Annotated in this window: 45 protein-coding genes (1 of these 45 running past the window's edge); 27 read left to right on the top strand and 18 right to left on the bottom strand. The window is 63.7% G+C overall.

All coding sequences use genetic code 11. The features are described 5' to 3' along the window. The 15 genes from flhA to yegS all read left to right on the top strand — a co-directional run. Positions 1–441, top strand: partial view of a flagellar biosynthesis protein FlhA gene (gene flhA, locus NTD80_RS29845; RefSeq protein ID WP_216864328.1) — the 3' end only. 1,674 nt of this gene lie to the left of the window's left edge; only the last 441 of its 2,115 coding nucleotides appear in the window; the start codon falls outside the window, past its left edge; its stop codon occupies positions 439–441. Between the two features lie 12 nt (positions 442–453). After that, the gene (gene flhF / locus NTD80_RS29840; RefSeq protein ID WP_065909827.1) at positions 454–1,770 is read left to right on the top strand and encodes a flagellar biosynthesis protein FlhF; all 1,317 of its coding nucleotides are present in this window, start codon (positions 454–456) and stop codon (positions 1,768–1,770) included. 106 nt (positions 1,771–1,876) lie between these two features. Beyond that, positions 1,877–2,710, top strand: a complete 834-nt coding sequence (fleN, locus tag NTD80_RS29835; protein WP_003192912.1) for a flagellar synthesis regulator FleN — start codon at positions 1,877–1,879, stop codon at positions 2,708–2,710. Beyond that, the gene (gene fliA / locus NTD80_RS29830) at positions 2,707–3,447 is read left to right on the top strand and encodes an RNA polymerase sigma factor FliA (RefSeq protein WP_065909829.1); all 741 of its coding nucleotides are present in this window, start codon (positions 2,707–2,709) and stop codon (positions 3,445–3,447) included. The genes fleN and fliA overlap by 4 nt, the downstream gene beginning before the upstream one ends. Positions 3,448–3,617: 170 nt before the next feature. Continuing rightward, entirely contained in the window at positions 3,618–3,992 is a 375-nt protein-coding gene (locus NTD80_RS29825; RefSeq protein ID WP_015885173.1) for a chemotaxis response regulator CheY, read from the top strand. 18 nt (positions 3,993–4,010) lie between these two features. Next, entirely contained in the window at positions 4,011–4,799 is a 789-nt protein-coding gene (locus NTD80_RS29820) for a protein phosphatase CheZ (protein WP_065909831.1), read from the top strand. 11 nt (positions 4,800–4,810) lie between these two features. After that, positions 4,811–7,015, top strand: coding sequence for a chemotaxis protein CheA (locus NTD80_RS29815; protein ID WP_262135811.1), 2,205 nt, complete (start codon positions 4,811–4,813; stop codon positions 7,013–7,015). A 47-nt stretch (positions 7,016–7,062) separates the two neighbouring features. Beyond that, complete coding sequence (locus tag NTD80_RS29810; protein WP_262135810.1) at positions 7,063–8,199, top strand: chemotaxis response regulator protein-glutamate methylesterase; 1,137 nt, start codon at positions 7,063–7,065, stop codon at positions 8,197–8,199. Continuing rightward, on the top strand, positions 8,199–8,939 hold the full coding sequence (locus NTD80_RS29805; RefSeq protein WP_010208778.1) for a flagellar motor protein: 741 nt from the start codon (positions 8,199–8,201) through the stop codon (positions 8,937–8,939). The genes NTD80_RS29810 and NTD80_RS29805 overlap by 1 nt, the downstream gene beginning before the upstream one ends. 63 nt (positions 8,940–9,002) lie before the next feature. After that, entirely contained in the window at positions 9,003–9,890 is an 888-nt protein-coding gene (gene motD / locus NTD80_RS29800; RefSeq protein ID WP_065909838.1) for a flagellar motor protein MotD, read from the top strand. 51 nt (positions 9,891–9,941) lie between these two features. Beyond that, entirely contained in the window at positions 9,942–10,730 is a 789-nt protein-coding gene (locus tag NTD80_RS29795; RefSeq protein ID WP_014719332.1) for a ParA family protein, read from the top strand. Beyond that, the gene (locus tag NTD80_RS29790; protein WP_106803040.1) at positions 10,730–11,545 is read left to right on the top strand and encodes a CheW domain-containing protein; all 816 of its coding nucleotides are present in this window, start codon (positions 10,730–10,732) and stop codon (positions 11,543–11,545) included. Before NTD80_RS29795 ends, NTD80_RS29790 begins: the two co-directional genes overlap by 1 nt. Positions 11,546–11,625: 80 nt before the next feature. Then, positions 11,626–12,108, top strand: a complete 483-nt coding sequence (locus tag NTD80_RS29785; RefSeq protein ID WP_010564003.1) for a chemotaxis protein CheW — start codon at positions 11,626–11,628, stop codon at positions 12,106–12,108. Continuing rightward, positions 12,109–12,501, top strand: coding sequence for a DUF2802 domain-containing protein (locus tag NTD80_RS29780; protein ID WP_262135808.1), 393 nt, complete (start codon positions 12,109–12,111; stop codon positions 12,499–12,501). A gap of 902 nt (positions 12,502–13,403) precedes the next feature. Then, positions 13,404–14,324, top strand: coding sequence for a lipid kinase YegS (gene yegS / locus NTD80_RS29775; RefSeq protein WP_262135807.1), 921 nt, complete (start codon positions 13,404–13,406; stop codon positions 14,322–14,324). On the opposite strand, the gene NTD80_RS29770 is transcribed toward yegS, so the two are convergent. From NTD80_RS29770 to NTD80_RS29760, 3 genes are all read right to left on the bottom strand, one after another. Next, the gene (locus NTD80_RS29770; protein ID WP_106803042.1) at positions 14,283–14,942 is read right to left on the bottom strand and encodes a response regulator transcription factor; all 660 of its coding nucleotides are present in this window, start codon (positions 14,940–14,942) and stop codon (positions 14,283–14,285) included. The two genes, yegS and NTD80_RS29770, sit on opposite strands and share 42 nt — an antisense overlap. After that, positions 14,939–15,832: a sensor histidine kinase gene (locus tag NTD80_RS29765; protein WP_262135816.1), complete on the bottom strand. Its 894-nt coding sequence runs from the start codon at positions 15,830–15,832 to the stop codon at positions 14,939–14,941. Before NTD80_RS29765 ends, NTD80_RS29770 begins: the two co-directional genes overlap by 4 nt. 337 nt (positions 15,833–16,169) lie before the next feature. Then, positions 16,170–16,619 carry a hypothetical protein gene (locus NTD80_RS29760; RefSeq protein ID WP_201145654.1) on the bottom strand — a complete coding sequence of 150 codons (450 nt, stop codon included), beginning with the start codon at positions 16,617–16,619 and terminating at the stop codon, positions 16,170–16,172. Positions 16,620–17,170: 551 nt separating this feature from the next. On the opposite strand from NTD80_RS29760, the gene NTD80_RS29755 reads away from it, so the two are divergent. Together NTD80_RS29755 and NTD80_RS29750 are read left to right on the top strand one after the other, a co-directional pair. Continuing rightward, on the top strand, positions 17,171–18,106 hold the full coding sequence (locus NTD80_RS29755; RefSeq protein ID WP_262135806.1) for a chemotaxis protein CheV: 936 nt from the start codon (positions 17,171–17,173) through the stop codon (positions 18,104–18,106). 39 nt (positions 18,107–18,145) lie between these two features. Next, complete coding sequence (locus tag NTD80_RS29750; protein ID WP_262135805.1) at positions 18,146–18,952, top strand: MOSC domain-containing protein; 807 nt, start codon at positions 18,146–18,148, stop codon at positions 18,950–18,952. A 65-nt stretch (positions 18,953–19,017) separates the two neighbouring features. Here the strand turns inward: NTD80_RS29750 and NTD80_RS29745 are convergent, their stop codons facing one another. The 8 genes from NTD80_RS29745 to NTD80_RS29710 all read right to left on the bottom strand — a co-directional run bounded on the left by NTD80_RS29745 (position 19,018) and on the right by NTD80_RS29710 (position 28,330). Beyond that, positions 19,018–19,302: a pyrimidine/purine nucleoside phosphorylase gene (locus NTD80_RS29745; RefSeq protein WP_058424671.1), complete on the bottom strand. Its 285-nt coding sequence runs from the start codon at positions 19,300–19,302 to the stop codon at positions 19,018–19,020. A 152-nt stretch (positions 19,303–19,454) separates the two neighbouring features. Further along, positions 19,455–19,997: an exonuclease domain-containing protein gene (locus NTD80_RS29740; RefSeq protein WP_065903525.1), complete on the bottom strand. Its 543-nt coding sequence runs from the start codon at positions 19,995–19,997 to the stop codon at positions 19,455–19,457. 74 nt (positions 19,998–20,071) lie between these two features. Then, positions 20,072–21,994, bottom strand: coding sequence for an acetyl/propionyl/methylcrotonyl-CoA carboxylase subunit alpha (locus NTD80_RS29735; RefSeq protein ID WP_262135804.1), 1,923 nt, complete (start codon positions 21,992–21,994; stop codon positions 20,072–20,074). Positions 21,995–22,110: 116 nt separating this feature from the next. Next, positions 22,111–22,872, bottom strand: coding sequence for an enoyl-CoA hydratase/isomerase family protein (locus NTD80_RS29730; protein WP_262135803.1), 762 nt, complete (start codon positions 22,870–22,872; stop codon positions 22,111–22,113). Further along, positions 22,869–24,026 (bottom strand): citronellyl-CoA dehydrogenase, encoded by a 1,158-nt coding sequence (atuD, locus tag NTD80_RS29725; protein WP_262135802.1) that lies wholly within the window; start codon positions 24,024–24,026, stop codon positions 22,869–22,871. Before atuD ends, NTD80_RS29730 begins: the two co-directional genes overlap by 4 nt. Before the next feature lie 20 nt (positions 24,027–24,046). Next, positions 24,047–25,663 (bottom strand): acyl-CoA carboxylase subunit beta, encoded by a 1,617-nt coding sequence (locus NTD80_RS29720; protein ID WP_262135801.1) that lies wholly within the window; start codon positions 25,661–25,663, stop codon positions 24,047–24,049. Positions 25,664–25,666: 3 nt separating this feature from the next. Further along, positions 25,667–26,539 (bottom strand): SDR family oxidoreductase, encoded by an 873-nt coding sequence (locus tag NTD80_RS29715; protein WP_262135800.1) that lies wholly within the window; start codon positions 26,537–26,539, stop codon positions 25,667–25,669. Positions 26,540–26,551: 12 nt separating this feature from the next. After that, positions 26,552–28,330: an acyclic terpene utilization AtuA family protein gene (locus NTD80_RS29710; RefSeq protein WP_262135799.1), complete on the bottom strand. Its 1,779-nt coding sequence runs from the start codon at positions 28,328–28,330 to the stop codon at positions 26,552–26,554. Positions 28,331–28,483: 153 nt separating this feature from the next. On the opposite strand from NTD80_RS29710, the gene NTD80_RS29705 reads away from it, so the two are divergent. The 3 genes from NTD80_RS29705 to NTD80_RS29695 all read left to right on the top strand — a co-directional run bounded on the left by NTD80_RS29705 (position 28,484) and on the right by NTD80_RS29695 (position 30,298). Continuing rightward, entirely contained in the window at positions 28,484–29,107 is a 624-nt protein-coding gene (locus NTD80_RS29705; RefSeq protein ID WP_106803048.1) for a TetR/AcrR family transcriptional regulator, read from the top strand. Positions 29,108–29,201: 94 nt separating this feature from the next. Further along, positions 29,202–29,990: a substrate-binding periplasmic protein gene (locus NTD80_RS29700; RefSeq protein ID WP_083221366.1), complete on the top strand. Its 789-nt coding sequence runs from the start codon at positions 29,202–29,204 to the stop codon at positions 29,988–29,990. A gap of 68 nt (positions 29,991–30,058) precedes the next feature. Further along, positions 30,059–30,298, top strand: a complete 240-nt coding sequence (locus tag NTD80_RS29695; RefSeq protein ID WP_262135798.1) for a hypothetical protein — start codon at positions 30,059–30,061, stop codon at positions 30,296–30,298. Here NTD80_RS29695 and NTD80_RS29690 read toward each other — a convergent pair. Beyond that, the gene (locus tag NTD80_RS29690) at positions 30,295–30,846 is read right to left on the bottom strand and encodes an RNA polymerase factor sigma-70 (RefSeq protein WP_106803049.1); all 552 of its coding nucleotides are present in this window, start codon (positions 30,844–30,846) and stop codon (positions 30,295–30,297) included. The two genes, NTD80_RS29695 and NTD80_RS29690, sit on opposite strands and share 4 nt — an antisense overlap. A 302-nt stretch (positions 30,847–31,148) precedes the next feature. Between NTD80_RS29690 and NTD80_RS29685 the strand changes: the two genes are divergently transcribed. Beyond that, positions 31,149–31,901, top strand: coding sequence for a thioesterase II family protein (locus tag NTD80_RS29685; protein ID WP_262135797.1), 753 nt, complete (start codon positions 31,149–31,151; stop codon positions 31,899–31,901). A 51-nt stretch (positions 31,902–31,952) separates the two neighbouring features. Further along, on the top strand, positions 31,953–44,849 hold the full coding sequence (locus tag NTD80_RS29680) for a non-ribosomal peptide synthetase (protein WP_262135796.1): 12,897 nt from the start codon (positions 31,953–31,955) through the stop codon (positions 44,847–44,849). Between the two features lie 87 nt (positions 44,850–44,936). On the opposite strand, the gene dsbG is transcribed toward NTD80_RS29680, so the two are convergent. Genes dsbG through dsbD form a run of 3 tightly spaced genes read right to left on the bottom strand, consistent with a single transcriptional unit; the run spans position 44,937 to position 48,267 of the window. Then, positions 44,937–45,713 carry a thiol:disulfide interchange protein DsbG gene (gene dsbG, locus NTD80_RS29675; protein WP_120449310.1) on the bottom strand — a complete coding sequence of 259 codons (777 nt, stop codon included), beginning with the start codon at positions 45,711–45,713 and terminating at the stop codon, positions 44,937–44,939. Then, positions 45,689–46,540 carry a prolipoprotein diacylglyceryl transferase family protein gene (locus NTD80_RS29670; protein WP_065903485.1) on the bottom strand — a complete coding sequence of 284 codons (852 nt, stop codon included), beginning with the start codon at positions 46,538–46,540 and terminating at the stop codon, positions 45,689–45,691. The genes dsbG and NTD80_RS29670 overlap by 25 nt, the downstream gene beginning before the upstream one ends. Next, positions 46,540–48,267, bottom strand: a complete 1,728-nt coding sequence (dsbD, locus tag NTD80_RS29665; RefSeq protein ID WP_262135795.1) for a protein-disulfide reductase DsbD — start codon at positions 48,265–48,267, stop codon at positions 46,540–46,542. Before dsbD ends, NTD80_RS29670 begins: the two co-directional genes overlap by 1 nt. A gap of 176 nt (positions 48,268–48,443) precedes the next feature. Between dsbD and NTD80_RS29660 the strand changes: the two genes are divergently transcribed. The 5 genes from NTD80_RS29660 to NTD80_RS29640 all read left to right on the top strand — a co-directional run bounded on the left by NTD80_RS29660 (position 48,444) and on the right by NTD80_RS29640 (position 53,212). After that, positions 48,444–49,124 carry a response regulator gene (locus tag NTD80_RS29660; protein WP_065903475.1) on the top strand — a complete coding sequence of 227 codons (681 nt, stop codon included), beginning with the start codon at positions 48,444–48,446 and terminating at the stop codon, positions 49,122–49,124. Then, positions 49,121–50,443 (top strand): ATP-binding protein, encoded by a 1,323-nt coding sequence (locus NTD80_RS29655; protein WP_262135794.1) that lies wholly within the window; start codon positions 49,121–49,123, stop codon positions 50,441–50,443. Before NTD80_RS29660 ends, NTD80_RS29655 begins: the two co-directional genes overlap by 4 nt. A 122-nt stretch (positions 50,444–50,565) precedes the next feature. Beyond that, on the top strand, positions 50,566–51,333 hold the full coding sequence (locus NTD80_RS29650; RefSeq protein ID WP_262135793.1) for an N-acetylmuramoyl-L-alanine amidase: 768 nt from the start codon (positions 50,566–50,568) through the stop codon (positions 51,331–51,333). A 162-nt stretch (positions 51,334–51,495) separates the two neighbouring features. Beyond that, positions 51,496–52,908: an aspartate aminotransferase family protein gene (locus tag NTD80_RS29645; protein WP_262135792.1), complete on the top strand. Its 1,413-nt coding sequence runs from the start codon at positions 51,496–51,498 to the stop codon at positions 52,906–52,908. An 82-nt stretch (positions 52,909–52,990) separates the two neighbouring features. Further along, entirely contained in the window at positions 52,991–53,212 is a 222-nt protein-coding gene (locus NTD80_RS29640) for an MbtH family protein (RefSeq protein ID WP_065903458.1), read from the top strand. A 345-nt stretch (positions 53,213–53,557) separates the two neighbouring features. Here the strand turns inward: NTD80_RS29640 and NTD80_RS29635 are convergent, their stop codons facing one another. The 3 genes from NTD80_RS29635 to NTD80_RS29625 form a co-directional block, all read right to left on the bottom strand. Then, positions 53,558–55,726, bottom strand: a complete 2,169-nt coding sequence (locus tag NTD80_RS29635) for a mechanosensitive ion channel family protein (protein ID WP_262135791.1) — start codon at positions 55,724–55,726, stop codon at positions 53,558–53,560. A gap of 72 nt (positions 55,727–55,798) precedes the next feature. Then, positions 55,799–55,966: a hypothetical protein gene (locus NTD80_RS29630; protein WP_162946051.1), complete on the bottom strand. Its 168-nt coding sequence runs from the start codon at positions 55,964–55,966 to the stop codon at positions 55,799–55,801. A 219-nt stretch (positions 55,967–56,185) separates the two neighbouring features. After that, positions 56,186–57,475 carry a M18 family aminopeptidase gene (locus NTD80_RS29625; protein WP_065903452.1) on the bottom strand — a complete coding sequence of 430 codons (1,290 nt, stop codon included), beginning with the start codon at positions 57,473–57,475 and terminating at the stop codon, positions 56,186–56,188. Positions 57,476–57,671 lie beyond the last annotated feature (196 nt).

Genomic DNA, 57,671 nt, shown 5'->3' with positions numbered 1-57,671 from the left:
CGCAGCATTGCCGAGGCTATCGCCAACAATGCCGCCAAGAGTCAAGATACTGCCGCCCTGGTGGCTGCAGTGCGCGTCGGATTGTCGCGCGCAATCGTCCAAAGCATTGTAGGGCTTGACTCTGAGCTGCCTGTGATCACCTTGGAACCAAGGTTGGAACAAATATTGCTCAATAGTATTCAGAAGGCAGGACAAGGCCAGGAAGAGGGCGTTCTGCTGGAGCCAAGCATGGCTGAGAAGCTGCAGCGTTCGTTGATCGATGCCGCGCAGCGCCAGGAAATGCAGGGCCAACCAGTGATCCTGCTGGTGGCCGGCCCCGTCCGGGCGATGTTGTCGCGGTTTGGGCGCCTGGCAGTACCGAATTTGCACGTTTTGGCTTATCAGGAAATTCCTGACAACAAGCAAGTGACTATCGTCGCGACAGTAGGGCCCAACGGCTGAGGGTAGTGGGTTATGCAAGTTAAGCGTTTTTTCGCCGCCGATATGCGTCAGGCCATGAAACTGGTTCGTGATGAGCTGGGCGCCGACGCCGCGATTATCGGTAACCGTCGTATTGCCGGCGGTGTCGAGCTGACGGCTGCCCTGGATTACACTCCCCAGGCCCTGGCCCCGCGCGTCCCGAACATGGAACTCGAAGACGAGCTGCGCAAGACGGCCTCGCGCATTGTCTCGGCCCAGGCCGAACTGAGCATGCGTGGCGACAGCGACGCCACTACCAACCGCCAGTTGTTCGCCGGCCTGCCGCTGACCGCTGCCGAGCCGCTGGTCGAGCCTACCTTCGTTGAACCCCCGCGTCCTGCAGCGCCGGCCCCGGCCGCCGCAGTCGACCAGCGCGTGTTCGACTCGATGCGCTTTGAACTCAATGGCCTGCGCGAGCTGCTGGAAGTGCAACTCGGCTCCCTCGCCTGGAACCAGCTGCAAGGCAGCAAGCCGCAACAGGCCAACCTGTGGCGTCGCCTGCAACGCATCGGCCTGTCCGGCCCGTTGTCGCGCGACCTGCTGGCCCTGACCACTGAAATCGAAGAACCTCGCCAGGCCTGGCGCATGTTGCTGGCCCACTTGGCGCGGATGATCGTCACCCCGGAAATCGAGCCGCTGGAAGAGGGCGGTGTGATCGCCATGGTCGGCCCTGCCGGCATGGGCAAGACCACCACCCTGGCCAAGCTGGCCGCCCGTTACGTGCTCAAGTACGGCGCGCAGAATATCGCGCTGGTGAGCATGGACAGCTACCGTATTGGTGCCCAGGAACAGCTCAAGACCTTGGGCCGGATCCTCAATGTGTCGGTGACCCATGTCGACCCGGGCCAATCCCTGGCCAACGCCCTCGACCCGCTGCTGCGCAAGCGCGTGGTGTTGATCGACACCGCCGGCCTGCAAGCCAGCGACCCGGCGTTGCGCATGCAGCTGGAAAGCCTGGCCGGGCGCGGCATCAAGTCGAAAAATTACCTGGTGCTTGCAACCACCAGCCAGAAACAGGTTCTTACCGCTGCGTACCATAGCTACAAACGCTGCGGCCTGGCCGGCTGCATCCTCACCAAGCTCGACGAAACCGCGAGCCTGGGCGAGGTGTTGAGCCTGGCCATCAGTCATGAGTTGCCGGTCGCCTACCTGACCGACGGCCCGCGGATTCCGGATGATCTGCATCTGCCGCGCCGTCATCAGTTGGTCAGCCGTGCAGTCAGCGTGCAAATGCAAGAAGAGCCTAGCGAGGAAGCGATGGCCGATATGTTCGCCGACCTCTATCACAGCCCGGCAAAGCGGGTGGGTTGAGGGCAGGATGAACACCGTGAAATGTACCTACATCGATGGTCTGCAAGCGATTCACGCGGCCAAGCCATGTAGCCTGCGTCTAAGCAAGACAAGGTAAAGAAATAAAATGGGCAGCATGCATCCCGTACAGGTGATCGCGGTGACCGGCGGCAAAGGTGGCGTCGGGAAAACTAACGTGTCAGTGAATTTGTCCCTGGCCCTGGCAGAGCTTGGCCGTCGCGTCATGCTGCTGGATGCTGACCTGGGGCTGGCGAACGTCGACGTTCTGCTGGGGCTGACGCCCAAACACACGCTTGCCGATGTGATCGAAGGGCGCTGCGAGCTGCGCGACGTGCTGCTGCAGGGCCCTGGCGGTATCCGCATCGTGCCGGCCGCCTCCGGCACCCAGAGCATGGTGCACCTGAGCCCGGCGCAGCATGCCGGCCTGATCCAGGCGTTCAGCGATATCGGCGACAACCTCGACGTGCTGGTGATCGACACCGCCGCCGGGATTGGCGAGTCCGTGGTCAGCTTCGTGCGCGCTGCGCAGGAAGTCCTGTTGGTGGTCTGCGATGAACCCACCTCGATCACCGACGCCTATGCCCTGATCAAACTGCTTAACCGTGACTACGGCATGAACCGCTTCCGCGTGCTGGCGAACATGGCCCAGAGTCCACAGGAAGGGCGCAATCTGTTCGCCAAGTTGACCAAGGTCACGGATCGCTTCCTCGATGTCGCCTTACAATACGTCGGCGCAGTTCCCTACGACGAGTGTGTACGCAAGGCTGTGCAAAAGCAGCGTGCAGTCTACGAAGCGTTCCCTCGTTCCAAATGCGCCTTGGCGTTCAAGGCTATTGCCCAGAAGGTCGATACCTGGCCGTTGCCTGCCAACCCTCGGGGGCATCTGGAGTTTTTCGTCGAGCGATTGGTGCATCAGACGAGCGCAGGACCGGTGCTATGACATCCAGCGGCTACAACCTTTACAAGAAATCGGCACGTGACAGCCAGGGTGAATTGATTGAGCGCTATGCGCCGCTGGTCAAGCGCATCGCTTATCACTTGCTGGCACGCCTGCCCGCCAGCGTCCAGGTCGAAGACCTGATCCAGGCGGGCATGATCGGCCTGCTCGAAGTGTCGACCAAATACGACGCGAGCAAGGGCGCGAGTTTCGAGACGTATGCGGGTATCCGCATCCGTGGCGCGATGCTCGATGAAGTGCGTAAAGGTGACTGGGCGCCGCGTTCGGTGCATCGCAATACGCGCATGGTCAGTGACGCAATTCGCGCAATTGAAGCAAAAACCGGTCGCGACGCTAAAGATCACGAAGTTGCGGCCGAACTCCAATTGAGTCTCGACGATTACTACGGGATTTTGAACGATACCTTGGGCAGCCGCCTGTTCAGTTTCGACGACCTGTTGCAGGACGGCGAACACGAAGGGCTGCACGAGGACGGCGCGAGTGCTCATCTGGAGCCGTCGCGCGACCTGGAGGATGAACGCTTCCAGGGTGCGTTGGCGGACGCGATTGCCAATTTGCCGGAGCGTGAGCGACTGGTGTTGGCGCTGTACTACGACGAAGAGCTGAACCTCAAGGAAATCGGTGAGGTCCTGGGGGTCAGCGAATCGCGGGTCAGCCAGTTGCACAGCCAGTGCGCAGCCCGCTTGCGGGGGCGTTTGGGAGAGTGGCGAGCGCGCTGACAGGCAGTGTTGGGGAGCACTGCAAACCACACCGCGAGGGTGATTGACCCTCGCGGGATCGGCCCGTGGTGCCCCCGGCAGTCCTTTTTGTGTAATGCCTGTTGATTGAAATGGCGCGTCCAGGTGCTGGGCGCGTTTAAGACTGCTTGGAGGTCGAATTGGACAAGAACATGAAAATCCTCATCGTTGATGACTTCTCAACGATGCGGCGGATCATAAAAAACCTGTTGCGTGACCTTGGGTTCACTAACACGGTCGAGGCGGATGACGGCATTACGGCGATTCCGATCCTCAACAGCGGGAGCATCGACTTTCTGGTAACGGACTGGAACATGCCGGGCATGACCGGTATCGACTTGCTGCGCCATGTGCGCGCCGACGAAAAACTGCGCAGCCTTCCCGTGCTGATGGTGACCGCCGAAGCCAAGCGTGAGCAGATCATCGAAGCCGCCCAAGCCGGGGTCAACGGTTACGTGGTCAAGCCATTCACTGCATTGGCCTTGAAAGAGAAGATCGAAAAAATCTTCGAACGCATCCACGGCTAATGCCATCGCGGGGGAGCTATGGAGCATAAAGAAACGTCACAGGGAGACTTTGAGTCGACCCTGAAAAAGCATGCTCACCAGTTGGTCGACAGCCTTGAAAAAGGCCAGTTCGGCGACGCGGTGCAGTTAATCCATGAGCTCAACCAGACCCGTGACCGCGGCCTGTATCAGGAAGTGGGCAAGCTCACACGCGAGCTGCACAGTGCGATTGTCAATTTCCAGATTGACCCGCACATGCCCCAGGCCGAAGAAATTTCGCAAATCACCGACGCGACCGAACGCCTGTCCTATGTGGTCAGGCTGACTGAAGCGGCGGCCAACCGCACCATGGACCTGGTGGAAAACGCCACGCCTCTGGTCAATGGCATGGCCACCGAAGCCCAGGCCCTGAGCCACGATTGGGGCCGCTTCATGCGCCGCGAAGTGGGGGCTGAGGAGTTTCGTGAACTGGCGCGTCGGGTCGACGGATTCTTGTCACGCAGCGAGCAGGAAAACCGCACGGTTTCCAGCAACCTCAATGACATTCTGCTGGCCCAGGATTACCAGGACCTCACCGGCCAGGTGATCAAGCGTGTGACCCAGTTGGTCACCGAAGTGGAAAGCAACCTGCTCAAACTGGTGCTCATGGCCGGCCAGGTAGACCGTTTTGCCGGCATCGAACATGACCGTGAAGCGATCCTCTCGGAAAAAGATCCACAAAAACATCTCGCCAAGGGTGAAGGTCCGCAGATTCATGCCGATAAACGTGAAGACGTTGTGTCAGGTCAGGATGACGTAGATGACCTGTTATCCAGTTTAGGCTTCTAAGGAGCACCCACATGAGCTTCGGCGCCGATGAAGAAATCCTTCAGGATTTCCTTGTAGAGGCCGGCGAAATTTTAGAGCAACTGTCCGAGCAACTGGTCGAGCTGGAAAGCCGTCCGGATGATGCGAACCTGCTCAATGCAATTTTTCGCGGTTTTCACACTGTAAAAGGGGGCGCCGGCTTCCTCCAGCTCCATGAGCTGGTGGAGTGCTGCCACATCGCCGAGAACGTGTTCGACATCCTGCGCAAGGGTGAGCGTCACGTTGACTCGGAATTGATGGACGTGATTCTCGAAGCACTGGATGCGGTCAACGGCATGTTCAGCGAAGTCCGCGAACGTGCCCCGATCACTGCGGCCACCCCGGAACTGCTCGCCGCCCTGGCGCGCCTGGCAGAACCGGCAGACACCTCGGCAGCGCCCGTGGCGCAAGCTGAGCCTGCGCCTGTGGCAGAGCCTGAAGCGGATGTGACGGACAGCGAGTTCGAGCAGTTGCTCAACTCCCTCAATGCGGTGAAAGCCGAGGCTGAAGCGCCTGCTGCAGCCGCGCCACAAGCGCCGACCAGCGAAGACATTACCGACGCAGAATTTGAATCCCTGCTCGACCAGCTGCACGGCAAAGGCCAGTTCGCGGCCGACGCCGTGGCCCCTGCCGCCGCTGCGGATGCGCCTGCCGCGTCGACCAGCACCGACATCACCGATGACGAATTCGAAGCACTGCTCGACCAACTGCATGGCAAAGGTACCTTCGCGGCCGACGCCTTGCCGGAAGTCGCCGCGACTGCCACTGCGCCGGCCGCTGCGGCAGAACCTGCGGGCGACGGTCTGATCAGCGACCACGAGTTCGAATCCCTGCTCGACGAATTGCACGGCAAGGGCAAGTTCAGCGAAGTGGCTCCGGCTGCCGCCGCGACCGCCACCCCGGTGGCGGCAAAACCGGCGCCGGCCAAGGCCGCTGCACCTGCTGCCAAACCGGCCCCGGCACCTGCCGCCGCCCCGGCTGCTGCTCGCGCGCCGGCCGCTGCCGTGGCCGAGAAGCCGGCCAGTGAAGCCGAAACCACCGTGCGGGTCGATACCGCGCGCCTGGACGACATCATGAACATGGTCGGCGAACTGGTGCTGGTGCGTAACCGCCTCGTGCGCCTGGGCCTGAGCAGTGGCGATGAAGCCATGCAAAAGGCCGTGTCGAACCTCGACGTGGTCACCGCCGACCTGCAGACCGCCGTGATGAAGACGCGGATGCAGCCGATCAAGAAAGTCTTCGGGCGCTTCCCGCGTCTGGTTCGCGACCTGGCACGCCAGCTCAAGAAAGAGATCAACCTGGAACTGGTGGGCGAAGAGACCGACCTCGACAAGAACCTGGTCGAGGCCCTGGCCGATCCGCTGGTCCACTTGGTGCGCAACGCCGTCGACCACGGCGTCGAAACCCCGGAAGAGCGCGAAGCTTCGGGCAAGTCGCGCAACGGCAAAGTGATTCTGGCGGCCGAGCAGGAGGGTGACCACATCCTGCTGTCGATCACCGATGACGGCAAGGGCATGGACCCGACCATCCTGCGCAATATCGCGGTCAAGCGCGGCGTGATGGATAAGGACGCCGCCGACCGCCTGACCGACACCGAGTGCTACAACCTGATCTTCGCCCCAGGCTTCTCGACCAAGACCGAGATTTCCGACGTGTCCGGCCGTGGCGTCGGCATGGACGTGGTGAAGACCAAGATCAGCCAGCTCAACGGCTCGATCAACATCTACTCGACCAAGGGCCAGGGTTCGAAGATCGTCATCAAGGTGCCGTTGACCCTGGCGATCATGCCGACCCTGATGGTGATGCTGGGCAACCAGGCGTTCGCCTTCCCGCTGGTCAACGTCAACGAAATTTTCCACCTCGACCTGTCGCGCACCAACGTGGTGGACGGCCAGGAAGTGGTGATCGTGCGCGACAAGGCGTTGCCACTGTTCTACCTCAAGCGCTGGCTGGTGGCATCGGCCAAGCATGAAGAGCAGCGCGAAGGCCATGTGGTGATTCTCTCCGTGGGCACCCAGCGTATCGGCTTCGTGGTCGATCAACTGGTGGGCCAGGAAGAAGTGGTCATCAAGCCTTTGGGCAAAATGCTGCAGGGAACCCCGGGCATGTCGGGTGCGACCATCACCGGTGACGGTCGGATCGCGCTGATTCTGGATGTTCCGAGCATGCTCAAGCGTTACGCCGCTCGGCGTATTTGATTCTGGTGGGGCAGGGCGGTTTGCCCGCCCCGTCTAACGGAGTGTTTATGGTAGTCAAGGTCCTGGTGGTGGACGATTCGGGTTTCTTCCGCCGCCGCGTCTCGGAAATTCTTTCCGCCGATCCAACGATTCAAGTGATCGGCACGGCCACCAACGGCAAAGAGGCGATCGATCAGGCTATCGCGTTGAAGCCCGACGTGATCACCATGGACTACGAGATGCCGATGATGGATGGCATCACGGCTGTCCGTCACATCATGCAGCGCTGCCCGACCCCGGTGTTGATGTTCTCCTCGCTCACCCACGAAGGCGCCCGGGTCACCCTGGATGCGCTGGATGCCGGTGCGGTGGACTTCCTGCCGAAGAATTTCGAAGACATCTCGCGCAACCCCGAGAAGGTCAAGCAACTGCTGTGCGAGAAAGTCCACAGCATTTCCCGCAGTAACCGTCGCAGCCTGTTCAGCACGCCTGCACCTGCACCTGCACCTGCACCGGTTGCGGCGCCGGCCCCGGCCCCTGCGTTTGGTCGACCTGCGCCTGCGCCCGCCCCGGTGGCTCGGCCTGCCGTGGCCCCGGCCCGCGCTCCGGCGCCCAGCGCCCATTCGCCCGCGCCCAAGCGCAAGGCCTACAAGCTGGTCGCCATCGGTACCTCCACCGGCGGCCCGGTGGCCTTGCAGCGCGTGTTGACGCAATTGCCGGCCAACTTCCCGGCGCCGATCGTGTTGATCCAGCACATGCCGGCGGCCTTCACCAAGGCCTTCGCCGAACGCCTGGACAAGCTCTGCCGCATCAGCGTCAAGGAAGCCGAGGATGGCGACATCCTGCGTCCAGGCCTGGCGCTGCTGGCGCCGGGTGGCAAGCAGATGATGGTCGACGGGCGTGGTGCGATCAAAATCCTGCCGGGCGACGAGCGCCTCAACTACAAGCCGTGCGTGGACATCACCTTCGGTTCGGCGGCCAAGTCCTACGGCGACAAAGTTCTGGCGGTGGTGCTCACCGGCATGGGCGCCGATGGCCGTGAAGGCGCACGCCTGCTCAAGCAGGGCGGCAGCGCGATCTGGGCCCAGGACGAAGCCAGCTGCGTGATCTATGGCATGCCCATGGCGATCGTCAAGGCTGACCTGGCCGACGCCGTCTACAGCCTGGACGAGATCGGCAAGCATCTGGTGGAGGCCTGCCTCTGATGGATGTATTGAGCCTGATCGGCATCATCATGGCGTTTGTCGCGATCATCGGCGGCAACTACCTCGAAGGCGGCCACCTCGGCGCCCTGGCCAACGGCCCGGCGGCCTTGATCGTGATCGGCGGCACGGTCGGCGCGGCCCTGTTGCAGTCGCCCTTGAGTTCGTTCAAGCGCGCCATGCAGATCCTGGTGTGGATTATTTTCCCGCCACGCGTGGACCTGCCCGGCGGCATCGACCGCGTGGTCAACTGGAGCCTCACCGCCCGCAAGGAAGGCCTGCTCGGCCTGGAAGGCGTGGCCGATGCCGAGCCCGACAGCTACGCGCGCAAAGGCCTGCAATTGCTGGTGGACGGCGCCGAGCCGGAAGCGATTCGCAGCATCCTGGAAGTGGATTTCTACACCCAGGAAAGCCGCGACATCAACGCGGCCAAAGTCTTTGAAAGCATGGGCGGCTACGCGCCGACCATCGGCATCATCGGTGCGGTGATGGGCCTGATCCACGTGATGGGCAACCTGGCCGACCCGTCGCAACTGGGCAGCGGCATTGCCGTGGCGTTCGTGGCCACCATCTACGGTGTCGCGAGTGCCAACCTGGTGCTGCTGCCGGTGGCCAGCAAGCTCAAGTCCATCGCCATGCGCCAGTCGCGTTACCGCGAGATGTTGCTCGAAGGCATCCTGTCGATTGCCGAGGGTGAGAACCCGCGGTCGATCGAATTGAAGCTCCAGGGCTTCATGGATTGATGAACATGGCTATCGACTTGTGGCGAGCGGTCACATGATTTACGTAAAGAGAGGTGTCAGCCTGTGAGCCGTCGCCGTCGCGAGCCTGAAGAGCACGTCAACCACGAACGCTGGCTGGTGTCCTACGCGGACTTCATCACCTTGCTGTTCGCGTTTTTCGTGGTGATGTACTCCATCTCGTCGATCAACGAAGGCAAGTACAAAGTCATTTCCCAGGCGCTGATCGGGGTATTCAACGACGCCGACCGCGCCCTCAAGCCGATCCCCATTGGCGAGGAACGGCCCAAGACCGTGACCCCGGCCAAGCCGCTGGTCAATGACAGCGATGAAACCGCCGCCGGCGTGGGTGGCACCAGTGACCCGCTGAAAAGCATTGCCGACGACATCAGCGCCGCGTTCGGCGACCTGATCAGTTCCAATCAGATGACCGTGCGCGGCAATGAGTTGTGGGTGGAGATCGAACTCAACTCCAGCCTGCTGTTCGCCAGCGCCGATGCAATGCCCAGCGACCAGGCGTTCACCATCATCGACAAGGTGGCGGCGATCCTCAGGCCGTTCGAAAACCCGATCCATGTGGAAGGCTTTACCGACAATTTCCCGATCAGCACCGCGCAGTACCCGACCAACTGGGAGCTGTCGTCGGCGCGGGCCGCGAGCATCGTGCGCATGCTCGCGATGCAGGGCGTAAACCCCGGGCGCCTGGCCTCGGTGGGCTATGGCGAGTTCCAGCCGGTGGCCAACAACGCCACGGTGGAAGGCCGCGCGCGCAACCGCCGGGTGGTACTGGTGGTCTCGCGCAACCTGGATGTGCGCCGCAGCCTGACCGGTACCGGCACTGCCAATGCAACACCGGACGCGGCCTTGAAGCGGGCTGGCACACAAACTGCACCGGCCCCTGCAAAGCCGCCGGTGCGTCAGAGTGCCGTCAATTCTCCGTCGCCGGCTCAATAACCTTATGCAATGTCTCGGTCGCGCCTGTGCCTGCCGGGAGGAACCATCCGAATGAGAGTCTGGGCAGTTGCCAATCAAAAAGGTGGAGTCGGCAAGACCACCACCTCCATCGCCTTAGCCGGTTTGCTGGCCGAGGCGGGCAAGCGTGTGGTCGTAGTGGACCTGGACCCGCATGGCTCCATGACCAGTTATTTCGGCTACGACCCGGATGCGCTGGAGCACAGCTGCTACGACCTGTTCCTGCACAAGGGCAGCGTGCCGGCCGACCTGCCCGGGCAACTGCTGCTGCCCACCAGCAACGAGAGTATTTCCCTGTTGCCGTCGAGCACCGCGCTGGCCACCCTCGAGCGCCAGTCGCCGGGGCAGAGCGGCCTGGGCCTGGTGATCGCCAAGACCCTGGCGCAACTGTGGCAGGACTTCGACTACGCGATCATCGACAGCCCGCCTTTACTCGGCGTGCTGATGGTCAACGCCTTGGCGGCCAGCCAGCAACTGGTGATCCCGGTGCAGACCGAGCACCTCGCGGTCAAAGGCCTGGAACGTATGGTCAGTACCCTGGCGATGATCAACCGCTCGCGCAAGCAGGCGCTGCCGTTCAGCATCGTGCCTACCCTGTTCGACCGTCGCACCCAGGCGTCGCTGGGCACCTTGCGCGTGCTGCGCGATGCCTACCCGGACACCATCTGGAATGGCTACATCCCGGTGGACACGCGCCTGCGTGACGCCAGCCGCGCCGGCCTGACCCCGTCGCAGTTCGACGGTAAAAGCCGTGGCGTGCTGGCTTACCGCGCGTTGCTCAAGCACCTGCTGTCCCAGCAGCTTGTCGCGCAGGTGGCGTGATGAACCGTCCCATCGAACTCAAGACCCGGCCGCAACTGGCACTGGAATCCTACCTGGATGCCCTGCTGCAGGATGCGACCGAGGAAGAGCAGCCGATACTGGTATTGGAACCGGCCCTGGCGCCGGAAAGCACCCTGGATGAATTCCAGTTGGCGGTGCTGGAAGAACAGGCCCGCGATGCGCAGGTCGTGACCGCGCCGGTGGTGGTGCCAATCGCCCCGGCAGTTGTCGTGCCTGTGGTGGTCGAGCCAGTGGTCGTTGCCCCTGTCGTGGTCGAGCCGGTGGTGGAAGTGCACCTGCCGCCCAGCATCACGCCACCGCCGGTGGCCGGCGATGATCGCCCGGCCTGGGCCGCCGAGCCGTTCGAATGCCTGTTGTTCGACGTCGCCGGATTGACCCTGGCGGTGCCGCTGGTGTGCCTGGGCTCGATCTATTCCCTGGAAGGCCAGGAACTGACGCCGCTGTTCGGGCAACCGGAGTGGTTCCTCGGCATCCTGCCCAGCCAGGCCGGCAACCTCAAGGTGCTGGACACCGCGCGCTGGGTGATGCCCGACCGCTACCGCGATGATTTTCGCCAGGGCCTGCAATACGTGATCTCGGTGCAGGGCTACGAGTGGGGGCTGGCGGTGCATCAGGTCAGCCGCTCGTTGCGCCTGGACCCGAATGAAATCAAATGGCGCAGCCACCGGGGCCAACGGCCTTGGCTGGCGGGCACCGTGATCGAACACATGTGCGCGTTGCTCGACGTCGCCGAGCTGGCCGAGTTGATCGCCAGCGGCGCGGTCAAGACGCTGCCGGTGAATAAACGCAGTTGATTGAACAATAAGGGCCGCGCGGTTGCGCGGTCAGCGAAGCACACACGCCGTGTGAAGCGGCATTTGAAGGGGTCAGGGGTATGAATAAGTCAGCGTCCGCACAAGGTTTGGATGATCCGATCCTGCAATGGGTTACCTTCAAACTGGACAACGAGTCCTATGGCATTAACGTGATGCGCGTGCAGGAAGTGCTGCGCTACACCGAGATCGCGCCGGTCCCGGGTGCGCCAAGCTACGTGCTGGGTATCATCAACCTGCGCGGCAACGTGGTGACGGTGATCGACACCCGCCAGCGTTTCGGCCTGGTGCCGACCGAAGTCAACGACAACACCCGTATCGTCATCATCGAAGCCGACAAGCAAGTGGTCGGGATCATGGTCGACAGCGTGGCCGAAGTGGTTTATCTGCGCCAATCGGAAGTGGAAACCGCACCGAACGTGGGTAATGAAGAATCCGCCAAGTTCATCCAGGGCGTGTGCAACAAGAACGGCGAGCTGCTGATTCTGGTTGAGCTGGACAAGATGATGAGCGAAGAAGAATGGTCGGAACTGGAGAGCATCTGATTGTTCCTTGAGGCCGCAGTGATCATCCTGGCCCTGTTTTGGGCCGGGACCTTGGCATTCCTGCTGCGCTATGTGCGCCAGCAGCGTGAGTCGGTGGTGCAGCAGGCCGAGCGGGATGCCGTGCGTGACCGGCGCATCCTGGAGCTGGTCAAGCGTGTCGACCATTTCCAGCAGAGTGCAGTGAAGGTGGGGGACGAGGTGCATGAACTGCGCGCGATCCTCGGGCCGTTGCCGGACAAGCTTGCGCAGCTGGAGCAGCGTGATCCTTCGAGCCTGTCGTTTGCCCAGGCTGCCAAGCTGGTGGGGATGGGGGCTACGGTGGATGAGTTGACGCAGTCGTGTGGGTTGACCCAGGCTGAGGCGCAGTTGATGAGTAAGTTGCACAAGGGCTGACCTCTTGGGGGGTATCCGGATTTGGGGTCGTGGCTGACATTGGTTCCGCCCTTACGGCGGGTCACTTTTGAACAGCGCAAAAGTAACCAAAACGCTCTTGCCCCAACACTCGGCACCTCGCCTAGGCTCGGTGTGCCCTCACTCCGGCTTGAATCCGTGGGCCGCCGCAATGGGCCATCCCTGGCCCAGTGCGGCTAACCCGGCGTCCTGCCGGGTTACCCACGGATTCAAGCCTGCATTCGGCCAGCGTGTTTAATGGGGCGCCTAGATCAAGATCAAAAGCGACTCGCTTCGCATCGTAGGTACGCTTTTTGATCTCCGTTGGACTCGGCTTGCCGGCGAAAAAACGTGATGACGCCGCGTTTATTCTGGTACCCCACATCATCGTTAACGACCATCGCAGGCAAGCCAGCTCCCACAGGTTGACCGAGCTCGAGATAAGAATCCGGTCGGCTTTAAGGCCGCCGTGCTTTTGCTTTTGCTTTTGATCTTGATCTGAGGCGCCCCATCAAACACGCTGGCCGGAATTCGATATTGATTTGGGGGGGTAAACCGGCAGGGATGCCGGTTTAGCCGCCCCGCGCCATGGATGGCGCGTGGCGGCGGCCCCCCAAATCAATGTCGGATTACGGGCACACCGAGCGTGAGCGAGGTGCCGAGTGTTGGGGCAAGAGCCCTTTTGGTTACTTTTGGGGCTTTTCCAAAAGTGACCCGCTGTAAGAGCGGAACCATAAGCCGCCATTACCACAAAAACGGATATGCCCCCCAACCCCCCAACCCCCCAACCCCCCAACCCCCCAACCCCCCAACCCCCCCAAATTATTTCCACCCCCCACTGACTTTTTCCTCCCCACCCAAGGTCAACATCCTTCAAGCACCTTAGAACCCAGGAGACCCCCCCCATGTCCACCCACAAGGCACTGTTGATCCTCCACGGCAAGCAAGCCCTCAACGAGGACGTGCGCGCGGCCGTGCAGGCCCGGCGCGACCTGGGCTGGGAACTGGCGGTGCGGGTCACATGGGAAGGCGGCGACGCCCAGCGCCTGGTCAATGAAGCGCTGGACGGCGGCTACCCGCATATCATCGCCGGCGGCGGCGACGGCACCTTGCGCGATGTCGCCGAAGCCATGGCCCAGGCCAACACCGATGCCAGCCTGGTACTGATGCCCCTGGGCACCGCCAACGACTTCGCCCGCGCCGCCGGGGTCCCGCTGGAACCGGCCCAGGCCCTGGCATTGCTGGACGTGCCGCCCAAGGCGATCGACCTCGGCCGGGTCGGCGGGCAAATCTTCCTCAATATGGCCACCGGCGGCTTCGGCAGCCAGGTCACCGCCAATACCTCCGAGGACCTGAAGAAAGTGCTCGGCGGTGCCGCCTACCTGTTCACCGGCTTGACCCGTTTCAGCGAGTTGAAGGCCGCCTATGGCGAGCTGGAAGGCCCGGATTTTCACTGGAAAGGCGAACTGCTCGCGCTCGGGATCGGCAACGGGCGCCAGGCCGGGGGAGGGCATGTGCTATGCCCGGAGGCATTGGCCGATGATGGCTTGCTGGACGTCAGCATCCTGCCGGCGCCCCAGGAGGTGGTCGGCACCCTGCGCGAGCTGATGACCAACGGCTGGGGCCTGGACACCATGTTCGTCCGCGCGCGCCTGCCGTGGGTCAATATCAAGGTTGCACAGGGCCTGTACATCAACCTCGACGGCGAGCCGCTGGAAGGCGACGACTTGCACTTCGAGGCCGTGCCCAAGGCCTTGCGCGTGCACCTGCCGGTGAATTCGCCGTTAGTCGTCCAGGCTGATGATCTGCTCGCGCACCGCGAATAACACCAGGCCCGCCACGTCGAAAATCTGCAGGCGCTTCATGATTTGCGAACGGTGCGCTTCCACGGTCTTGATGCTCAGGCCCAGGCCGTGGGCGATTTCGCGGGTGGACTTGCCGCGCACGATCAAGCGCAGGATCTCCAACTGCCGGGCAGTGAGGTTATGGCTGTGGCCGGCGGGCGTGGTGGCGCCCTGGCCGCGCACCAGCGCCTGGTTGATCACGGTGTGGGCGATCGCCGGGCTCAGGTAGCGCTCGTTGTTGCGCAAGGCCAGCAGCGCGTGTTCCAGCTCGTTGGCGGTGGTGTCCTTGAGCAGGTAGCCATGGGCGCCGGACTCCAGCGCGCACATGATCAGTTCCGGGTCGGTGTGCATCGACAGGATCAGCACTTTGCTCTTGGGGTAGCCGCGCTTGAGTTGCTGCAAGGCATCCAGGCCGCCGGTGTGCTTCATCGACAGGTCCAGCAGCACGATATCCGGCAACAGCGCGCTGAACTGCTCCAGCAGTTGTGCGCCATCGCTGGCTTCGCCGATCACCGTATAGCCGGGTATGTCCTGGACCAGCGCGCGTACGCCGGCCCGGATCAGTGCATGGTCATCCACCAGGAGTAATTTGCAGGTCACTCGAGAACCTTAGGGGAACTGGCCCGTTCGAGGGCGCGGGGCGCCCAGGGGAAGAGCGCGTCGATCCGTGTCCCTTTGCCTGGCTGGCTGCTGACGGACAAGGTGCCCCCCAGCTGATCAATCCGCTCCGACATGCCGGCCATGCCCCGTTGACCTTCCAGGCCGGGGTTGATGGCAGGCGAAAAGCCCAGGCCGTCATCGCTGATAAACAGCGACAGGCCTTCGGGCAGGCGTTGCAGGCGTACCAGCAAATTGCGCGCCTGGGCGTGGCGTAGCATGTTGGTCACCGCTTCCTGGGTAATGCGAAAGGCCGCCACGGCCATTTCTTCCGGGATGCCGGTCAGCCGTTGCTGGCATTCCAGGCTCCAGTGAATCGGGGTGTTTTCCAGGGTCTTGAGCAGGTGCGCGCGCAGGCTCGCTTCCAGGCCCAGGCTGGCCAGCTGGCGCGGGTTGAGGATGGCGGAGACGTCACGCACCTTGGCCAGGGTTTCGTTGAGGGTGTTGCACAGCACCGTGCATTGGCTCTGCAGGTCTTCCGGCAGGCGGCGTTTGAGCCACTCGCTTTGCAGCTTGGCGGCGGTCAGTAGCTGGCCGATATCGTCATGCAGTTCGCGGCTGAGGCGGTGGCGCTCGTTTTCCTGCACCTGCAGCAGGCGGTCGGCAAGTTCCTGGGGCTGGAACTTGATGGACTTGCGTGAGCGCCACTGCTGCAGGCCAACCACCACTACGATCGCCAGGTTCAACAGCACCACCACCAGCGGCATCGGCTCGGCGCGGGCGTAGGTCCACAGACTGAGCAGCAGCGAGCCAAGGCACAAGGCGAGGACCAGGCGTCGAGCATGGCTGCGGGACACGGACCTGGCGAGGAGTGACTTGAAGTTGGCGTACATAGCGGATGGAGCCAATGAGGGTTCGCTGCGGGAAGACCGGTCACGGCGGCTGACAGGGCTTTGTGTGGAATGCGTGGCCGAATCGTTTTTATACATGATGAAGTTGAGTTACTTCGAGCGGGGCATAGTATCACCCCTGTAACCGTTGGTCGCCTGGCACTTTGCTTTTGCCGTGCCTATATCCAGGCAAATACCCGGGCGGTAACCACAGAGTTTGGAACAGTGGGAAGTTGTATTATCGAAGTTGGTTTGTATCGATATGTCCGTTAGTGGCTATTTGATATTTATTCCGGTCGTTTTTAGATAACTCAGGGTGCGAATACGACCTGTCATTGGTTCAGGACGTGTGATGCATTCGTTGTTGCGGTTTGCTGCTGAAGTCTTTTTGTGGGATCTGCAGGATGACCGTGGCAATCAAGGTCGTTTGCTCGGTTTCATCCAGGGTCAGTTGGCCGGTCTTGGCGTCGATGAGTTCCAGCTGCCAGGCCAGTAACGTCAGGCAATCATGCAGCGCATCCAGGGCCTGGTCATGCAGGTGCAGAGGGTTTTCGGCATTCGCGATCAGGTACTGGATGTGCCGCGAGAACTCGCTGATGGCCTGCAGCGCCAGGGCGTCGGCCTTTTCGGCGAGCTTGATCAGGCTGATTTTCATGCAGTCGATCGCGTCGCTGTCATTGCGGATCATATGCAGATGACTGAGGCACTCTTCGGACTTGGCCAGTAGCTTCTCGGCTTCATGCAGAAACTCGGGAAGTGCAAGTTGCCACTCGTTACCGTCGTTCATCATGCAAGTCTCCACAACTTAAGGTCGGGTGATGAGATGTCGCACCGGGTGAATGGCTTAAAACTAGCGCTGAAATATGACTGAAATCTGTAGGTCGCTTCTGAGATTTCAGTAGGACGCTTATTTGAATGATGGCGACGGCGGTGCGTGGCCCTCATGAGCGGGGTCCGTTGCACACCTTCAGTTACCCTCGCGTGGAGGTCTGGAAGGCCCGTGGGCCGAGGGCTTGGGATGGCAAACAAAAGCCTGACTCCATTCATGCATTGAGAATGGCGTCACATTAATGGCTATTAGATATTGCGAATATCAGGTTGGGCCCGATTGTGTCTAAGGGAATCCCTTAGATAGCGGAACCTTGCGTCGATTTGAATGTCGCGCAACGTCGCTGCACCGCCTCTGGAGCGGCGTTCGCAGTAAACCATGATGTCAGTGTGACATCAATGAATTTACATGGCATTTTACCAGGGTCAAGGTCTGGCGCTCGCCGCCGATAACCTCTCCATGCAATGCACTCACCCTCGCGCCACACTTTCAGCGCACACCAGGAGCTTTTAATGGCCGGCATTCTCGACACGGTAGACCAACGCACGCAACTGGTGGGTGAGAATCGCCTGGAAATCCTCATGTTTCGCCTGGCCGGGCGCCAGCTGTTCGCGATCAACGTGTTCAAGGTCCAGGAAGTCCTGCAACTGCCCAAGTTGACCTTGATGCCCCAGCGCCACCCGTTCGTGTGCGGCGTGGTCAACCTGCGTGGCCAGACGCTGCCCGTGATCGACCTGTCCCAGGCGATTGGCATGCGCCCCTTGGTGCCTGGGCCGAACAGCACGATTATCGTCACCGAGTACAACCGCTCGGTGCAGGCGTTCCTGGTGGGCGGTGTGGACCGCATCGTCAACATGAACTGGGAGGCTATCCTGCCGCCGCCGACCAGCGCCGGGCGCCAGCACTACCTCACCGCCATCAGCAAGGTCGATGACCAGTTGGTGGAGATCATCGACGTGGAAAAAGTCCTCGCCGAAATCGTGCCATACAACGCCAAGGTCTCCCGCGAAAAACTCGACGACCCGGTACTGGAACGTGCGCGTGGCCGCGAAGTGCTGCTGGTCGACGACTCCAATGTGGCCTTGTCGCAACTGCGCGACACCCTCGGCCAGTTGGGTGTGAAGATGCACATCGCCAGTGACGGCCTCAAGGCGCTGAACATGCTCAAGGCCTGGGCCGACGGCGGCCAGGTGATGACCGACAAACTGCTGATGATCTTCACCGACGCCGAAATGCCCGAGATGGACGGTTACCGCCTCACCACCGAGATCCGCAACGACCCGCGCCTGCGTGGGCTGTATGTGGTGTTGCACACGTCGCTGTCGGGCAGCTTCAACGATTCGATGGTGAAGAAGGTCGGTTGCGACAACTTCCTGTCCAAATTCCAGCCCGACAAACTCGTCGATGTGGTGCGTCAGCGTCTGATGCTGGACGAAGTACCGGCTTGACCTTAGGGTGACGGCTTTGCCCCTCAGGAATGCAGGCCCATGCTTCGTCTCAGCGCGTTGTACCGTTACCCCTTGAAGTCCGGCAAGGCCGAGAGCCTGCAACACATCGGCCTGGATAAGCTGGGGCTGGACGGGGATCGACGCTGGATGCTGGTGGACGAGGCCAGTGGGCGTTTCCTCACGCAACGGGCCGTGGCGAAGATGAGCCAGTTGTCGGCGCTGTGGAGCAGCAGCGGTGGCCTGAGCTTGAGTTCGCCCGGGTATGCGCCGCTGGACGTGGCGTTGCCGGCCGGCGACGCCGCGTTGCGCGGTGTGACCATCTGGCGCGACACCCTGCGCGTGCCGGACGCAGGCGACGAAGCGGCGGCGTGGGTCAGTGACTTTATCGGCAAGCCGACCAGGCTGGTGCATATCCCCCTTGAACGCGCGCGTACCACCGAAGCGGGCTACGGGCGCGATGACGACCAGGTCGCGTTCGCCGATGGTTACCCGTTGCTGCTGATCGGCCAGGCCTCCCTGGACGACCTCTCGCAACGCATCGGCCGGCCCATGGAGATGCTGCGCTTTCGCCCCAACCTTGTGATCGAAGGCAGCGACGCGTTTGCCGAAGACGGCTGGAAGCGCCTGCGCATTGGCGATGTAGAGTTCCGCGCGGTCAAGCCGTGCTCACGTTGCATCCTCACCACCATCGACCCGCACACCGGCGAACGTAGTGCCGACCGCGAGCCTTTCGCGACCCTCGAGGCATATCGCAAGACCGAAAACGGCGCGATTTTTGGCCAGAACCTGGTCAATGACGGCGTGGGCCGGCTTGAAGTTGGCATGCCGGTGACGCTGCTTGAATAGGGTGCCGCGCGCATAAAAAATGCCCGTCTCGCAGGAGACGGGCATTTTTTTGACCGGTCGACGGCTTAGCCGCGGTATTCGCACAGGTAAGCGGTGTCCACGGCGACCTTCAGCTGGAACTTGCTGTTGGCCGGTACGTTGAACTGGCTGCCGGCGGCGAAGGTTTCCCAGTCGCTGGCGTCGGGCAGCTTGACGGTCAGGGCGCCGGACACCACGTGCATGATTTCACGCTGGGCGGTGCCGAATTCGTATTCACCCGGGGCCATGACGCCGATGGTCGCCGGCCCTTCAGCGGTGCCGAAAGCGATCGACTTGACGGTGCCGTCGAAGTACTCGTTGACTTTAAACATGGGCGATTCCTCGGAAAGTGGGTTAAGGCTTCCTGCTTCCTGCAGGCGCCCGATGCAAGGCTTGAGGGCCTCATCGGCGGCAAGCCGGCGCCTGCAGGAAGAGCAGATTACGCAAAAAGGCTGGCCAGTATGCCCAAGCCTTCGGGAGCTGCCTAGACCGGCAAAATCAGCGGCAGCAGCCGGGCGGTGTTGCGCGCGTCTTCCAGTGCCCGATGTTGCTGCCCATGGAACTGCATTCCCGCCAATTGCAGGGCGGCGTTGAGCCCCAGCGGCTTGTCCAGGCGCCGGGCCTTGGCGAAGCGCTGCTTGAGGTTTACATGGGGCGTGTGGGCGAGTGCGCTGGCCAGCTCATGGCGCTGCCATTCCAGTTCCAGTTGCACACGGTCGTAGTCACCCCAGCTGGCCCAGCCTTCCAGGCGTGCCTGGTGCTGGCCCAGCCAGCGCTCGAACAGCGACCACACCTCGATCATCGGCAACGCGCTGTCGATATTCGCCTGGGTGATGTGGGTCAGCTTGCGACAAAAGGGCGTCAACAAGGGCCGACGCAGGGGCCGTACGAAGCGCTGGAAGTGGTCCAGCTCGCGGCCCTGGCGGTTCACCAGGCTCGCGCCGATCTCGATGACTTCCATCTCCGTCACGGGCCAGCCGCCGTCATCCGTCGTGGCTTCAAGGTCAATAATCAGCCAATGAGGCATTGTGCAGCTTCCCGTACTCATCCCTTACTGATGGGGATAGAGCGTAGCCCGGCCCTGTAGTTCCCGCCCAGCGCTTAATCGATCTCGAGCAAAACCTGGCGATTGCGCACCTGATCGCCGGCAGTCACCTGCACGCCCTTGACCACGCCGTCCCTGTCGGCCTTCAGCGGATGCTCCATTTTCATCGCCTCCAGCACCAGCAACAGCTGGCCTTTGCTCACGGTGTCGCCGGCGCTGACCCGCACATCGACGATGGCACCATCCATCGGGGCCTTGACCCGGCCGCTGCCGGCGTCCGCCTGGCGCTCGACGACCTGCTGGGTGCGGTTGGTCACGGTGATGCCGGGCAGCCACAGTTGGTCGCCATCAAGGTGATAGGCGATACGCCGGCGGATGCCATTGATGATCAGGCTGGCCCAGCGCCCGTCGGTGGCAAGGGGGTGGATGTCGAGGCCGTTGGCGTACAGGCGCTCGTTCTCCAGCACGCTGACCGCGACTTCGCGGACCTCGTCGTGGACGGCCAGGCGGTAGGTCCACGCCAGCGTGGCGTTGTTGCGCCAGCCCGCCAACCCCTGGCGATGCTGGCCGGCGCTGTGCTGATAAAACAGCGCGGCGGCCACGGCGAGTTGTTCCTCGGTCGCCGCCAGGGCTGGCACCTCGCTGAAGTGTTCGGCAATAAACCCGGTACTGAAGTCAGCGCTGACAAAACCCGGGAGCTTGAGCAGGTCGGCCAGCAGGTGCTGATTGCTCGCCACCCCCAGCAGCACCGTGTCTTCCACCGCGCGTAGCAGCTTGCGCCGGGCCTCTTCGCGGGTGGCGCCGTGGGCGATGATTTTGCCCAGCATCGGGTCGTAGAACGGGCTGATGCGTTGGCCCTCCAGCACGCCATGGTCAACCCGCACGCCCGCCGCCGGTTGCCAATGCAGGACCTTGCCGGTTTGCGGCAGAAAGCCCTGCGCCGGGTCTTCGGCGTACAGGCGCACCTCCATGGCGTGGCCGCTGAGGGTCACGCCTGCCTGGTCCAGCGGCAGGGGGTGGCCGGCGGCGATCTGCAGTTGCCAGTCCACCAGGTCGAGGCCGGTGATCAATTCGGTGACCGGATGCTCCACCTGCAGGCGGGTGTTCATTTCCAGAAAGTAGAACTGGCCGTTGCGATCGAGCAGGAACTCGACGGTGCCGGCGCCGACATAATTCACCGCGCGTCCCGCCCTGAGTGCAGCTTCGCCCATTGCCTGGCGCAGCGCCGGCGTCATCACCGGGCAGGGTGCTTCTTCGATGATTTTCTGATGGCGCCGCTGGATCGAGCAGTCACGCTCACCCAAGTAAATGAGGTGGCCGTGGCTGTCGCCAAATACCTGGATTTCAACGTGGCGCGGCTCGATCAACGCCTGTTCGAGGATCAGTTCGTCACTGCCGAAGGCGTTTTTCGCCTCCGAGCGGGCGGTGTGCAGGTTATCCAACAGCGCCTCGGACTGATGCACCAGGCGCATGCCTCGACCGCCGCCGCCGGCGCTGGCCTTGATCATCAAGGGATAGCCGATGCGCTCGGCTTCTCGCTGAAGTGTGCTGTCGTCCTGGGCCGCGCCCTGGTAGCCAGCGATACACGGCACCCCGGCCTCGAGCATGGCGAGTTTGGATAGGCGCTTGCTGCCCATCAGCTCGATGGCCTCGGCGCTGGGGCCGATGAACGTCAGGCCGGCGTGTTGGCAGGCGCGGGCGAACGCGGGGTTTTCCGACAGAAAGCCGTAGCCGGGGTGCACCGCATCGGCGCCGGTGAGCCTGGCCGCCGCGATAATTGCCGGGATATTCAGGTAGGACTGCTGCACCGGCGCAGGCCCGATATTCACCGCCTCGTCGGCCATCTGCACATGCAGCGCCTGCGCGTCGGCGTCGCTGTAGACCGCAACCGTGCGGTAGCCCAGGGCCTGGGCGGTGCGCTGGATGCGGCAGGCGATTTCGCCGCGGTTGGCGATCAGGATCTTGGTGAAGTCGGGCATGGGCTTATCCCTTGACTGATGGGGTGATGGTTCGGGCCTCATTGCGGGCAGGTCGCACCGCCGCTCTCACCATTGGAATGCATTTCCCTGTGGGCGCTGGCTTGCCTGCGAAGACGTCATTTGCACCAGCGCGGTTTGCGTTTCTGCACAAACGCCTGCGTCCCCTCAATCCCTTCTTCACTCCTCACCGCCTCGGCAAACCACTGCGCGCCGCGATCCAGCACCGCTTCAAGCGGCTCATCCACACTCGCCAGCAACAGGGATTTGGTCCGTCCATTCGCTTCCGGCGCGCAGCGCAGTACCTGCCCCAGCACCTCGTCCAGGCGCTCCGCCAATGCCTGCGGGTCGCGCTCGGTGAAGTGCACGACGCCCAGCCGCTCGGCTTCAAGGCCGTCAAAGCGCGCTGCCGTGAGTGCCAGTCGGCGGGCCTGGGTCAAGCCGATACGCTTGACCACGAACGGCGCAATCTGCGCCGGCAGCAAGCCCAGGCTGGTCTCCGGCAAACCGAACTGCGCCTGGTGATCGGCAATCGCGATATCACTCACGCACGCCAGGCCAAAGCCGCCGCCCAGCACCGCGCCTTGCAGCACCACGATCACGACTTGGGGAACCGCCTCGACTTCTTGCAACAGGGTGCCAAACGCCCGGTTCAGCGCCTGGAGTTGATTGCCCGCCGTGACCAGGTCCTTCACATCGGCCCCGGCGCAGAAATGCCCGCCGGCGCCGCTGATCACCAAGGCGCGCACCTGGCCGTCGAGTTGCGCCAGCACCGCGCGCAGTTCATTGACCATTTCCAGGCTCATCGCATTACGGTTTTCAGGGCGATTGAGGGTGATGTGCAGCACGCCGTTATGCGGCTCCAGCAAGAGCGTGTTCATGCTTTTTTCCCCGGCAAGGTGCCCATCAGTTTGCAGATGATGCCCAGCATGATTTCGTCGGCGCCGCCGCCAATCGAGACCAGGCGCACATCGCGATAAGCCCGCGCCACCGGGTTGTCCCACATGAAGCCCATGCCGCCCCAGTATTGCAGGCAACTGTCGCTGACTTCACGGCCCAGGCGCCCGGCCTTGAGCTTGGCCATGGAAGCCAGGCGCGTCACGTCCTGGCCTTTGATGTATTGCTCGGTGGCCTGGTAGACCAGTGCGCGCAGGCATTCGATTTCGGTGGCCAGTTCGGCCAGGCGAAAGTGGATGACCTGGTTGTCGATCAGCGCCTTGCCGAAGGTCTGACGCTCCTGGCAATAGGCGATGGTGCTGTCGATGCAGTACTCCAGGCCCTTGATCATATTGGCCGCGCCGAACAGCCGTTCTTCCTGGAACTGCAGCATCTGCATCATGAAGCCTGCGCCTTCGTGGCCGATGCGGTTGCGCTGTGGCACGCGCACGTCATCGAAAAACACCTGGGCCGTTTCCGAACTGTGCATGCCGAGCTTTTCCAGGGACGGGCTGACGCTGATCCCCGGGGTGTTCATCGGCACCATGATCAGCGACTTGTTGATGTGCGGCTTGTCATCGGAAGTGTTGGCCAGCAGGCAGATAAAATCGGCGCTGGGCGAGTTGGTGATCCACATTTTGCTGCCGTTGATCACATAGTCGTCGCCGTCCTTGCGCGCGTGGGTTTTCAGCCCGGCCACGTCGGAACCGGCGCCGGTTTCCGACACGCCGATACAGCCCACCTGTTCGCCGCTGATGGCCGGGCGCAGGAATTCATCGCGCAATTCATCGGAACCGAAGCGGGCGAGGGCAGGGGTGCACATGTCGGTCTGCACGCCGATGGACATGGGGATGCCACCGCAGCGGATGGTGCCGAACTCTTCGGCGGCGACGATCGAATAGCTGTAGTCCAGGCCCATGCCGCCGAACTGTTCCGGCTTGGAGATGCCCAGCAGGCCGAGGTCGCCGGCCTTGCGAAAGATCTCGTGGATGGGGAAGCGCCCGGCTTTTTCCCATTCATCCACATGGGGGTTGATCTCGCGGTCGACGAAGGCGCGGACGGTGCGGCGCAGTGCCTGGTGTTCCTGGGTGAAGATCATTGTTGTTGTTCTCCTGAGCGTTAGAAACGCGCCACACCAAAGCTGTTGGGCTGCAACTGCCGCACATCAGCCTCATGACAAATATCCAGCAGCAACCCCAGCAGCGTGCGGGTATCGCGGGGATCAATCAGCCCGTCATCCCACAGATTCGCACTGCCATACAGCGCAGTGGATTGGCTGTCGAGCTTCTGCGCCGTGACCTGCTCGAGCATGTCCATCACCTTGGGATCCGGCACCAGGCCGTCCTTCAACTGTTTGGCCTCGGTGACAATCCGCAGCACCTTGCCCGCCTGCGCACCCCCCATGACCGCCGTGCGGCTGTTGGGCCAGGCGAAGATAAACCGCGGGTCCAGGCCACGCCCGCACATCGCATAGTTGCCGGCGCCGTACGAACCGCCGACCACCACCGTGAGTTTAGGCACCCGCGCGTTGGCCACCGCCTGGATCATCTTCGCACCGTGCTTGATCACGCCTTGTTGCTCCGACTCGGTGCCCACCATGAACCCGGTGGTGTTGTGCAGGAACAGCAGCGGGGTACGGCTCTGGTCGCACAGTTGGATGAACTGGGCGGCCTTGCTCGCGCCCTTGGGCGTGATCGGGCCGTTGTTGCCGATCACGCCGACGGCGCGCCCCTGGATCTGCAGGTGGCCGCAGACCGTGTGGGCATCGAACTCGCCCTTGAACTCGAGGAACTGCGAGCCGTCCGCCAGCCGCGCGAGGATCTCGCGCACGTCATAGGGTTTCTTCGGATCATCGGGGATCAACCCCAACAGCTCGTCGATGGGATACAGCGGCTCGGCATACGCCCGTCTCGACGCCGGCGGCAGGCGCTCATCCCACGGCAACAGGCTGACAATCTCGCGCACGATGCGCACGCCGTCGGCATCGTTTTCCGCCAGGTATTCGGCGGTGCCGGCGGTTTGCGCATGCATCTCGGCGCCGCCCAGTTCTTCATCCGTGGCGACTTCACCGGTGGCGGCCTTGAGCAGCGGCGGTCCGGCGAGGAACAGCTTGGCCTTGCCGCGCACCACCACCACGTAGTCCGACAGCCCCGGCTGATACGCCCCACCTGCAGTGGCCGAGCCGTGCACCACGGTGATCTGCGGCAAGCCCATGGCCGACATGCGCGCCTGGTTGGCGAAGCTGCGCGCGCCTTCGACGAAAATCTCGGCGGCATAGTTGAGGTTGGCCCCGCCGCTTTCGGCCAGGGTCACCACCGGCAATTTGTTCTCCATGGCGATCTGTTGCAGGCGCAGGGATTTCTTCAGGCCCGTGGGGGAAATGGTGCCGCCCTTGATCGCGCTGTTATTGGCCACCACCAGCATGCGCACGCCGCTGACGTAGCCGATGCCGGCGATCAAGCCGCCGCCGGCGGCGCTGCCGTCCTTGTCATCATGCAGTTTGTAGCCGGCCAGGCTCGCCAGTTCGAGGAACGGTGCGCCGGGGTCGAGCAGCAAATTGAGGCGTTCGCGTGGCAGCAGTTGGCCGCGCTGGTCGAACTTCGGTTTGGCCGCCTGCGCCTTGGCGAGCAGCGCGTGTTCCAGCTGGCGCAGGTGTTGGATGCCTTCCAGCATGGCTTCGCGGTTCTGCGCAAACTGCGGGCTGTGGGTGTCGATCAGGCTTTCAATCACCGGCATGGTTCAGCGCTCCGCCTTGAGGACATCGGGCAGGTACGCGCGGTGAAAGCCGTTGAACGGTTCACTCGGCGACGCGGCCTTGTGCAACGGCCAGGCGCGGCTGCCCAGGCTGGCGGCGCCGTCGATGCGCAGGGTGCTGCCGCTGACAAAGGCCGCGGCGGGGCTGAGCAGAAACACGATGGCCGCGCTGACTTCCGACTCGGTGCCGATCCGCTTGAGCGGCACGTGTTCACGCAGGCTCGGGATCACCGCCTTGAACGCGCCCTCGTAAGTGTCCATGCCACTGGAGGCGATCCAGCCCGGCGCCACGGCATTGACCCGCACCCCGGCATACCCCCATTCGAAGGCGGCGGTCTTGGTGAAGTTGTCCATGCCCGAGCGTGCCGCGCCGGAGTGGCCCATGCCGGGCATGCCGCCCCACATGTCGGCAAGCATGTTGACGATGGCACCGCCATGCTTGCTCATCGACTGGTTGAACACTTCCCGCGCCATCAGGAAACCGCCCACCAGGTTGGTGCGCAGGACCGTTTCGAAGCCCTTCTGATTGATCGACGCGAGCGGCGACGGGTACTGGCCGCCGGCGTTATTCACCAGGCCATGCACAGGGCCATGTGCTTGAATGATCTGCGTGACCAGCGCTTTCACCGCCTCTTCATCACGAATATCGCAGGCCTGCCAATGGGCAGTGCCGCCATCCTCGGCAATTTCCGCCGCGACCTTCTGCAGCTTTTTCGGCTTGCGTCCGACCAGGATCACGCGGGCGCCAAGGGCCGCCAGTTCGTGGGCGGTGCAGCGGCCAATCCCGCTGCCACCGCCGGTGACGATCACGGTGTGTCCCTGGAACAGGTCGGCTTTGAAGATCGAATCGAAGGCCACGGCAACGCTCCTTTAAGTGAGTTGATCAGCGATGTGTTGCGGCACGGCGATGGGAATTTCCAGCAGTTGCTGGGCGAAGGCCTTGCCTTGCGGGTCGATGCGCAGGCTGGCGATGCCGCCACCGCCCAGGGCGTTCTCCAGCAGGAAGTTGAGGCTGTGGCTGCCGGGCAGGTACCAGCGTTCGACGCGGCCGTGCACGGGGTCGAGCACGTGGCCCATCCAGTCGACGATGACTTCCGGGGTCAATGCCTCGGCGATCCACGGCAGGTACTCCGGCGCGCGCGCGATCACGCCGATATTGCTGTGGTTGCCCTTGTCGCCGGAGCGCGCCACGGCCAGCTTCACCAACGGCACACTGGCGTCCGCGCGGCCTTGGGGTTTGGGCGGATCCACGGCAGCGGCCGGCAGGAGAGGGGCGTCGGCGGTCGGCAGCGCGCAGGCGTGTTTGTCGCCCTGGAAGTCGATCACCACCTCACAGGCGGACTTGTCGATCAGGAATGAAAACAGGCGAATCAGCGGGTACACCGTCGGGCGTCCCCCGACAATGCCGGTCAGCCCCGGCGCCATGCCGGTGGCCGCCTGGGCGATCTCGCGGGCGAACAGCACCAAGGCCTGTTTGCTCGGGTGCCGCACCGCCAGTTTCACCACCACCTCGCGGCAATCCTGGCGCTGGGCGTGGGCGCCGTAGGTGGCCTCGCTGCCGAGCAGCTCGATGTTCACGTCGGTGTAGGGCGCCCAGCCGCGCTGGCTGAAGAGTTCGGCGGTCTTGTTGATGATCGCCTGGCTGACGCGCTCGGCCTTGGCTACCGCGTCGATGCCGGCAATCAGGCAACTGGCGGTGCAGCGAAAGCCGTCCGGGTAAGTCGCACTGACCTTGTACTGGTCGGTCGGCGGCAAGCCCCTGGCACCGTGCAGGCGCACGCTGTGTTTGCCTTGCTGGTGCAATTTGACCTGGCTGAAATCGCAGATCACATCGGGCAAGAAGTAGGCGCGTGGGTCGCCGATCTCATACAGCAGTTGCTCGGCCACGCTGAGTTCGCTGATCAGGCCGCCCGTGCCATCGACCTTGTTCACGGTGAACTGGCCGTCGGCACTCACTTCGACGATGGGAAAGCCGATGTGCTCGTAGTCCGGCACGTCGCGCCAATCGGTAAAGTTGCCGCCGGTGCATTGCGCGCCGCACTCGATGATGTGCCCGGCCAGTGCCGCCTGGGCCAGGCGGTCATAGTCCTGCCAGGACCAGTCGAAGGCATGCACCAGCGCTGCGCTGACCACCGCGCTGTCGACCACGCGACCGGTGATCACGATATCCGCACCCAACTGCAGTGCCTGGACAATCCCGGGTGCGCCGAGGTAGGCATTGGCCGACACGCACAGTGGCGGCAGCGGCGCGCCGTTGAACATATCGGTGATGCCGTGCAGGTGCTTGAGTTGAGGGTGCAGGTCGTCGCCCAGCAACACGGCGATTTTCAGCGGGACCTGGGCCTTGTCGCAGGCCGCTTGCAGGGCGGCGGCGCAGGCCTGCGGGTGGATACCGCCGGCGTTGCTGATCACGCGGATGCCCTGGCGCTGGATCTCGCCGAGCAGCGGCGTCAACACTTCGACAAAATCCGTGGCGTAGCCGGCCTGGGGATCTTTGATCCGCGCACCGGCGAGGATCGACAGGGTGACTTCCGCCAGGTAGTCGAACACCAGGTAATCCAGTGCGCCGCCGTGCACCAATTGGGCGGCGGCCGTGCATGTGTCGCCCCAGAAGGCGCTGGCGCAGCCGATACGAACCGTCTTGCTCATGAGAAATCCTTCCTCGAATGGCTGGCAACGAGACTACCAAGCAAGCGCTTGGTTTGTAAACTCCAGACACAAGTTTTGCCCAAGCGCTTGCTTGGGTGGCGGCCACGGCCTAAATTGCCGGCCAAGACGTCCGTAGAAGTAGAGGAGAGCAGCATGGATGAGCAAAAAGCCCTGCGGGTGATGCGCACCATGGTCGACGGTGGCCAATTGACTGACCCCGACAGTGCCCGGGGCAAGTTGCTGCAGACCGCGGCTCACCTGTTTCGCAACAAGGGATTTGAACGCACTACGGTGCGCGACCTGGCCGGTGCCGTGGGCATCCAGTCCGGCAGCATCTTTCATCACTTCAAGAGCAAGGACGAGATCCTGCGGGCGGTGATGGAGGAAACCATTCATTACAACACGGCGATGATGCGCGCCTCGCTCGAAGAGGCGACCACCGTGCGCGAACGCGTGCTGGCGCTGATCCGTTGCGAGTTGCAGTCGATCATGGGCGGCAGTGGCGAAGCCATGGCGGTGTTGGTCTATGAATGGCGTTCGCTGTCGGCCGAGGGCCAGGCCCAGGTACTGGCCCTGCGCGATGTATATGAACAGATCTGGCTGCAGGTGCTGGGTGAGGCCAAGGCGGCGGGCTACATCAAGGGCGATGTGTTTATCACCCGGCGTTTCCTCACCGGTGCGCTGTCCTGGACCACCACCTGGTTTCGCGCCGAGGGCAGCCTGACGCTGGAAGAGTTGGCTGAAGAAGCCCTGCTGATGGTGTTGAAGCCCGACTGAGGCGCAAGCTATTCATTTGACGGTGAAAAAGTTGTCTCGCCAGACAAAAACGCCTAGCTTATCGCCATTAACGTAGTGAACGGTGTGTGCCTTGATGTTTTCGCCATGGCGGCTGGCTGCAGGACTTACTTTTTGGGCACTGGGCACCGCGTGGTGGATGCCGGCTTCGGCTGCGCAATTGGTACGGATCGGCGCCGCGCACTTTCCACCCTACACCGTGCGCCCCGAGCAGGGCGCCGACACCGGGCTGCTGCCGCAGTTGGTCGAAGCGCTCAACGCTTCACAGGCCGACTACCAGTTTGTGCTGGTGCCCACCTCCATCCCGCGACGTTTTCGTGATTTCGAGCAGGGCCGTATTGACATGGCCATTTTCGAAAACCCCGACTGGGGCTGGCAGAAAATTCCTCACACCAGCGTGGACATGGGCCTGGAAGACGCGGAAATCTTCGTCGCCCAGCGGCAGCTCGATCGCGGCCAGGACTATTTCACCGACCTCACCGGCAAACGCCTGGCGGTGTTCAGCGGTTATCACTACGCCTTCGCGCATTTCAACCCTGACCCCAAGTACCTGGCCGAGCAGTTCAACGCCACGTTGACGTATTCCCATGACAGCAACCTGCTGATGGTGGTGCGTGGGCGTGCGGATATTGCGCTGGTCACGCGTTCCTACCTGAGTGATTTCCTGGTGCGCAATGCGGACATGGCCGGCCAGTTCCTGGTTTCGGAGCGCATCGACCAGGTCTATCACCACTACGCCTTGCTGCGCCCCAAGGCGCCGATCACCGGCGCAGCCTTTTCCGCCTTGCTCAAACGCCTGCGTGACAGCGGCGAGCTGCTGAAGATTTTCGAACCCTATCGCATTGACGTCATGCCGACGCCCTGAAGGCTAAATTTCCTAGCGCTGCTCACGTCATCTCAACCAACGGTTGACGATGTTTGCGAGTGTCCTTCATGTCACATCCCACTGATCTTTGCGGCCTTTCCCACGGTGAAGTCCTGCGGCGTTTCGATGCGCGGTTGGCGGCGCTGGTGCATTACTTCTACCTGGATGCGCAGTGTGCAGAAGGGGCCGCAGGCTCCGCGCAGAATCGTTGTCCCCATTGCCAGCGAGAATTCGACTTCGCCCATAAACGCGCGGCGCTGCTGATTCTTGGCGCGCAACGGGCCGGCCCTTCGCGCATCAACGTTTAGACCCGGCGTGCAAACGTATCGCTGTGGCTGCCCGAGACCTTGCGGCAATGCACCAGCGCGTCGCGGATCATGAAGTTCACCAGGGTCGGCGAGACGCCGAGTTCCTTGGCGATGTCCTTTTGCGGCACGCCGTGCAGGCGGTACATCTCGAACGCGTAGCGGGTGCGCTGCGGCAGCTCCGTCAGGGCGTCGGCGATGTTTTCCAGGGTATTGAAGTTGATGTGCGAGGTTTCCGGTGAAGCGCCGTGAATAACCACATTCAAGCCTTCCTCTTCCGTCCCGGAGTATTTGAGCTCCAGGGCCTGCTTGCGGTAGTGATCGATCGCCAGGTTGCGCACGATCTGGAACAGATAGCTCAACTGGGCCTTGAACGACGAGGTGATCGTCGGCGCGGATTGCAGCCGGAAGTAGGCGTCCTGCACTACGTCTTCGGCCCGCGAGCGGCAGCCGGTAATACGTGCCGCGATCTTCACCAATATCAGTCGATTGTCGACGAAAGCCTGGAGAAGTGGTGAGTCGCACCTGCCTGTGGTTACTGGTTCCGTCATGGAAATCACCTTGTCGCAAAAGAGGTTAGGGGAGGGCGTCCTTGCTGAGGCCTCCTACACATCGGGCAACAAATTATGCTTAATGATAATGATTGTCAAATGAGAAGACGAACTAATCTTATGCTTTCTTGTTAGATGTGAACCACGTCGCGCTCGCTCCCGGCGACTAATTATTTGCCGGTGCCGTCCGTTCTTCTGGGTGACAGGTCCGTTAGTAAAACGGCCAAGGATCAGCCCCCGCAGGAGGACGAAATGGGTTTCTATCGTGCATACAGCGTGTTTCAGTTTGGAGTCGTCGGCCGATGACTGCGCCGACGCGACTGCGCCTGTTTTGCCTGCCCTATTCGGGTGCCAGCGCCATGGTCTACGCGCGTTGGCGCCGAGCCCTGCCGGAATGGCTGCACGTGTGCCCGCTGGAATTGCCCGGGCGCGGCATGCGCATGGACGAGCCCCTGCAGCGCGATATCAAGGCCCTGGCGGCGCAGCTCGCGGAAGAAATCAGCCGCGACTTGAGCGGCCCCTACGCCTTGTTCGGCCACAGCCTCGGCGGCCTGCTGGCGTTCGAACTGGCACATGCCTTGAAGGCGCGCGGTGTGCCCGCGCCGCTCGCGTTGTTTGCCTCCGGCACATCCGGGCCGGCGCGCCGGGATGTCAGCGAATACGCCATCGAGAAAACCGATGAGCAGCTGATCGCCCGCCTGCGCGAGCTGCAAGGCACCGCCGAAGAAGCCCTGGCCAACCCCGAGTTGATGCAGTTGATGCTGCCGATCCTGCGCGCCGATTTCCTGCTGTGCGGCAGCTTCATCTATGGCCAGCGCACGCCGCTGGACATGCCGATCCATGTGTTCGGCGGCAAGCAGGACAGCGTGCGCGCCGACCAGTTGCTCGACTGGCAACTCGATGCCGCCAGCGGCTTTTCCCTCGACATGTTCGACGGTCACCACTTCTTCCTTGTGCAGCACGAAAGCGCCGTATTGCGCTGCGTGCGCCGTTACGCCGATGAACACCTGGCCCGCTGGCGCAATGGCGCGGCGCGGCAACTGGCCGCCGGCTGACAGCTCCCCACTTCCCGAATTTCCCGTAAGCCGATTTCAGGCAGGAACCCCATGATGGACGCCTTCGAACTTCCCCGTAACCTGGTCGAGTCCCTTCAACGTCGTGCCGCGCAGACCCCGGACCAGGTGGCCCTGCGCTTCCTCGCCGAGTCGGCCGAGCACAGCGTGGTGCTCAGTTACCGTGACCTGGACCAGCGCGCCCGGACCATCGCCGCCGCCTTGCAGGCGAAGGCGACGCTGGGCGATCGCGCAGTGTTGCTGTTCCCCAGCGGCCCGGACTACGTCGCAGCGTTCTTTGGGTGCCTGTACGCCGGGGTGATCGCGGTGCCGGCCTATCCGCCGGAGTCCACGCGCCGTCACCATCAGGAGCGCCTGCTGTCGATCATCGCCGATGCCGAACCGCGCCTGCTGCTGACCATCGCCAGCCTCGGCGATGGCCTGGCCCAGATCGACAACGCGCCGCCGGTGCTGAGTGTCGACACCCTCGATGCCGGCATCGCCGAGCGTTGGCTGGCCCCTGAGCTGCAGCCCGACGACATTGCCTTCCTGCAATACACTTCCGGCTCCACGGCGTTGCCCAAGGGCGTGCAAGTCAGCCACGGCAACCTGGTGGCCAATGAAGTGCTGATCCGCCGTGGCTTCGGTATCGACCTGAACCCCGACGACGTGATCGTCAGCTGGCTGCCGCTGTACCACGACATGGGCCTGATCGGTGGCCTGTTGCAACCGATCTTCAGTGGCGTACCGTGCGTATTGATGGCGCCGGCGTATTTCCTCGGCCGGCCGTTGCGCTGGCTGGAAGCGATCAGCGAATACGGCGGCACCATCAGCGGCGGACCGGATTTCGCCTACCGCCTGTGCAGCGAGCGGGTCAGTGAATCCGCGCTGGAACGCCTGGACTTGAGCCGCTGGCGCGTGGCCTATTCCGGCTCCGAGCCGATTCGCCTCGACACCCTGGAACGCTTCGCCGAGAAGTTCGCGAGCTGCGGTTTCACCCCGAACAATTTCTTTGCCTCCTACGGGCTGGCCGAGGCGACCCTGTTTGTCGCCGGTGGTCGCCGTGGCCAGGGCATCCCGGCGCTGCGTGTCGACGAGCAGGCCCTGGCCGCCAATCGCGCCGAGCCTGGGCAGGGCAGTGCAATCATGAGTTGCGGCACCAGCCAGCCGGAACACGCGGTACTGATCGCCGACCCACAGACCTTGAGTGAACTGGCCGACAACCGCGTCGGCGAACTCTGGGCCACCGGGCCGAGCATCGCCCATGGCTACTGGCGCAACCCCGAGGCCACCGCGAGGACTTTCGTCCAACACGCCGGCCGTACGTGGCTGCGCACCGGTGACCTGGGCTTTATCCGAGACGGCGAGGTGTACATCACCGGGCGCCTCAAAGACCTGCTGATCGTGCGTGGCCACAACCTGTATCCCCAGGACATCGAGCAGACCATCGAGCGCGAAGTCGAGGTGGTGCGCAAGGGTCGCGTTGCGGCGTTCGCGGTGAATGACCAGGGCCTGGAAGGGATCGGCATCGCCGTGGAAATCAGCCGCAGCGTGCAGAAAATCCTGCCGCCCGACGCGCTGATCAAGGCGATCCGCCAAGCGGTGGCCGAGGCCTGTCAGCAAGCGCCGAGTGTGGTGGTGTTGCTCAATCCCGGCGCCTTGCCCAAGACCTCCAGCGGCAAAGTGCAGCGTGCCGCGTGTGCGTTGCGTCACGCCGATGGCAGCCTCGACAGCTATGCGCAGTTCCCCGACCTGCACGTGCAGGCAAGCGATGCGGCGTTGGAATCCGAGCTGCAAAGCCGGATCGCAGCGATCTGGTGCGAGCAATTGCAGGTGCCGAGCGTGGCCGCCGATGACCATTTCTTCCTGCTCGGCGGCAACTCCATCACCGCCACCCAGGTGGTCGCGCGGCTGCGCGAAACCCTTGGCCTGGAACTGAACCTGCGCCTGCTGTTCGAGGCGCCGACGCTGTCGGCGTTCGCCGCGAGTGTGGCGCAACTGCAACAGGACGGTGGCCTGGCCCAAGGCGCGATTGCTGCCTTGTCGCGCCAGGACGAACTGCCGCAATCGCTGGCACAGAACCGCCTGTGGATCACCTGGCAACTGGACCCGCAGAGCAGCGCCTACACCATCCCCGGTGGCTTGCGCCTGCGGGGCGAGTTGGACGCAGATGCAGTGCGCGTGAGCTTCCAGCAACTGATCCAACGCCATGAGGCCTTGCGCACGCGTTTCTACGAACGCGATGGCCAGGCTTTCCAGCGCGTGGCTGCTCACGCCGATTTCGAGCTGCAAGTCATCGACCTCAGTGACCTGCCTGCCGCCGAACGTGAAGCCCGCGCGCAACAGATCCGCGAGGACGAAGCCCGCACCCAGTTCGACCTGGAAAAAGGCCCGTTGCTGTGGGTAACCCTGGTGTGCCTGGACGATGAAGATCACCAACTGCTGGTCACCCTTCACCACATCATCGCCGACGGTTGGTCGCTGAATATTCTGCTCGACGAGTTCTCGCGCCTGTACGCCGCCGCCAGCCAGGGCCAGGCCCTGACTTTGCCGCCACTGACCCTGCAGTACGCCGACTACGGCAGCTGGCAGCGCCAATGGCTGGCCCAGGGCGAAGGCCAGCGGCAACTGGCGTACTGGAAAGCGCAACTGGGTGAGGAGCATCCGCCCCTGAGCCTTGCCACTGATCGCCCACGTTCGGCGCAGCAACGCTACAGCGCCTCGCGCCACAGTGTGCGTTTGAGCGCCGGCCTCAGCGCAGCGATTCGCCAGACCGCCCAGGCCAATCAATCCACGCCGTTCATGGTGTTGCTCGCGGCGTTCCAGAGCCTGCTCTACCGCTACAGCGGCCAGCGCGATATCCGCATTGGCGTGCCGAATGCCAACCGTCCGCGCCAGGAAACCCAAGGCCTGATCGGCTTCTTCATCAACACCCTGGTGCTGCGCGCCGAGTTGGACGGGCGCCTGCCCTTCAGCCAACTGCTGGCCTCGACCCGCGAGACGGTATTAGGCGCGCAAGCGCATCAGGACTTGCCGTTCGAACAACTGCTGGAAGCCTTTCCGCAGGCCCGCGAACAAGGTCTGTTCCAGGTCATGTTCAACCACCAGCAACGCGATTTGAGCGCCCTGCGCCGCCTGCCCGGCATGCTCGCCGAGGAGCTGCCGTGGCACAGCCGCGAAGCCAAGTTCGACCTGCAACTGCACAGTGAAGAAGACCGTAATGGGCGCTTGAGCCTGTCCTTCGATTACGCCGATGAACTGTTCGAACACGCGACCCTCCAGCGCCTGGCCGAGCACTTTATCCAGCTGCTGCAAGCGGTCTGCGAGCAGCCGCAGCAAACCCTCGGCGACCTGCCGTTGAGGCTGCAGGACGAACAGCCCGCGTGGAGCACGGCACCGTGTGCGCCGGCCCGGCAGTGGCTGCCCGAGTTGCTCAACCAGCAGACCTCGGACCGCACCGCGCTGGTCTGGCAGGACGCTAGCCTGACCTTCGCCCAGTTGCACACCCAGGCCAACCGCCTGGCCCACTACCTGCGCGACAAAGGTGTCGGCCCCGACGTGTGCGTGGCCATCGCCGCCGAGCGTTCGCCGCAGCTGTTGATCGGCCTGCTGGCGATCATCAAGGCTGGCGGTGCCTATGTGCCGCTGGACCCGGACTACCCCGCCGACCGCCTGGCCTACATGCTCAAGGACAGCGGCGTACACCTGCTGCTGACCCAGACCGCGTTGCTGGACCGCGTGCCGGCTGCGCCCGGCGTGTGCGTGATTGCCATGGACAGCCTGCACCTGGACAGCTGGCCGACCCAGCCACCGGGCCTGCACCTGGAGGGCGATAACCTCGCCTACGTGATCTACACCTCCGGCTCCACCGGCCAGCCCAAGGGCGTGGGCAATACCCATGCGGCCCTGGCCGAGCGCTTGCAGTGGATGCAGGCGACTTATCAACTCAATGACACCGATGTGCTGATGCAGAAGGCGCCGATCAGTTTCGACGTGTCGGTGTGGGAGTGCTTCTGGCCGCTGATCACCGGGTGCCGCCTGGTACTGGCCGGCCCTGGTGAGCATCGCGACCCGCATCGCATTGCGCAATTGGTGCAGGAGCACGGCGTAACCACGTTGCACTTTGTGCCGCCGCTGTTGCAGCTGTTTATCGATGAACCGCTGGCGGCCGAATGCACCAGCCTGCGTCGCCTGTTTTCCGGCGGCGAAGCCTTGCCCGCCGAGTTGCGCAACCGTGTGTTGGCACAGTTGCCGGCAGTGCAGCTACACAACCGCTATGGCCCGACCGAGACCGCGATCAACGTCACCCACTGGCAGTGCACGGCCGCAGACGGCGAGCGCTCACCGATTGGCCGGCCGCTGGGCAATGTGATCTGCCGCGTGTTGGACGAGCAGCTCAATCCGTTGCCGGCCGGTGTGCCGGGTGAGCTGTGCATCGGCGGCATCGGCCTGGCACGCGGGTATCTCGGACGAGCCGGGTTGACCGCTGAACGGTTTGTCGCCGATCCACTGGGCGAGGGCGGCGCACGCTTGTATCGCACCGGTGACCGCGCGCGCTGGAGCGCCGACGGCGTGCTCGAATACCTGGGTCGCCTCGATCAGCAGGTCAAGCTGCGCGGCTTCCGTGTGGAGCCGGAAGAAATCGAAGCGCGCCTGCTGGCCCTGGACGGTATCGCCCAAGCCGTGGTGCTGGTGCGCGACGCGCAGTTGATCGGTTACTACACCGCCAGCACTGCGCTGGATGAACAGGACGTCAAGGCCGCGCTGGCCGCCGAACTGCCGGAGTACATGGTGCCCGCGCTGTTGATGCGCCTGGACGCCATGCCCCTGAGCCCCAGTGGCAAGCTCGACCGCCGTGCCTTGCCGGCACCGGTGTGGCAAACCCGCGAACATATCGAGCCGCAAACCGCACTGCAGCAACAGATCGCGGCGATCTGGCGCGAAGTGCTCGGCGTGCCGCGCCTGGGCCTGCGCGATGACTTTTTCGTCCTCGGCGGCCATTCGTTGCTGGCCACGCAAATCATCTCCCGCACCCGCCAGGCCTGCGACGTCGAGTTGCCGTTGCGCACGTTGTTCGAAGCCAGCGAGTTGGGCGCTTTTGCCGAGCAAGTGGCGCTGATCCAGGCCTCCGGCCAGCGCAACCAGCAGACGGCAATTGCCCAGGTCGACCGCAGCCAGAAGGTGCCGCTGTCCTATTCCCAGCAGCGCATGTGGTTCCTGTGGCAGATGGAACCGGACAGCCCGGCCTACAACGTCGGCGGCATGGCGCGCCTGCGTGGCGTGCTGGATGTGGGGCGATTCGAGGCGGCGTTGCAGGCCTTGGTCATGCGCCACGAAACCCTGCGCACGACCTTCCCGAGTGTCGATGGCGTGGCCTATCAGAAAGTCTCGGCGCAGACCGGCCTGCGTATGGACTGGCAGGATCTCTCGGCGCTGGACGCAACCGAGCGCCAGCAGCGCCTGCAGCAACGTGCCGATCAGGAAGCCCATACGCCGTTCAACCTGGAGACCGGGCCGTTGCTGCGCGCGTGCCTGGTCAAGGCGGGCGATCAGGAGCACTACCTGGTGCTGACCCTGCACCACATCGTCACCGAAGGCTGGGCCATGGACATCTTTGCCCGGGAACTCAGCGCCCTGTACGAAGCGTTTATCGATGAACGCCTGTCGCCGCTGCCGCCGTTGCCGGTGCAGTACCTGGACTACAGCGTGTGGCAACGCCAGTGGCTGGAAAGCGGCGAACGCCAGCGCCAACTGGACTACTGGACGGCGCAGCTGGGCAGCGAACACCCGCTGCTGGAACTGCCCGGTGATCGTCCGCGGCCACCGGTGCAAAGTCATCAGGGCGAGCTGTACCGCTTCGACCTGAGCGACGATTTGGCCGCCCGCGTGCGCGCGTTCAACGCCGAGCACGGCCTGACGCTGTTCATGACCATGACCGCGACCCTGGCCGTGTTGCTCTACCGCTACAGCGGCCAGACCGACCTGCGCATCGGCGCGCCGGTGGCCAACCGGATTCGCCCGGAAAGCGAAGGCCTGATCGGTGCGTTCCTCAACACCCAGGTGCTGCGCTGCCAGCTCAATGGGCAGATGAATGTCGCTGAGCTGTTCGAGCACGTGCGCCACACCGTGATCGAAGGCCAGTCCCACCAGGACCTGCCGTTCGATCATCTGGTCGAAGCCCTGCAACCGCCTCGCAGCGCGGCCTACAACCCGCTGTTCCAGGTGATGTGCAACGTGCAGCGCTGGGAGTTCCAGCAGAGCCGCCAACTCGCCGGCATGACTGTCGAGTACCTGGCCAACGATGCCCGCGCGACCAAGTTCGACCTCAACCTGGAAGTCACCGACCTCGACCATCGCCTGGGTTGCTGCATGACCTACAGCACCGACCTGTTCGATGAACCGCGCATTGCGCGCATGGCCGAACATTGGCGCAACCTGCTTGAAGCCCTGATCGCAAATCCCGCGCAGCGCCTCAGCGAGCTGCCGTTGCTGACCGCGGTTGAGCAACAAGCCTTGCAGGACAGCCTGGGCGTCGAGGCCGGTGAACATCGCCTCGACCAGTGCATCCATCAACTGTTCAGCCTACAGGCGGCCAAGCGTGCGGATGCCCCGGCGCTGACCTTTGCCGGCGTGACCCTTACCTACGCCGAACTCGATGCCCGCGCCAATCGCCTGGCCTGGATGCTGCGCGAGCGCGGCGTCGGCCCGCAGGTGCGGGTCGGCCTGGCGTTGCCGCGTTCGCTGGAAATGGTCATCGGCCTGCTGGCAATCCTCAAGGCCGGCGGCGCCTATGTGCCGCTCGACCCGGAATACCCGCTCGACCGCCTGCACTACATGATCGAAGACAGTGGCATCGGCCTGCTGCTCAGCGATGCGGCGATGTTCGCAGCCCTCGGCGAATTGCCGGCCACCGTGGCCTGCTGGTGCCTGGAAGATGACTTGCCGGTGCTGGCAAATTACCCGGCCGACGAGCTGCCGTTCATTAGCCTGGCGCAGCACCAGGCGTACCTGATCTACACCTCCGGCTCCACCGGCAAGCCGAAAGGCGTGGTGGTCGCCCACGGTGAAATCGCCATGCACTGCCAGGCGGTGATCGAGCGCTTCGGCATGCGCCCGGATGACTGCGAGCTGCACTTCTATTCGATCAACTTCGACGCCGCCACCGAGCGCCTGCTGGTGCCGCTGCTCAGCGGCGCGCAGGTGGTGTTGCGTGCCCAGGGCCAGTGGGATGCGGAGGAAATCTGCGCGCTGATCCGCACCCATCGCATCAACATCCTCGGTTTCACCCCGAGTTATGGCAGCCAGTTGGCGCAATGGCTGGCGACCCAACACCAGACGCTGCCGGTGCGCATGTGCATCACCGGTGGCGAGGCCCTCACCGGCGAGCACCTGCAGCGCATCCGCGCAGCGTTCCAGCCCGACGTGTTTTTCAACGCCTATGGCCCGACCGAAACCGTGGTGATGCCGCTCGCCAGCCTGGCGCCGCAGCACGTGGAGGAGGGCGCGGCCAGCGTGCCGATCGGCAGCATTATCGGTGACCGCGTGGCCTACATTCTCGACGCCGACCTGGCGTTGGTGCCACAGGGTGCGACCGGCGAGTTGTACGTCGGCGGTGCCGGCCTCGCCCAGGGGTATCACGAGCGTCCAGGCATGACCGCCGAGCGGTTTGTCGCGGATCCATTCGCGGCCAACGGTGGGCGTCTGTATCGCACCGGCGACCTGGTTCGGCAACGCGCCGATGGCCTGGTGGAGTACCTCGGGCGCATCGACCATCAAGTGAAGATTCGTGGTTTCCGCATCGAGCTGGGCGAGATCGAAACCCGCCTGCTGGAACACCAAGCCGTGCGCGAAGCGGTGGTGCTGGCGCTGGATTCGCCGAGCGGCAAGCAACTGGCGGCGTACCTGGTCAGCGACGCCGACCACGGCACCTTGCGTGACGCGCTGAAGGCGCACCTCAAGGCGCAGTTGCCGGACTACATGGTGCCCGCGCACCTGATCGTGCTGGACAGCATGCCGCTGACCGCCAATGGCAAACTCGACCGCCGCGCCTTGCCGCAACCCGACCCCGAGGCCAACCGCCAACACTACGTGGCGCCGCGCAACGAGCTGGAACAGACCCTGGCCGCCATCTGGTGCGCGGTGTTGAACGTGCAACAGGTGGGCCTGGACGATAACTTCTTTGAACTGGGCGGCGACTCGATCCTGTCGATCCAGGTGGTCAGCCGCGCGCGGCAGGCCGGGATTCACTTCAGCCCGCGTGACCTGTTCCAGCACCAGACCGTGCAAACCCTGGCCGCCGTCGCCACGCGCTCCGAGCAGGTCATCGCCGAGCAGGGCGTGCTCACGGGGCCCTCGGGCCTGACACCGATCCAGCACTGGTTCTTCGATACGGACATTCCCAACCGGCAGCACTGGAACCAGGCCTTGCTGCTCAAACCGCTGCAACTGCTGGAACCTCATCGCCTTGAACAGGCGCTGCTGGCGGTGCTCGAACACCACGACGCCCTGCGCCTGAGTTTCACCCCGCGCGATGCGCAGTGGCACGCCGAACACCTGGCCGTGCCCGAGGGCGGCGTGCTGATGCAAGCGAAAGTGCGTGATATGGCGCAGTGCACCGCGCTGTTCACCGACACCCAACGCAGCCTCGACCTCGAACACGGGCCGCTGCTGCGGGCCTTGTTGGTGGATGGCCCGCAAGGCCAGCAACGTCTTTTGCTCGCGATCCATCACTTGGTGGTGGACGGCGTGTCGTGGCGCGTGTTGCTGGAGGACTTGCAGACGGTTTACCGGCAACTGAGCGACGGCCAATCCGTCAACCTGCCGGCCAAGACCAGTGCCTTGCGTGACTGGGCCGCGCGCCTGCAGGCGTATGCCGGCAGCGAGTCGCTGCGCGAAGAGTTGAGCGTGTGGCAGGACCAGTTGGCGGGCCCAGCGGTGGCGTTGCCGGTCGCTCGCCCGCAAGGGTCGCTGCGCCACCGCGATGCCGACACCGTCAGCGTGCGCCTGGATGCCGAACGCACCCGCCAGCTGCTGCAACAAGCGCCGAGCGCCTACCGCACCCAGGTCAACGACCTGCTGCTGACGGCCCTGGCCCGCGTGGTGTGCCGCTGGAGTGGCCACGCTTCGGCGCTGATCCAACTCGAAGGGCATGGTCGCGAAGCGCTGTTCGACGACATCGACCTGACCCGCAGCGTCGGCTGGTTCACCAGTGCCTATCCATTGCGCTTGACCCCACAAGCCGGGCAGGGCGACTCGATCAAGGCGATCAAGGAGCAACTGCGCGGCGTGCCGCACAAGGGCCTCGGCTATGGCGTGCTGCGCTACCTGGCGGATGATCTGTGCAAGCGCAGCATGGCCGCGTTGCCGAGTGCCGCGATCACCTTCAACTACCTCGGCCAGTTCGACCAGAGCTTCGGCGCCGATGCGCTGTTCCATCCGCTGGACGAGTCCGCCGGCCTGGCCCATGACCCGGACGCGCCGCTGCCCAATGAGCTGAGCGTGGATAGCCAGGTCTACGGCGGTGAACTGGTGCTGCGCTGGACCTTCAGCCGTGAACGCCACGACCCGCAGACCCTCCAGGCGCTGGCCGATGCCTACCTGGCCGAACTGCAAAGCCTGGTTGCGCATTGCCTTGAGGACAGCGTGGGCGGGCTGACCCCGTCCGATTTCCCGCTGGCCCACCTGACCCAGGCGCAACTGGATGCGTTGCCCGTGCCGGCCAGTGCCATCGAAGACGTCTACCCGCTGACCCCGATGCAGGAGGGCCTGCTGCTGCACACGCTGCTGGAACCCGGCACCGGCCTCTACTACATGCAGGACCGCTACCGCATCAACAGCGCGCTCGACCCCGAGCGTTTCGCCCAGGCCTGGCAGGCGGTGATTGCCCGTCACGAAGCGTTGCGCGCGTCATTCTGCTGGAATGTCGGCGAAGACATGCTGCAGGTGATCCACAAGCCCGGCAGCACGCCGATCGAGTATCTGGACTGGCGCGCCGACCCGGAGAGCGAGCAGGAGCCGCGTCTGCAGGCGCTGCTCAAGCAGGAGCGCGAAGCCGGTTTCGATCTGCTCAACCAGGCGCCGTTCCACCTGCGCCTGATCCGTGTCGGCGAAGCGCGCTACTGGTTCATGATGAGCAACCACCACATCCTCATCGATGCCTGGTGTCGTTCGCTGCTGATGAATGACTTCTTTGAGCTCTACACGGCCCTCGGCGAAGGCCGCGAGGCGCAACTGGCCACGCCGCCGCGTTATCGCGACTACATCGCCTGGCTGCAACGCCAGAACCTGAACGCAGCGCGCCAGTGGTGGCAGCAGAACCTGCAGGGGTTCGAGCGCACCACGCCGATCCCGAGCGACCGGCCGTTCCTGCGTGAACATGCCGGTCACAGTGGCGGCATGGTGGTGGGCGACTGCTACACCCGCCTCGATGCCCGCGACGGCGCGCAGTTGCGCGAATTGGCCCAGGCCCATCAGCTCACCGTCAACACCTTCGCCCAGGCAGCCTGGGCGTTGGTGCTGCGGCGCCTGAGCGGCGACCGCGACGTGCTGTTCGGCGTCACCGTGGCCGGGCGCCCGGTGGAAATGCCCGAGATGCAACGCACCGTCGGCCTGTTTATCAACAGCATCGCGCTGCGTGTGAAGCTACCCGAGGACGACCAGCGTTGCAGCGTTCGCGAGTGGTTGAGCGGCCTGCTCGACAGCAATATGCAGCTGCGCGAGTACGAATACCTGCCGCTGGTGACTATTCAGGAACACAGTGAACTGCCCAAGGGCCAACCGCTGTTCGACAGCCTGTTCGTGTTCGAAAACGCTCCGGTGGAAGTCTCGGTGCTGGACCGTGCACAAAGCTTGAATGCCACCTCGGACTCCGGCCGCACCCACACCAACTTCCCGCTGACGGCGGTGTGTTATCCGGGGGATGACCTCGGTTTGCACCTGTCCTACGACCAGCGTTATTTCGACGAAACCACCGTGCAAGGCATGCTCGGCGAATTCAAGCGCCTGCTGTTGGCGCTGGTGCAGGGCTTCCATGGCGACATGGCCGACCTGCCGCTGATCGGCGAGCAGGAGCGCGAGTTCCTGGTAGACGGCTGCAACCAGAGCGAACACGCCTATCCACTGGAGAGCAGCTACATCGAGTTGTTCGAGGCGCAGGTGGCCGCGCATCCGCAGCGGATTGCCGCCAGCTGCCTCGACCAGCAGTGGACCTATGACGAGTTGAACCGGCGCAGTAACGGCCTTGGCCACGCGTTGATCGCGGCGGGTGTGGGCCTGGATCAACCGGTGGCGTTGCTGGCCGAGCGCAACCTGGACCTGCTGGGCATGATCATCGGCAGCTTCAAGGCCGGCGCCGGTTACCTGCCGCTGGACCCGGGGCTGCCCAGCCAGCGCCTGAGCCGCATCATCGACCTGAGCCGCACGCCGTTGCTGGTGTGCACCGAGGCGTGCCGCGAGCAGGCCATCGAACTGCTGCAGGGTTTTGATTGCCAACTGCTGGTGTGGGAAGAAGTGCCTGGCCGTGGTGCCAATCCCGGTATCTACAGCGCAGCGGACAACCTCGCCTACGTGATCTACACCTCGGGCTCCACCGGCCTGCCCAAAGGCGTGATGGTCGAACAGCGCGGCATGCTCAACAACCAGTTGAGCAAGGTGCCGTACCTGGACCTCGGGCCGGCGGATGTGATCGCCCAGACCGCCTCGCAAAGCTTCGATATTTCCGTGTGGCAGTTCCTTGCCGCGCCGCTGTTCGGCGCGCGGGTGGACATCGTGCCGAACACCATTGCCCACGATCCGCAAGGCCTGCTGGCGCATGTACAGGCCCAGGGCATTACCGTGCTGGAAAGCGTGCCGTCGCTGATCCAGGGCATGCTGGCCCAGGAGCGCATGAGCCTGGACGGCCTGCGCTGGATGCTGCCGACCGGCGAAGCGATGCCGCCGGAACTCGCGCACCAGTGGCTGCAGCGATACCCGCAGATTGGCCTGGTGAACGCCTACGGGCCGGCGGAATGCTCGGACGATGTGGCGTTCTTCCGCGTCGATGTGGCGTCGACCCGTGGCACTTACCTGCCGATCGGTACACCGACCGACAACAACCGCCTGTACCTGCTCGATGGCGCGCTGGAGTTGGTGCCGCAAGGTGCGGTCGGCGAGCTGTGCGTGGCCGGTACCGGTGTGGGCCGCGGTTATGTCAGCGATCCGCTGCGCACCGCCCAGGTGTTTGTGCCGAACCCGTTCGGCGCGCCGGGCGAGCGCCTGTACCGCACCGGCGACCTCGCGCGTCGGCGCAGTGATGGCGTGCTGGAATACGTCGGGCGTATCGACCATCAGGTGAAGATTCGCGGTTACCGCATCGAACTGGGTGAAATCGAAGCGCGCCTGCACGAGCAGCCGTACGTGCGTGATGCCGCCGTGGGCGTGCAGGAAGGCGTCAACGGCAAGCATCTGGTCGGCTATCTGGTGGCGGCCGATGAAGCGCTGAGTTCAAGCGAACGCCTGGACCGCATCAAGCAACGCCTGCGCGCCGAACTGCCGGAATACATGGTGCCGTTGCACTGGTTATGGCTCGAGCGCCTGCCGCTCAACGCCAACGGCAAGCTCGACCGCAAGGCCCTGCCGGCACTCGAAATCGGCCAGTTGCACAGCCAGGACTACCTGGCGCCACGCAACGCACTGGAGACCACCCTGGCCGCCATCTGGGCCGAGGTACTGAAAGTCGAGCGGGTGGGCGTGCAGGACAACTTCTTCGAGCTGGGCGGGCACTCGTTGCTGGCCACCCAGATTGCCTCGCGCGTGCAGAAGTCCCTGCAACGCGATGTACCGCTGCGAGCCATGTTCGAGTGCAGCACGGTGGCGGAGTTGGCCGAGTACATTGATGGGCTGGCGGCGAACGAGATCAGCGCGGAGAAAGTGGATCGGTTGAGTGATTTAATGGCGGAGCTGGAGGGGCTTTGATATTTGTGGTCCGCCAGGGGCTCAGCGCCGGCAAGCCGGCTCCTACGGGAGTTGGCTTGCCGGCGATGAGGTCAGGCCAGGCGCTGCTTACTTCGGCCCCAAAATCTTCACCAACTTCTCCGGCGACGGCGCCCCTTGCTGTTGCTGCAATTGGCCCTTGTCATCCAGGTAGAAAATCGCCGGCGTTGCCGACAGTTCCAGCTCATCCATCAACTTCATGTTGGCATCGAGCTTGGCTTCGATAGTCGCCGGGATCTTGGCCAGCGCCTGCAACTTGCTGGCTTTGCCGGCGGCCTCGTGTTCTTCCAGGGCTTTTTGCGGGTCCTTGGCGGCGAACAGTGCGGCGGATTTGCCTGGGCTGTCTTCGCGGATGATGCCGACCATGATGTGGCGCAACTGCACCTTGCCGGCTTTCACCCATGGCCGCGCCTGTTCCCAGAACATGTTGCAGTACGGACAGTTGGGGTCGCTGAACAGGTAGACGGTGCGCGGCGCGTTTTTGTCGCCGTCCTGGATCCAGCTGCTGTTTTCCATCTTGGCCCAGACTTCCTTGGCCATCGGCGCGTACACCAGTTTTTCCAGGGGCGCGCTGCTCAAGTCATTGCCTTGGGCGTCGTACAGGTTGCCGGCGATTACGCTCTTGCCGTCGGCGGTCAGGTACAGCGCCATGCCGCGATTCTGGTATTGCGCGGCGTAGCCGGTGAGGCCGCTGGGCGCATCGAACTTGCCGAGGATCTTGGCGCCCTTGGCCTCGATCTGCTTGATCGGTGCCGGCCAGTCTTCGGCCTGGGCCAGGGTGGCTGTCGCGCTGAGTGACAGGAAGGTCAGCGGCAGCAGGGTCAGCAGGTGGCGGAGGCGGGGCATGTCGGTTTCCTTATGGCGGCAGGTTCGGTGTCGAAGGGTTCCATGGCACGGGCCAGGCTGGCCTGGGACAACTCGCCCAGGTGGCTGTTGATCAGGCGCCCGTCGGCCCGGTAGAACAACGTGGTCGGCAGCGCCATGGAGCCCACGGCCTGGCCGAGGCGGCCGCTGGCGTCGAAGAGTACGTTGTCGAGGGTCAGGCCCTGGGTAGCGAGGAAGGTGCTGACGCTCTGCATGCTTTCGGCCTGGTTGACGAACAGGAAGGTCACGTCCGGGCGTTGGTGTTGCGCGCGTTCCAGCACCGGCATTTCCCGCCGGCACGGTGGGCACCAGGTGGCCCACAGGTTGATCACCAGCGGGCCACCCTTGTAGTCGGCCAGTTGCACCACCTCGCCATTGGCATTGCGCAGGGTGATGTCCGGCAGTTGCGTGCCTTTGTCGTATAGGCTCAGGGACAGGGTGGCCATGCCCCAGAACAGCAGGCCGGTGATCACCCCGGCGCTCAGCGGCTTGCGCAGGGCCGGGCGACGCCAGCCGTAGGCCAGTGCGCCGAGCACCAGTGCGACCACGCCAGGCCAGGCGAGGAAACCGCCGTCGCGCAGGTCGACCATCTGCAGCCAGTCGTTGCTGTAGTCACTCCAGTACATCAGCACAAAGCTGATGCGGGCCACCAGCATGCCCAGCAGGAACAGGCTGAACAGCACCGATTCCGGGTTTTCACCGCCACGCTTGGCCACGCGCCAACCCACCAGGGTGGCGAGAATCAGCGCGCCGATCAACAGGATGTGATTCAGGGCGATGGCGAAGGTGCCGATGGTCAGGGTCAGCATCAGAGGGCGTCCCGGGTCTGGGTCCAGCGTTGCAGGAAAGCGGCGGCGTCCACTTCGCCAGTGATGCGTTGGGCACGGCGCTCCTCACCGTCGGGGCCGATCCAGACAAAGCTCGGCGGCCCCGGCACCTTGTAGCGGCCGAGCAGCGCACGGCTGGCGGCGTTGTCGGCGGTGACGTCCAGGCGCAGCAGGCGGACATCCTTCAGGGCGGCCATGACCTCGGGTTTGCCGAACACCTGTTTTTCCATGACTTTGCACGACACGCACCAGTCGGCGTAGTAGTCCACCAGCACCCATTGGCCCTGGGCCTTGGCGCTGTCGAGCTGGCTTTGCAGCACGGCTGGATCCTTGATGGTCATGAAGGCGTCGTGGGCGTCCGTTGCGGTGGCGACTCGCGAACCGCTGTAGACCTTCAATGGCTGGAACAGGTCATCGCTGCCACCGGCTGCGCCCACCACCAGCACCGCGCCCCACAGGCCGAGCACCAGCGAACCGGCACCGAACACCTTGGCGGCCAGGCCGTACTCGCGGGCCAGGGTCCAGCCGCAGTAAGCCATCACCAAGGCCAGTGCGCCCCACAGGCCGATCCACAGGCTGTCGTCGACCACCGGGCGAATCATCAGCACCGCGGTGCCCAGGAACAGGAAGCCGAAGACGCCCTTGAGCACGTTCATCCAGGTGCCCGGCTTGGGCAGGAAGCGGTTGCCCACGGTCACCAGCAGCAACAGCGGAATGCCGATGCCGATGCCCATGGCGAACAGGATCAAGCCCCCGTGCACGGCATTGCCGCTCTGGGCGATGTACAGCAGGGCGCCGGCCAGGGGCGCGGTCATGCAGGGCCCCACCAACAGGCCCGACAGCGCGCCGAGAACCCCGGCGCCCAGCAGGCTGCCACCGCTTTGCTGGCGGCTGACGTTGTCGAGGCGGTCACGCAGGAAGGCCGGCAGTTGCAGCTCGAAGAAGCCGAACATCGGCAGCGCGAGGATCACGAACAGCGCGGCGAAACTGCCGAGGATCCACGGTGTTTGCAGCAGTGCGGCAAGGTTGGCGCCGAGCAAGGCGGCCAACACGCCGAGCGCGGCATACACCAGCGCCATGCACACCACATAGCTGCTGGCCAGGGCAAAGCCGCGACGCGGGCTGGCGCCACTGCCCACCACCAGGCCGGCGAGGATCGGCAGCATCGGTAACGAACAGGGGGCAAACGCGAGCAGCAGCCCGAGGCCAAAGAACACCAGCAGGCTCCAACCCAGGCTGCGTTGCTGCAGGCCGCTGGCCAGGCTCTGGTCCTGGGCCTCGGCGGTAGCGGCAACGGCGGGGTTGCCGCCCAGGTCTACAGTGATCGATTGCGGTGGGTAGCACAGGCCGGCATCGGCGCAGCCCTGCCAGCCGAGCTTGACCTGGCCGGTGGCGCCGGCGGGGATCCTCACTTCCAGGCCCTGGCGATACACCTCCTGCTCGCCGAAGAACTCATCGCTATGGGCCTCGCCCTGCGGCAGCACTGGCTGTTGGGCCAGGCCATCGAATTTCATGCGCTGCTTGTACAGGTAGTACCCGTCGGCAATCTGCCAGTAAAGCTGGGTCTCACCGGATTCCAGGCGCTCGGAAGTAAAGGTGAACGCTTTGCCCACCGGCAGGAAGTCGGGTTTGGTCTCGAACGGGTTGCCCGGCGCGGCCTGGGCGCATCCCGCGAACAACACCAGCAGAAAGGTAAACAGATGCCGCATGGTCAAGCCTTAGTTCGATGCAAGTAGGCACACAATGTGTGGCGTTGATTAACCGATGATTAACCGGGCGCTATTCTAAAGTGAAGGGGATGACTGAGCGCGCCTCTTTTCACGGCATAATCGGCGCTTAATCCGCGACACCTTTAATCCTCCCCATCTTTCATGAAGGGTTCACCATGCACGTACTGGTCTGTGAAGACGACAAGCTGATCGCCAGCGGCATCGTCGCCGGCCTTGGCGCCCAGGGCTTTACTGTCGAGCACGTGGCCACGGCGGCGGCGGCGCGGGCGATGCTCAAGGCGGCCACGTTCGACATCATGGTGCTCGACCTCGGCCTGCCCGACGAAGATGGCCTCAAGCTGTTGCAGCAGCAGCGCAGCCAGGGGCTGGAGATCCCGGTGCTGATCCTCACCGCGCGAGATTCGGTGACCAATCGTGTCGACGGCCTGCAAGCCGGGGCCGATGACTATTTGCTCAAGCCATTCGACCTGCGTGAACTCGCCGCCCGCCTGCAGACCCTGCTGCGGCGCGTGGCGGGGCGCAGCGTCAACCTGATCGAGCACGGCCGCCTGGCCTACGACCCCAGCAGCCGCGAGACCTTCCTCGGCGGCCAGCCGGTCGACCTGTCGCGCCGCGAGCAGGCGCTGCTGCAGGCCCTGCTGCATAACAAGGGCCGGGTGCTGTCCAGCGAGCAGCTCAAGGACAGCGTCTACGGCTTCAACGACGAACTGGAAAGCAACGCCCTCAACGTGCATATCCACCACCTGCGGCGCAAATTGGGCAATGGCATCGTCGAAACCGTGCGTGGCCTGGGCTACCGCCTCGGGCCGGCGGACGGGGGAGAGGACGTGTCGTGAAAAGCCTGCGCCTGCGCCTGACCTTCAAGTTGGGCGCCGCTTTTGTGCTGATCTGGGCCCTGGCAGCGGCCTGGATGCTCAACGACCTGCGCAACCAGATGATGTTTTCCCTCGACCAGCGCCTGGTGGCGTCCGCGCGCATGGTGGCCGGGCTGACCGAGCAAATGCCGGGGCTGGCGAGTGTCAGCGGCGGCGCGCATTTCAGCGCCGAACAACTGCACGTGCCGGGCGGCATGGCCTGCCAGGTCAGCTCCTTGCGCGGCGAAATCCTCGCGCGCAGCCATACCACCCCGGAAGAGGGTCTGGAGTCGCGCAAGAGCGGCTTCCGCGACCAGGTGGTCGACGGTGTGGGCTGGCGCAGTTTTACCCTGTCGCGTGGCGACCTGCTGATCACCACCGCCGACCGCCAGGTGGAGCGCGAGGCGCTGAACCTGTCGATCCTGCTGGCTGCTTCGGTGCCGGTCGGCGTGGCGATGCTGGGTTGCCTGTGCCTGTTGTGGCTGGGCATCGGCCAGAGCCTGTTGCCGCTCAATCGCATGCGTGACGCGCTGATGCGCCGCAGCGCCGATTCCCTCGAGCCGCTGCAGATTCACCCGTTGCCCAGCGAGCTCAAGCCGCTGCTCGATACGCAGAACCAACTGCTGCAGCGCATCGCCAAGACCATCGAGCGCGAACGCCGCCTGACCGGCGATGCGGCCCACGAGTTGCGTAGCCCGCTGACCGCGATCAAGACCCACCTGCAAGTCGCGCGCATGACCGAGGGCGCGGCGCGCGACCAGTCGCTGGCCCACGCCGAGGAAGGCGCCGACCGCCTGCACCGGACCTTGGAGCAATTGCTGCTACTGGCGCGGGTGGAGGGCAGCCTGTCATTCGACGATGGCTTGCAGTCCAGCGCCGAGGAAGTCGCGCGGCTGGCGATCGAGGATGCGAACGCCGGCGACAACCAGCGCATCGACCTGGTCCTGGCAGACACCCTTACCAGCGCCCCGGTGGAAATGCCGGTGGGCCTGGCCGTCGCTGCCCTGCGCAACCTGCTGGACAACGCCTTGCGCCACACCCCGGCCGACACCCGGGTGGAACTGAATGTGTTCAACGCTGGCGATCAGGTGGTGTTCCGCGTGCGTGACCACGGCATGCAGATTTCCGCCGAGGACCTGCAGTACCTTACCCAACGCTTCTGGCGCAATGGCAACAGCGAAGGCTGTGGCCTGGGCCTGGCGATCGTGCAGGCCATCGTGCAGCGGTGTTCCTGTTCATTGACATTCGACAGCCAGGCAGATGGCCTGCGCGTCGACCTGGGCATGCCGTTGCGACGCTGATCCGTTTTCTCATGTGCCAAATAGTTACCGCCCTGCTGAAGATCAACCCTTCAGGATGGCGGTAATTTTTTTGCGCTTGAACGGGCCGAAAGACTCGGCCTGTACTGAAAAGGACAGTTCTTATGTTGGTCATCGATACCAGTTTCCCCGCCCGGGACTTCAACGAACGCAGCGGCGAGCCCGTGCGCCAGGTGGTCCTTCACTATACCGCGGCGCCTTTCGCGTCGTCCTTGCGGACCCTGACGCAGAACGGGGTCAGCGCTCACTATCTGCTGCCCGATCCCGATGAACCCGGCTACCGCGCCGCCGGGTATGAAGAGTTGCGCGTCTTTCGCCTGGTGGGCGAGGACCTGCGTGCGTGGCATGCTGGGGCCAGCCATTGGGGCGGGCGTGACAACCTCAACAGCCGGGCGATCGGCATCGAGATCGTCAACCTGGCGCGCGACGATAGCGGGGTGTTTACCTTTCCCGCGTACGGCCAGGCGCAGGTGGAGGTGCTCATTGCCCTGATGCGCGACATCCTGGGGCGCCATCCGCAGATCGGCCCGGCCGACGTGCTGGGGCACTCGGACGTGGCCTACTGGCGCAAGAGTGACCCGGGGCCGCGCCTGCCGTGGCGCACGTTGTTCGAGGCGGGAGTGGGCGCGTGGTTTGACGAGTCGACGCGGGCCATGTACCAACGCCGGTTTCGCCTGGGATTGCCGCCTGAAGTGGAGGTGGAGCGGGCGTTCCAGCGCTATGGCTATAAACCGGCGCAGAATCGCCAGATGTTCGAGCGGCGCACGCGCGCTTTCCAGATGCACTTTCGCCCGCGGGATTACGGCGGGTGCCTGGACGCGGAGACCTGCGCGATTTTGTATGCGCTGAACGAAAAATACCTCGGGTTGTGACGCCGGGCGCGAGGCTCATCCATCCGTTAACCGTCACTGCCCCCTAAATCCTCTTCTCGCTGGTGCGTTTCCAGAACAGGAAATCCGTGCGCATGCCCTTGGGCCAGACGCCAACGGATCGGCAGTTTGGTCACCATCATCAGCGTATTGAGGGATCGAGAGATGTCAGTCGCTATCAGCCGTATCGAAGATGCCCCGGTGCATGCCAGCCCGGCGCCCGCGGAAACGCTCTACCAGTTCGACGAAACCCCGCTGCTGGCTCGACAGCGCCAGCAGGAATCCAACGCGCGCAGCTACCCGCGGCGCATTCCCCTGGCGCTCAAGCGCGCCAAGGGTATCTACGTGGAAGACGTGGAAGGCCGCAGCTTCATCGACTGCCTGGCCGGTGCCGGCACCCTGGCGCTGGGGCATAACCACCCGGTGGTGATCGAAGCCATCCAGCAGGTGCTCAGTGACGAACTGCCCCTGCACACCCTGGACCTGACCACGCCGGTCAAAGACCAGTTCGTGCAGGATCTGTTCGGCCTGTTGCCAACTGCGCTGGCGCGCGAAGCCAAGATCCAGTTCTGCGGCCCGACCGGCACCGACGCGGTAGAAGCCGCGTTGAAGCTGGTGCGCACCGCCACCGGGCGCAGTACGGTGTTGTCGTTCCAGGGCGGCTACCACGGCATGAGCCAGGGCGCGTTGAGCCTGATGGGCAGCCTGGGGCCGAAGAAACCCTTGGGCGCCTTGCTCGGCAATGGCGTGCAATTCCTGCCGTACCCCTACGACTACCGTTGCCCGTTCGGGCTGGGCGGCGCCGAGGGTGTGCGGGTCAACCTGCATTACCTGGAAAACCTGCTCAATGACCCGGAAGCCGGGGTGTTGCTGCCGGCGGCGGTGATCGTCGAGGTGGTGCAGGGCGAAGGCGGCGTGATCCCGGCCGATCTCGATTGGCTGCGCGGTTTGCGGCGGATCACCGAGCAGGCCGGCGTGGCGTTGATCGTGGATGAAATCCAGAGCGGTTTTGGCCGTACCGGCAAGATGTTTGCCTTTGAACACGCCGGCATCATTCCCGACGTGGTGGTGATGTCCAAGGCCATTGGGGGTAGCCTGCCGTTGGCGGTGGTGGTGTATCGCGACTGGCTCGACACCTGGTTGCCGGGCGCGCATGCCGGGACCTTCCGTGGCAACCAGATGGCCATGGCGGCGGGCTCGGCGGTGATGCGCTACCTCAAGGAGCACGACCTGGCTGGCCACGCGGCCGCCATGGGCGAACGCCTCGGTGAACACCTGAGAATCCTGCAGCGTGAATTCCCGCACCTTGGCGATATTCGCGGGCGTGGGTTGATGCTCGGCGTGGAATTGGTCGACCCCGAGGGCACCCTGGATATCCAGGGCCATCCACCGGTGCATCGCCAATTGGCGCCGCTGGTGCAGCGTGAATGCCTCAAGCGCGGCCTGATCCTTGAACTCGGCGGCCGGCATGGCAGCGTGGTGCGCTTCCTGCCGCCGCTGGTGATCACCGCCACCGAAGTCGACCGAGTGGCCGAGATCTTCGGGCGCGCCCTGGCCGCAGCGGTGGCCAGCCTCTAATTTTTTTACGCTTTGGTACGTTTCTACAGATATCAGTGCTGCGCGTGGTGCGCAGCCAGCCTTTGAGCGATGGAGAACAGCAATGACCTCAGTATTTGACCGCGACGACATCCTGTTTCAGGTAGTGGTCAACCATGAAGAACAGTATTCCATCTGGCCCGACTACAAGGCGGTGCCAGAAGGCTGGCGCACCGTGGGCAAGAGCGGCCTGAAGAAAGAATGCCTGGCCTACATCGAAGAAACCTGGACCGACATGCGTCCGTTGAGCCTGCGCCAGAAGATGGACGGCGCTGCGCTGTCCTGAGCCAGCGCTGCAGCAGGCTCGGTTGTTGTGGTATACGGGCCTGTTGTGGCATTGGAGGGGGGTTGTGGTTGGAGGGCTTCCTGTGGTCTGAGGGGGCTGTGGTCTCAGGGCTTATTGTGGTGAGCAGGGCTGTTGGGGTGAGCAGGCTTGTTGTGGTGAGCGGGCTTGCCCCGCGTTGGGCTGCGAAGCAGCCCCAAAACCAGCCGCTGAGGTTTACCTGATGCACTGAGTGTTTCTTGAGAGGGGCCGCTGCGCAGCCCAACGCGGGGCAAGCCCGCTCACCACAACAAAGCCTACTCACCACACAGCCCCGTTCAACCCAACAAGACCACAGGCCCCTCCCACTCACGCGTTCTTCTCTTTCTCCAACCCGCCCGACGCCCCCGTCACCACCTGCACGCTCAAGCGCGGGGTGGCCAGGTCCAGGCCGGCTTCGTCCAGGTGGCGTTTGAGCGACAAGTTGAACGCCCGCGACACTTCCCATTGCTTGATCGGTGCCGTCTTGAACCGCGCGCGCAGGATCGCGCTGCCGGATTCGAAGCTTTCCACCCCCTGGATCTCCAGCGGCGACCAGATATTGCGGCGTTGCAGCGGGTCGTTGCGCATCTTCTGGCCGACATCGCGCATCAGCTTGATCGCGTCGTCGATTTCCATGTTGTAGGGGATCGCCACGCGGAAGATCGCGTAGCCGAACTCCCGCGAGTAGTTCTTGATGCTCTTGATCTCGCTGAACGGGATGGTGTGCACGATGCCGTCGATGTCGCGCAGGCGCACGGTGCGGATGGTCAAGCCTTCGACCGTGCCGAGGTGGCCGCCGACATCCACGTAGTCATCGATGGCCAGGGAGTCTTCGATGATGATGAACAGACCGGTGATCAAGTCCGCGACCAGCGACTGCGCACCGAAACCGATGGCCAGGCCGATCACACCGGCACCGGCCAGCAGGGGCGTGACGTTCATGCCCATGTTCGCCAGCGCGACGATGGCCGCGATGATGAAGATGGTCACGAACAGCACATTTCGGATCAGCGGCATCATCGTCTGCGCGCGGGCATTCGCCAGGCCTTTGCGCGAGCGGGTGAGGGCGTGGTGGATCGCGGTGTCGCTGAGGATCCAGATCAGCCAGGCAAACAGCAGCGTGCCGCCCAGGCCGAACAGCTTGACGCTGATTTCATGGCCGTCGCCTTCGGTAAAGCGGATCAGCGACAGGCCCCAGACCCGCAGGCCCAGCTCGATAAACACCAGCCACACCACCAGGTGAGCCAGGGTGTAGACGAAGCTTTTCAGGCGCTCGGAGTACAGCGCATGGCGCTTGTGCCCACGTTGCGGCTTGAGGGCGTGGCGGCGGACCAGGCCGTTGATCACCATGCACAACACCAGCAGCACCGTGCACAACAGTGACTGACGCAGGGCGGTACTGGTGTCGCCGGCGGACACGAAGGTGGCGAACAGCGAGATACCCACCAGCAGCAAGGCCGGGATGTACCAGAACGAACCGATGATTTCGATGGTGTCGCTGAGGGCGCGGCGCGTGAGGCGGCGTGACAGCGGCTGGTTGCGGATCAGGTGGGCGATCGGACGACGAAAGCGCAGGATGAACACGCCGGTGGACAGCGCGGCCATCACATTCGCCACGGTCGCGGCGGTGTGCGCCAGGTGTTGTCCCAGGGCCTGCATCATCCGTGGGTCGCTCAGCGCCTCGCCGAAGGCCGCAAAGCTGCCGATCAGCCACAACGGACGAAACGCCTGGTGGCGCAGGATATACAGCGCGCGGTGACGGTGCGGGCCGTCCAGCACCGAAAACGCGATGACGCAGATCGCCGAGAAACACGTGCCGACCACCAGGGCGTAGGCCAGCACCATCGCCAGGGATTTACCCAGCGACGAGGGCAGCGCATAGCTCAGGTACACGGTGATCACCAGCGCGATCAGCCACGGCCCCAGTTTGCGCAGGGCAAAGCGCAGCATGTCCCAGGTGCGCGGGTGTTGCGGCAGTTCCTCGGGCAGGCCGAAGCGCTCACGCACGCGGTGGCTCAGCCAGATCAGCGCGGCTGCGAGCAGGCTCCACACCGCCAGGATCAAGGCAAAGCCGAAAATGATCGGCAGCCATTCGCTGGCCGGCAGCATCAGCGCGCCGAGTTCATCCTTGGCCAGGTCGACTTCATTGGACCAGCGTCCCAGCGGGCTGTCGGCACCGTAGAACTGCTGCTCGAAGCCCGACAGCGTACTGCCGATCAACCCGAGCACGCCTTGTTCGGCGGCCGGCTGGGCCTTTTGCGTGGCTTCGCGCAGTTTCTTCAGGTCGCTCAGCAACTGGGTGCGTTGCTGGTCGTTTTCCAGGGTCTTGATCACCTCGTCCAGGGACTGGCCGAGCGGCACTTCGGCCTGGGGTTGGGTCTTGTTGGTGCTGCCCAGCAGGCCGGGCAGGCTCACGGCCTGGGCAGGCGCGAGCGGCAGCAGCGTAAGCAGAGCGATCAGGAGGTAACAGGGCAGGGCGAACAGACGGGAAAGCACGAGGCGGTCAACCTTGGAAACGACGAATTGACCGAGTGTACGAGGCCGCTATGCCCAATGCGAGTGCATTTGTCATTCGGCCAGTTTGGCGAGGATCTTGTACACCACGGTGCCCAGGATCAGCAGCATGCCTACCCACATGCCGAACACCCCGGCAGGTTTGTCACGAAAGTTGAAGCCGACCGCGAGCATGATCATGCCGATCACAATTGGGATAAGCATGGCGTGGAAGGAGGACATGGAGATCATCGGGCGACGGCCTTGTCAGAGTGGGAATTCTGACAAGTCTAGGCCGGATTGCAGAAAATGCAGGTGATACAGATCAGGTGTGCGCAGAAATGAATGTGGGAGCGGGCTTGCTCGCGAAGGCTATACATCAGTCAGCCGATTCAGTGGCTGACACACCGCCTTCGCGAGCAAGCCCGCTCCCACAGTTCTGACCGCAGTCAGTTGCCGAGATCAGGGCAGGTCGCGGCTCGCGTAGAACGCGCCGAGTACCTTCACCAGATGCGCCAGGTCATGGCTGCCGCACAGTTCACGGATGGAGTGCATGGCAAACGTCGGCAGGCCGATGTCCACGGTGCGCACGCCCAGGTGGCTGGCGGTAATCGGGCCGATGGTGGAGCCGCAGCCCATGTCGCTGCGCACTACAAAGCTTTGTACCGGTACTTCCTGGGCCATGCACAGGTGGCGGAAGAACCCGGCGGTTTCGCTGTTGGTGGCGTAGCGCTGGTTGCTGTTGACCTTGATCACCGGGCCGGCGTTGAGCTTGGGGCCGTGGTTGGCGTCGTGCTTTTCGGCGTAGTTGGGGTGCACGCCGTGAGCATTGTCCGCAGACACCAACAGCGATTTCTGAATGGTGCGTACGAATTCATCACCTTCCGGCAACAAGCGCCGCAGGGTCTGTTCGAGCATCGGGCCATCGGCGCCGCAGGCCGAGCAGGACCCGACTTCTTCGTGGTCGTTGCATACCAGCACGCAGGTTTCATCGGTCTCGCTGGTAAGCAAGGCTTGCAGGCCGGCGTAGCACGACAACAGGTTGTCCAGGCGCGCGCCGGCGATGAAGTCGCCATTCAGGCCGATCACGGCGGCGCTCTGGGTGTCGTAGAAGCTCAGCTCGTAGTCGAGCACCACGTCGGCGTTCAGCCCGTGTTCGCGGGCCAGTTGCTCGGTGAGCACGGCGCGGAAGTCTACGCGCTCATCGCCGGCAAACTGGGCGAGGATCGGTGGCAGCTCGGTCTGCGCATTGATCGCCCAGCCCTGGTTGGCTTCACGGTTCAAGTGAATGGCCAAGTTGGGAATGATGGCGATGGGCAGCTTGAAGTCGATCAGCTGGCTTTCGACCTTGCCGTCACGGCGGAAGGTGACACGGCCCGCCAGGGACAGGTCACGGTCGAACCACGGCGCCAGCAGCGCACCGCCGTAGACTTCGACGCCCAACTGCCAGAAACCCTGGCGCTGCAGTTCCGGCTGTGGCTTGACGCGCAGGCACGGGCTGTCGGTGTGGGCGCCAACCAGGCGGATGCCGCCCAGCAGCGGCGAGTGGCGGCCGAGCTTGAAGGCGATGATCGAGGAGTCGTTGCGGGTCACGTAGTAGCGACCGTTGGCTTCGGTGGTCCAGGTTTCGCGCTCGTCGAGACGCTGGTAGCCGGCGGCTTCGAGGCGCTGGGCCAGGGCGGCGGTGGCATGAAAAGGAGTAGGGGAGGCCTTGAGGAAGTCGATCAGGCCTTGATTCAACGCTTCGCGCATAAATAGCTCCAGACAGCAATGCGCGGAGTTTACCGTATTGGCTACACATTTGAAGTGAAGCCGCCTTCTTGAGCACCACACATAACCACTGTGGGAGCTGGGGGGGGGGGGGGGGGGGGGGGGGGGGGGGGGGTGGGTGGGGGGGGGGGGGGGGGGGGGGGGGCCGGGGGGGGCGGGGGTGCGCTGCTTCATTGTG

The organism is Pseudomonas sp. 13B_2.1_Bac1 (assembly GCF_025466155.1).
Classification (GTDB): Bacteria; Pseudomonadota; Gammaproteobacteria; order Pseudomonadales; family Pseudomonadaceae; genus Aquipseudomonas; species Aquipseudomonas aylmerensis.
The sequence above is the reverse complement of the archived record's forward strand: the minus strand, read 5'-3'. Positions and strand labels throughout refer to the sequence as shown.

Coding starts and splice junctions, on each gene's coding strand:
- NTD80_RS29730 (WP_262135803.1), bottom strand. CDS start 22,872: ATGAACACGCTCTTGCTGGAGCCGCATAACGGCGTGCTGCACATCACC.
- NTD80_RS29790 (WP_106803040.1), top strand. CDS start 10,730: ATGAACCGTCCCATCGAACTCAAGACCCGGCCGCAACTGGCACTGGAA.
- NTD80_RS29720 (WP_262135801.1), bottom strand. CDS start 25,663: ATGCCGGTGATTGAAAGCCTGATCGACACCCACAGCCCGCAGTTTGCG.
- NTD80_RS29820 (WP_065909831.1), top strand. CDS start 4,011: ATGGAGCATAAAGAAACGTCACAGGGAGACTTTGAGTCGACCCTGAAA.
- NTD80_RS29785 (WP_010564003.1), top strand. CDS start 11,626: ATGAATAAGTCAGCGTCCGCACAAGGTTTGGATGATCCGATCCTGCAA.
- NTD80_RS29735 (WP_262135804.1), bottom strand. CDS start 21,994: ATGCCCGACTTCACCAAGATCCTGATCGCCAACCGCGGCGAAATCGCC.
- fleN (WP_003192912.1), top strand. CDS start 1,877: ATGGGCAGCATGCATCCCGTACAGGTGATCGCGGTGACCGGCGGCAAA.
- NTD80_RS29745 (WP_058424671.1), bottom strand. CDS start 19,302: ATGTTTAAAGTCAACGAGTACTTCGACGGCACCGTCAAGTCGATCGCT.
- dsbG (WP_120449310.1), bottom strand. CDS start 45,713: ATGCCCCGCCTCCGCCACCTGCTGACCCTGCTGCCGCTGACCTTCCTG.
- NTD80_RS29625 (WP_065903452.1), bottom strand. CDS start 57,475: ATGCGCGAAGCGTTGAATCAAGGCCTGATCGACTTCCTCAAGGCCTCC.
- NTD80_RS29810 (WP_262135810.1), top strand. CDS start 7,063: ATGGTAGTCAAGGTCCTGGTGGTGGACGATTCGGGTTTCTTCCGCCGC.
- NTD80_RS29640 (WP_065903458.1), top strand. CDS start 52,991: ATGACCTCAGTATTTGACCGCGACGACATCCTGTTTCAGGTAGTGGTC.
- yegS (WP_262135807.1), top strand. CDS start 13,404: ATGTCCACCCACAAGGCACTGTTGATCCTCCACGGCAAGCAAGCCCTC.
- NTD80_RS29645 (WP_262135792.1), top strand. CDS start 51,496: ATGTCAGTCGCTATCAGCCGTATCGAAGATGCCCCGGTGCATGCCAGC.
- NTD80_RS29795 (WP_014719332.1), top strand. CDS start 9,942: ATGAGAGTCTGGGCAGTTGCCAATCAAAAAGGTGGAGTCGGCAAGACC.
- NTD80_RS29685 (WP_262135797.1), top strand. CDS start 31,149: ATGACTGCGCCGACGCGACTGCGCCTGTTTTGCCTGCCCTATTCGGGT.
- NTD80_RS29765 (WP_262135816.1), bottom strand. CDS start 15,832: ATGTACGCCAACTTCAAGTCACTCCTCGCCAGGTCCGTGTCCCGCAGC.
- NTD80_RS29680 (WP_262135796.1), top strand. CDS start 31,953: ATGATGGACGCCTTCGAACTTCCCCGTAACCTGGTCGAGTCCCTTCAA.
- NTD80_RS29755 (WP_262135806.1), top strand. CDS start 17,171: ATGGCCGGCATTCTCGACACGGTAGACCAACGCACGCAACTGGTGGGT.
- atuD (WP_262135802.1), bottom strand. CDS start 24,026: ATGATCTTCACCCAGGAACACCAGGCACTGCGCCGCACCGTCCGCGCC.
- NTD80_RS29805 (WP_010208778.1), top strand. CDS start 8,199: ATGGATGTATTGAGCCTGATCGGCATCATCATGGCGTTTGTCGCGATC.
- NTD80_RS29710 (WP_262135799.1), bottom strand. CDS start 28,330: ATGAGCAAGACGGTTCGTATCGGCTGCGCCAGCGCCTTCTGGGGCGAC.
- NTD80_RS29825 (WP_015885173.1), top strand. CDS start 3,618: ATGAAAATCCTCATCGTTGATGACTTCTCAACGATGCGGCGGATCATA.
- NTD80_RS29700 (WP_083221366.1), top strand. CDS start 29,202: ATGTTTTCGCCATGGCGGCTGGCTGCAGGACTTACTTTTTGGGCACTG.
- NTD80_RS29815 (WP_262135811.1), top strand. CDS start 4,811: ATGAGCTTCGGCGCCGATGAAGAAATCCTTCAGGATTTCCTTGTAGAG.
- NTD80_RS29740 (WP_065903525.1), bottom strand. CDS start 19,997: ATGCCTCATTGGCTGATTATTGACCTTGAAGCCACGACGGATGACGGC.
- fliA (WP_065909829.1), top strand. CDS start 2,707: ATGACATCCAGCGGCTACAACCTTTACAAGAAATCGGCACGTGACAGC.
- NTD80_RS29695 (WP_262135798.1), top strand. CDS start 30,059: ATGTCACATCCCACTGATCTTTGCGGCCTTTCCCACGGTGAAGTCCTG.
- NTD80_RS29705 (WP_106803048.1), top strand. CDS start 28,484: ATGGATGAGCAAAAAGCCCTGCGGGTGATGCGCACCATGGTCGACGGT.
- NTD80_RS29760 (WP_201145654.1), bottom strand. CDS start 16,619: ATGATGAACGACGGTAACGAGTGGCAACTTGCACTTCCCGAGTTTCTG.
- NTD80_RS29660 (WP_065903475.1), top strand. CDS start 48,444: ATGCACGTACTGGTCTGTGAAGACGACAAGCTGATCGCCAGCGGCATC.
- dsbD (WP_262135795.1), bottom strand. CDS start 48,267: ATGCGGCATCTGTTTACCTTTCTGCTGGTGTTGTTCGCGGGATGCGCC.
- NTD80_RS29750 (WP_262135805.1), top strand. CDS start 18,146: ATGCTTCGTCTCAGCGCGTTGTACCGTTACCCCTTGAAGTCCGGCAAG.
- flhF (WP_065909827.1), top strand. CDS start 454: ATGCAAGTTAAGCGTTTTTTCGCCGCCGATATGCGTCAGGCCATGAAA.
- NTD80_RS29630 (WP_162946051.1), bottom strand. CDS start 55,966: ATGTCCTCCTTCCACGCCATGCTTATCCCAATTGTGATCGGCATGATC.
- NTD80_RS29650 (WP_262135793.1), top strand. CDS start 50,566: ATGTTGGTCATCGATACCAGTTTCCCCGCCCGGGACTTCAACGAACGC.
- NTD80_RS29690 (WP_106803049.1), bottom strand. CDS start 30,846: ATGACGGAACCAGTAACCACAGGCAGGTGCGACTCACCACTTCTCCAG.
- NTD80_RS29670 (WP_065903485.1), bottom strand. CDS start 46,540: ATGCTGACCCTGACCATCGGCACCTTCGCCATCGCCCTGAATCACATC.